Raw genomic sequence first — 57,671 nt, 5'->3', positions numbered from 1 at the left:
GCGGCATGCCGAACGCACCGAATAAGTCGACGCCGAGCGCCCAAACCAATTGCGACACGAGGATGACCGACACCGACAACGTCGGACCGAGCAGCTGGATGCTGCGCATGACGCAAAAGACGACGCCCACCCCGAGCAGCCCGCCAAGTGCATAGATGGGTGAGACGTCCCGAATGCCCGCAAGGTCCCCACCGAACAGAACGAGCGGTACGAGCGACCCAACGAGCCCGACGATAAAGACGAGCACCGTCGTCGCCCACGCCCCGAGATGGACGTTCATTTTCGCATTGACGGCCGCTTGTACACTGATGAACGCACCCGCGATGGCCGAACAGATGATTCCAATTACCATGAAGATTCTCCTTATTCATAGAGCATGCCATTGGCACGCTGCTTTAATCGTTCCATATCCAAAATCTTGACTTGCTTCCGTGTCCGTTCGACGAGTCCTTCGTCCGCGAACGCCTGGAGCGTCCGGTTCAAATGTCGATAGCTCGTCCCGAGCCATTCGGCCACTTCTTTTCGCTTCAATTGACTCATCTCGGATTGAAACAAGTCGTTCCCGGCCTCGCTGAGCGAGACGAGATAGCCGGCGAGTCGTTCCTCGAGCGTCGACATCAAATGGTTCGACGAGGCGTTCGCTTCGATAAATAGCTTCTCTGACACGCCACGAAGCAAATGTTCGGTAAATTCGATCGTCCGGTTGTATGTTTTCAACACCTCAAACGGGATGCGCAGACAGACGACCGTCCCGACCGCTTCGACGGTATGGAGCACGTGACGTCCGCTTGCGTATTCGATATCGCCAATCAACGTCGGTGCGGCTTTCAAGCGGAGGAGCCGCAACTTGCCTTCCTCACTGAGCGTATAGATTTTGACGCGTCCTTCTAAGACGACGAACAACGAATCGATCACGCCGTCGTTCGCGCAAAGCATCGCTCCCGAAGGAAACGTGACGATCGAGGAAGCAGCGAGTGTCTGTCCCGAGAACAAATGGTGCCAACCGAGCCGATGTAGCGCAGCCTCTACTTTCATCTCCATCTCCTCCTCATGTGAACGTGTAGACGCCAATCCCGATGACCATCAGGCCGAGCCCGATGACCTGCCCTCCGGTGACCGGTTTTTTCGCGACACCGAACCATCCGTTCGAATCAATGATAAACGCTCCCATCAACTGCGCGACGAGTAAGACACAAATCGCCCACGTCACCCCGAGTTGTTGAATCGCCGTCAATTCACCAAAGACGACAAAGACACCGAACAACCCGCCTAGACTGTAGTACCAAGGCACGCGACGAAACGCGGTCAAATCGCCATCACGCTTGAACGCGTAGATGAATAACGCCAGCACCAATCCGACGAGGTGGACGATGGTGACCGACAACCATGCCCCGACCGCATAGCCGAGTTTGGCGTTGAAGATGCCCTGCAACGCGATGAACGTGCCCGAGAGCAACGCAAAAATGATTCCCATCCCTATTCCCCCTGTCTCTTCGTCTGACTGTACGGGAGAATGAATCGTTTGAAAAGGACATATGTCCGAAAAAAAAACAATCTAGGCGATTGCCCAGATTGTCCATGTCGTTAGTTGAGTAATTTGACGACTTCTTCTGCTACGCGTTCAGACGATTGTGGGTTTTGTCCCGTGACGAGACGTTCGTCGACCGCGACGTTGACCGCCCAGTTGTCGGCCCCATCGAACTTGCCGCCCTTTTCACGCAGTGCCGATTCAAGCAAGAACGGCACAGCGGATTCAAGTTGCATTTCCCGCTCTTCGGCGTCGGTGAAGCCGGTCACTTGTTTGTCTTTGACGAGCGGTTCCCCGTTGCTCAACGTGACGTTGACGAGGCCGATTGGGCCGTGACAAACGGCGGCGACGACGTTCCCGCTCTCATATACGTCACGGACGACACGTTGAAGCGTCTCATTGTCCGGGAAATCGACGACCGTTCCATGTCCACCAGGAAGGAACACGGCATCATACGAATCATCCGCGACTTGGTCAAGTCGGACCGTATTTTTCAACAAGGTTTGTGTATCTAAAATCTCTTGTGACAAGCCGTCCTCGAGACTGTTCGCATCGATTGGCACGTCTCCGCCCTCGATACTCGCGACCGTCACTTTGTATCCTTGTTTCTCAAATTGAAGATATGGTGCGGCGAACTCCTCGAGCCAAAGCCCGGTAGCATGACCGTTCTCTAGTTTATCGGCAGACGTCGCAATGATCAATACATGTTTAGCCATCGTTCATTCCTCCTTCAGAAAGTTACATACGACATAGTTGTTCCCCGTCTCCTCTCGTTTAAACCATCAAACGCGTTAAGAAATCGGGACGTGTCTCTTTTTTCGACCAGGTCATTTTTTACGGACGGGTCCTCCGTATCGGGCGGCTATACTGTACCCATCAGCTCATAGGAGGGGTCATCGTGACGAAATCGATACTCGAATGGGGATTTGTTGCCGTCGCCGCTTTGATTGTGCTACTCATCGTCCTCGGAAGTACACTATGCACGCTGTGACGCTCGTTCACGGAGCTGTCACGCGAATATCCGTTTACCGTACGCCTGAAATCGGGAACATCTTTACTGTTGTCCATCGCCATTTCACTTCGAAAGGATGTTGATTATGTCAGAACGCGTTTTCATCAGTCCAGCCAAGTATGTGCAAGGGAAGAACACGATTGACCAGCTCGGAAAGCATGTGGGCCATTTCGGCTCGAAAGCGCTGTTGATTGCCGACGATATCGTCTGGCGCATCATCGGGGACCGCGTGACGACCGCTCTTTCCGCAAGCGACGTCGAGACGGAGAAGGCCGACTTTGTCGGCGAGGCGTCTCGTCATGAAATCGAACGGATTGCCGCTTCCGCGAAAGAGAATCATGTGTCGTTCGTCATCGGTATGGGTGGCGGCAAGACGCTCGATACGGCAAAAGCGGTCGCCGATGAGCTTAACGCTCGCATCGTCATCGTTCCGACGATTGCCTCGACGGATGCACCGACGAGCGCCTTATCCGTCATCTATACGGATGAAGGGAATTTCGAGACGTATCGTTTTTATAAGAAGAATCCAGACCTCGTGCTCGTCGACACGAAGTTGATTGCCGAGGCACCGGCCCGCTTCCTCGCCTCAGGCATTGCGGACGCCCTCGCGACGTGGGTCGAAGTGCGGAGCGTCCTCGCATTTGGCGGGAAGACGATGGCCGGCGGTGTCCCGACCATCGCGGCCGAAGCGATTGCGAAACGCTGTGAAGAAGTGCTGTTCGACTATGGGATCCCAGCGTACGAGTCGGTGCAGGCGAAAGTCGTCACGCCGGCGCTCGAAGCTGTCGTCGAGGCGAACACGTTACTCAGCGGCCTCGGCTTCGAAAGCGGCGGTCTGGCGGCGGCCCATGCCATCCATAACGGGTTCACGGCACTCGACGGGGACATCCACCATTTGACCCACGGCGAAAAAGTCGCGTTCGGCACACTCGTGCAGCTCGCGCTCGAAGGACGGACACAAGAAGAGTTTGAGCGGTACGTCGCCCTATACATGGCGCTTGATTTACCGGTCACGCTCGAGGACGTGAAATTGAAGGACGCCTCACGAGAAGATATCCTGAAAGTCGGACAAGCGGCCACCGCAGAAGGCGAGACGATTCATAGCGGCTTTGACGTCACACCAGAAGAAGTCGCGGACGCCATCATCGCGGCCGATCGGTACGCCCGTTTGTATCAAGCGAAACAGCGATAACAAAAACGAGGATCAGCGCACGGGCTGTTCCTCGTTCTTTTGTTTCGGGGAGGCGATGAACGTCAACAGGATGCCGACGACCATGCAACTGACGGTCAATATGAAAAACGTCAGTTGGTTCGCGTAAATGATGTTCGTGAACTGATTCCAACCTGTCGCATAGGCCGCATTCGTCGACTCCTGAATCCCATCACGGAGTGCGTTCGCCTGATCCATATTGACCGTCAGCGCGAACGCTGCCATGGCGATGCCGCCGATGATGAGCCCGATTCGCCCGAGCGGATGGACCGTTTGCACCGTTCGACGCGCGAGCCGAATCGTGATCCAAACGAACAATAGCGCGAACGGCCAGCCGATGAGGAGAACGAGCACGTACGGGTTCCCTTCCCCTGCCGGCTCCGTGTACGATGCCGTCATCGTTTCACCGAGCTTGAATAAAACGAACGTGATCAGCGTGATGATGAACCACGCCTTGATTAACTTTTCCATGACTTCACCTCGCCCTCAGTATAACAAAACACCGCATGCCTCGGCATACGGTGTTCGCTCATGACTTCGGACGAATCGCGTAATAAATCAGGATGACGAGCCATGTCCAAATCCCGGTGAAAATTCCGAGAATCCCGATGATGAAGAATCCAAGCGGAATCATCGACTTCGTACGATTGTAATCTTTCCACATGTCCGATAGCCCTTTGATGTTGAAATACAAAAAGGCAAAGAACAAAATGAGCAATAAAAGCGGTAAGCCGAAAATGAGTTCCATACGATCACTCCTTTCTTGTCCCGACCGTTCTCGTTAGTTCAAGTGTACCGCGCTCATGCGTACGGCGCATCGGGCTGCGGCCGTATGCATCCATGGTCATGAGGCGGATACGCTCGTACTCTATTCCCTAAAAGTTTCTCTTTTCAACATTTCTAAAAAAGGGAAAACAGAACTATCGATTGATAAGGAGGACGATCATCATGAAAGTCATCGCCGCGTTCTTCATCGTCTGTCTGTTTTTTAGCGCATATGTCACCGAAGCTGCAACGAACACAATCGCCGGCTATACGCTGCAATCGACGAAACTGTATGGACGTGCTATGCAGACGTCACCGGTCTTGAAAACCCTTCCGAAGAACACGCCGGTACAGTATTCTGTCTATAATCGAAGTTGGTCGAACGTCTACATCGGCAACACCCGCTACTTCACTCCGTCCACGAACCTCAAAGCCGGCATCCCGAAACTTTCCTCCACCGAACGGCTCCGCCTCGTCAACAAACAACATGGCCTGTCTAAAACGTATCGCTCGTCTCAACTCGTACCGCTCACAATCCCGACCGTCTATGCGAAAGGAAGCGAGCGGACACTTATGGCCGCCGAGGCCGCCCACGCACTCGCTCGTCTCTATTACGATGGTCGAAAACAAGGACACACACTCTACGCCTTGAGCGCCTATCGGTCGTATCGCACGCAACAGTCCCTCTACACCTATTGGGTCAACGCCCGCGGGACGGCCTACGCCTCGATGTATGTTGCCCGGGCAGGTCATAGCGAGCATCAAACAGGACTCGCGGTCGACATGACGAGTCAACGTATGCAGCTGGGGCTCGCTGCCTCGTTTGACCAGACCCCGGAAGGAAGATGGATGTTAGCGAACGCCCATCGCTACGGCTTCATCATTCGTTACCCGAAAGGGAAAGAAGCGGTCACCGGCTATAACTATGAGCCTTGGCACCTGCGCTACGTCGGCGTCAAAGAGGCGACGACGATGAAACAAAACAACTGGACGTTTGAAGAGTGGTGGGCGAAGCGTTGATGGCAAGCAGGAAGCAATAAACCGGAGCCGACTTCACGCTATACTAGAAGATGTACGATACTTGTGAAGGGGGAACCGAGGATGTGGATTGTGATGAACAAGTTGGACGTGGAAAAAGGGAAGGTCGAGGCGGTGAAAGCCCGGTTCGAGACGACAAAGGGAATCGAGTCAATGGATGGGTTCATCCGTATGCAAGTGTTGACCGACACGTCGGACGAGACGAAAGACCAAGTCGTCATCATGACGACTTGGCGTGACGCGGCGAGTTTTGAGAACTGGCTCGAGAGCGGAGCTTATAAACATGCCCATAAAAAACGGGACGACGGCACGTCGGAAGTGAAGCCGGTCGTCCTCGGGAACACAGTCAGTCAATATGAGGTCGCCATCGAACACGGCGCCTCATCCGATCACGTATAAGATGTCTTGCGGACGAATGATGCCGAGGAGCGGCTCATCCGTTTTGCCGGTCGCTGTGACGAGGAGCGCGTCGAGACGTGCTCCTTCTTTCATGTTCACGAAATGATGATGGGCTTCGATGACGGACGTGTTCGCGGCGATGAAGCGATACCGATGGATGTGCGGATCATGATGGAGCACGTGGCTCACGAGCACCCCTTCGAGCGAGACGTGTGACGCGTACGCCGCTTCGGCGAGCCAACTCGTCACGCCTTTTTTCGTCAATAAGCCGAGCCACGATCCGTCGATGCTATAAATCGGGAACTGGGAGTAATTCTCGTTTCGAATCGCCCGCAGCACGTCTTGTAGAGGATCGTCTGCCCGAAATGTTGTCACCTGTTTTTGAAACAGCGGGATGACCAACTTCGGATGCAACAGTTCCCGCTCCACTTCAAGAATCAAGTCGACAATCGAATCGTGCGGCTCTGCGATGATGAAGTCAGGTTCCCGTCGCTCATGCACGATGGCGTTGCGCAACTGGCTCATCTGGTGTAAGTCTTCTTTATACCGTTCAATGATTGGATTCTGTTTGGCGAGTCGGTTGACCATGTTGCTGAAACTAAAATGTTTCCCATCGCCCATCTCGCGACTCAAATAATCTTCAATCCGATGATACGACGCGATGAACTCTTCGGCTCTACTCATGTTTCCACTCTCCTTATCGCCTATCTATACCCGATTTTTTCTTCGTTCGAGCAGGATAAGCGCGCCTTATCACGAATGAGAACACATCCTACTAACCGAAAGGAGGAGCGTCGATGGCGACTCCGCTCCAAAACACGGCGCGCCTCTCGAACAAAGACGCGTTTCGTTCCGGCATGCGTGCCGGCATCCCCGTCGCGGTCGGCTACATTCCGATCGCCATCGCGTTCGGTCTGCTCGCGAAATCGTTCGACATGCCGAACGTGATCACACTGGCGATGTCCTTATTCATCTTTGCCGGGGCCAGCCAATTCATCGGGATCCAATTGATCATGGCCGGGGCGATGTATTGGGAGATTGTGCTGACGACGTTCATCTTGAACTTGCGTCACTTCCTCATGTCGGCCTCCTTGTCGCAACGACTCGAGACGACCTCGAACCGCTTCCTCGCGGCCGTCGCGTTCGGGGTGACCGATGAGACGTTCAGCGTCGCCTCGATTCGCAATGAGGCGACGCGGGGCCATTTCGTCCTCGGATTGAACAGTATCGCTTTTTTGGCCTGGAACGTCGGTACGTGGATTGGCGTGTTTCTCGCGTTCGGCTTACCTATGGAGCTCCAAGCGAGTATGGGCATCGCCTTATACGCCATGTTCATCGGATTGCTCGTCCCGAGCTTGACGCGTAAGCCGGTCCTCGTCGTGGTCGCCGTGGCGGCAGTCGCACAGAGCGTGCTCCATTGGGGCGTGTCCCCGTTCTTCCCGCTCTCGTCCGGCCTCCGTATCATTCTTGCGACGTTCATCGCGGCTGGAGCTGGTGCCATGCTTTACCGAGAGGAGGAGTCCCCATGATCAGTCTATTTCTTCTCGTTTTGGCGATGGCGGTTGTGACGTATGTTCCGCGGCTCGTTCCGCTACTTTGGTTAAAAGACGTAACGTTACCCCCGCTGTTGAAACGATTTCTCCTGTTCACGCCATACGCGGTGCTTGCGAGCCTCATTTTTCCTGGCATCTTGACGGCGACGCACACTGTCTCATCAGCCTTGATTGGTGGGGCTGTGGCCGTGCTCTTGGCAATGCTCCGTGTGAACCTCGTCTTCGTCGTGCTCGGAGGTATCGCTGGTGTGTATGTGCTCGAGGTGTTATGAGAAACGAAAGGACTGTCCCGCAAACCTGGGACAGTCCTTTTATGCAGATATCGTCTGGCGCCGCAATTCGATGAAGACGTCAACAAAGTTGGCGTCCCATTGCGTACCACGACCGCTCTCTAAAATCGCGAGCGCCTTCTCCGTCGGCATCCCTTGTCGATATGGGCGGTCCGACGTCATCGCGTCATATGCATCGGCAATCGCCATGATGCGACCGAACAGCGGGATCGCGTCCCCCGCCAACCGGTCCGGATAGCCATTGCCATCGATTCGTTCATGATGGGAACGCACCCCGGCCAAAATCGGCTGCAGTGAATCCGGCAACGTGATTTGATTCAAAATATGGATGCCGATGGTCGGGTGCTCTTGAATCTGGGCGAACTCGTCGTCCGTCAATCGCCCTTCTTTCAACAAGACGTCATCTCGGACCCCGATCTTTCCGATGTCATGAAGGAGCGCCGACTTGCGAAGCAGTTCGACCTCGTGGACAGGCATCTGGAGCGCCTCGGCCAGTTCGACCGAATAAGCGGCGACCCGTTCCGAGTGACCGGCCGTATAGGAGTCACGAGCGTCGAGGGTAGCGGCGAGGAGGACGAATAGACTATTCAACAACTGTTCGTTCTCCGTCTCTCGACGCGTCACGTTCTCGACCATATGGTTGAAACCGGTCACGAGCTGACCGAACTCGTCCGCATACGGGTTCGCAATCGGGCGAAGTTGCCCGGCATCTAACGAGGCGACCCCTTCGGTCAAGGCGCCGAGCGGACGCTTGATGCTGTCATAGAGTAGGATGCTACTAAACGTTGCCACACCAACGATAACGACTAAGATGAGGGCAGCCCATCCCCAATACGCATCGACCTGTTCGACAGTCGACAATTGGACGCCCGAAGCGAGCATGAACAACATGACCGGTAACATCCCGATAACGAGCATGCTCACTAACAATTTCGTCCGGACACTGAGTGAACGCTGTGTCGTCTGAAGCGGTTGTTGATGCAACAATCCGTTCTTTCCTTGGAAATGAAGGAGCATCGGTTCGACCGAGCGGTACGTCAGAAAGAATTCAATTAATGCATGCAAAAGTGCGATCAACACCGCTCCAAGTGCAGCAAGCCCAATCATCCGATACGGCAAATCAATCCAACTGAAGTGAATCGCGGTAGCTGATAAAAGCATCGCCGGAAGCGACAGTCCGAACAAATGCGGTCCCATGATTCGCTTGATGGTGAGCACCGGAAAGCGGCTCGTCTGATCAAACGCCTGCTGAAGCACGGCCTGACTCGGGAACTCGACCACACAAGCCGTACGAATCGGTGCCACATGTCTGCGGTACATGAGTAACTCCAGTCCGGCCATCATGGTCCCCGAGATGACCATGATGGAAAATAGAATCGTCATTTCAACCGATGACAACTCGAGCGTCTGAAAAATGAATAAACCGCCAACCCCAAAGACGGCGATGCCAGACCCCAATATGTAATTCACTAACAATGTCCGTTGGAACGTTTTGAACATGAAACCCACTCCCGCCTCTGTCGACTGATTACTTACTATATCGACCAATTGCCCTTCACTATTGAGACCAACAAAAAAACAGGCCTCTCAAACGAGAGACCTGTTCAACGATTGATTACGGACGGAGCGGTCCTTCATTATCGTCTAACGACCGGTTGTTTTCATCCGGCGTGATATTGTCATGGAACGGGTTCGGTTCTGGACCGTCTACGTTCGTTTGGTTCGGCATATTCGTCCGATCCGCTTCGCGTTTCAATTCTTGTTTCGTTTGATTCGCTTCACGTTTCGATTGATCCAAACCTTGTTTCGCCTCACGCTTCGCAGCTTCGGCTTCTTGGCTCATTTGTGCTTTTTCTTGCTCGAGCCCTTCTTTCGAGACTTCTGTCTCATCGATGTTCTTCTCTGCTTTCTTCAGGTAACGGGCCGCTGTTTCACGTCCGCCGAGACCGAAGGCAAGGCCGAACGCGAGGGCAACTGCCCCGAGGATGAGCAAGAACGCCGTGTTGACGATCATCGGTGCGATTCCGAGTTGGCTGATTGCCATGAAGAAGGCGAGTCCGAGAATCGCGTACTTCGCAATGTGACGGAGAGCGCTCGGTTGACCGGCTCCATCGACGAGCACACTGCCGACGAGACGTTCTGCCATGTTCGCGAGCCATAAACCGACCGCCAAGATGATGATGGCCGCGATGACCATTGGCAAGTAGGCGAAGATGGCTGTCGCGAGCGATGCCATGAATTCAAGGTTCGCTACTTGAAGTGCTTCTGAGACGAACAACAAGATGACGATGATTTGCACGATTGTTCCGATGACTTGTGCGACAGACGTCGATGATGTCGAGCGTCCACCGAAGCCCATCTTCTCAGCGAGTGAGTTCACACCTAAATTCTCAAGGAGTGATACGACGACACCTTTGAGCCATTTGGCAACGAACACACCGACGAGAATCAAGACGATAGCGACGATGATGTTCGGAATCATCGCTAGGATGTTATTAAGCATCGAGATGGCTGGTTCCGAGATTCCACGGATGTTCAACGCTTCAAGCGCCGAAATCGTGACCGGAATCATGATCAAGATGAAAACGATTGTTCCGACAGCCTTCGCAAGGCTTGACCCTTTGACGTAATCCGCCAAATGTAACTTCTCAGCGAATCGGTTTAACCCGGCTGCTTCCAAGAATTTCGTCAAAATGTCGCGGACGATTTTCGCCACGACGTAACCGATGGCGAAGATGAGTGCCGCAGCGACAAGTCTTGGGATGAAGGCAAGGAAACTGTTGAGCAAGTCTTCGAACGGTCCGCTAATTCCTTGGAGACCGAGCGCATCAAGTACGGCCGGAAGAGCCAACAAGAGGACAAGGTAGAAGACGATGTTTGCTACCGTATCCACCCATTGCGTCTGGTTCACACTAGACGAATCTTGACCAGTCTTCTCCATCAACTTGTTCAAGTTGAGGCGATGACCCGCCATTTGAATCGCTTTTTTCAAGAGTGTTGCGATAATCCAAGCAACGAGTAAGATGAGACCGGCTTTAATGACCCCGGTAATCAATCCTGAGAAGCTTGCATAGATTTGGTTGAACGGCTGCACAACGCCCGGCACGTTCATGTATTCAAACACAATCAAGAATGCGAGGAGCAAGACCCCAAAGAAGACGACCTTCGCAATAATGCGCTCTGGCGTCCACTTTCTTTCGTCACGGCCCGGCTTAGCCGGATCCCCTTCTTTTGTTACCCCGACACGTTCGTCAAGTCGTGCTTTGCGAAGCGCTTTACGCGTCACACCTTCTAACACTTTTGCTAAGATAAAACCGATGACAAGAACTAATAGGACTAGCAAAAGGTCTGGTAGCCACGACATGACTGAGTTGAAATTGTACGTCGTATTGTTCATTCAACATCTTCCTCCTATCTCTTTTTGAATTTTTGGTTAAGATTGACTCTCTGTATTAATACCAACATTTTCATACCGGTAAACCTTGCCCGTTTCATATCGCACTAAAACAGTTGTTCGCTTATGATTTTTATATCTATAGAAAGAAGACGTGTCTTTCTTAGCCAAATATGGTACGAATGAGTTGGAAATCTTTTTTGAGGAGGAGTCTCGATGAATATCGCTTTGATTGCCCACGATAAAAAGAAAGATGATTTGATTCGCTTGGTGCGTGCTTATGCGCACATTTTAAAACACCATCACCTATTTGCCACCGGCACGACCGGAAAGCGCGTGGCCGAAGCGACCGGGCTTCCGGTTCACTGTTTTAAATCGGGCCCGCTCGGCGGAGATCAGGAAATCGGAGCCGCCGTCGCACGTGGTGAGATGGACATGATCCTCTTTTTCCGTGACCCGTTGACGGCACAGCCGCATGAGCCTGACGTCAGTGCGTTGATGCGCTTATGTGATGTGTACTCCATCCCGCTCGCGACGAACATGGGCGGCAGTGAGATTTTAGTCCGCAGCATCGAACAAGGCGACTTCGAGGCCCGAATGCTCGACCATAACGACGAGCCTCCTGCCTGAACCGAAACAAACTATAGAAGAGAGGGATTCATCTGAAACAACCTATCTTTACCGACCCCGCCCTCCAAGCGTTTTATGACCAAGTTCGAACTCACTTGCTGGACTTAGTTGACGATGAAGCGGAAGCGGAACGGCTACTCGACAGTCTCGCCGGCTATATGAATCAGGCCGAGAAGAACGGGCAATCACTCGACGGCCTGCTCAGTCAGTCACCGGAAGAATATGCCACGTTCTTAATTGAAAAGCCCGTGACGAATGAAGAGTTCCGCCGACGCTACCACACGCTCATCGACCAATCGGAGGAATTGAAACCTCACGAAAAGACGCAAGTCAATCGCGAGTTCGATTGGGCCGTCGATCGATTGAATGACATGAAATTGAAGCTGCAAGACATCGAGATGCGCGACGTCTCGTTTCTCGCCTATACGAAAATCGAGGCGATGAAATCGTCACGTCGAGCTTGGAATCAGTTCGGCTGGCTACTTGGCATGATTCTCGCCTTCGCCTACGCCAATCTGCTCCTCGTCATGGACGACGTGTTCAGCCTGCGCCTCTTCACGGCCCCGACCGGCATGTATGCCATCGATTACTTCGGCTTCATCCTGCCGGTCCTGTTGACGGGTGCCGTTTTCGGCTTGTTGACGCGATTCCGCCACCACTTCCAGACGCTCGGTCGGCGTGTCTTGTTTGCTGTCTTCATCGTGCTCGTCTACATCGGGTTCGTCATTTTGACCCAACCTGTACTCATGGCGCTCGAATGGTCGTTTCTCATTCAATTAACGCCGCTGTATGCACTCGTCCTTCTTGGCCTCAGCGGTTTCATGGCGCTATGGACACTGATTGAGTTCGTCTGGCGCAACACGCGTTGCCGGCTCGGCAACGACGACGTCATCCTCTATTACTAATCGACAGACGCCTTTTCGTTAGAGAAGGCGTTTTTTGTTTGAAGTTCGGCAAGAACGGAAATTATTAATACCGTGACGCCAATTTGTACAGTAAAAAATAGATTGAAGGAGGCACACTATGTCGGACCGTAAAATTATTGGGCTCTTTTCAAGTGAACAAGAAGTGATGGATAAGGTGGATGAGCTTCGAACAGCCGGGGAAGCTGAGAAGAACATGCACGTCGTTGCCAAACGAGATGGGGAAATCTCTGCCCTGCGCTATCACACCGATGTGAATGCAGAAGCGGGCATTCGAGACGTCAACTGGCTCGACCGCGTCAAATCGTTCTTACACGGAAGTGACCGGATTCGTGACGAGTTGCGTAATATGGGCTTGAGCGATGCAGAAGCAGAAGAGTATTACACGGCAATCGACAATGGCAAACTATTACTTTATGTCGACAAGCATTCCTATGAGCGCTATCCAAACATGTATAAAAAAGACAGCGAACTCGATCATGAAAAAGGGGAAGAGGCGGACGGCATCGCCTTTGATGCCAAACCGTTCAATGACCACGATGAAGAACCACGTGGCACGAAAGACGACCCGATCGTTCGCGGACACTCCGGTTTAGAAGACCATCGTCGATTATAAAATAAGGAGGAAACAGACATGAGTGAGAAACAATTCGTCAGCATGTACGAAACCCAGCAGTCAGCACTTGGTAAAATCGAAGAGTTGCGCGCAAAAGGCTACAAAGACTCGGACATTTATGTCGTCGCGAAACATGAAGACAACGTCTCGATTTTACGTCGTCAAACGGACGTCCATACCGAGGCGTCTCATGAGACCGGCTGGTTCGACAAAGTCCGTGCGTTCTTAAGTGGAAAAGAAGATGTGCATAGCGGGCTTCGCAACATGGGACTAAGCGAAGAAGAAGTAAATCGCCACTACCGTGACGTCGAAGACGGGAAAATTCTCATCTATGTCGACGAAGACTTCGAACGTCGCCACAACGATGGGTTAACGATCGACTCCACACGTTTCAACGAATCGACGCATGGGACAAGCCATCAAGGCCACCATACGGCCGACGGACTTGAAATCGACTCGACCCGATTTAATGAAACGACCGGTGACAATCCAAATCGAGCTGTCGACCCAGAGCAAGACAGACTGGATGAGAAAGCTGAACTGAATGATAAAGAAGCGAAATTGCGCGGTCTCGACGACCGGGCGCTGCGCAACGATTTTGAAGACCCGGACAACGTCCGCCGCTTCTAAACCAAAAGGAGTCTGACCTACGCGTCAGACTCCTTAGGCTGTTGACGAACCAAATCACCCGTCACGATGTGGTTCGTCTTCTTTTCGATTCAATGGTCTCGAGGCGCTCTGAACGACATAAAAAAGACGAAAGGCCACCAAAGGGCGGCCTCTCGCGGCGTTCATCCGACGGCGCCGTAGACTCCTTAGAGGTCAGCGAGCGAAGGGAGACCCAGCAGCGACAACGTCGTGATGCGGCTCCCTGCTCGCCCCTAGGAAAGCGGAGGCGCCAAGCGGATGAGCGAAAACATTCTGTTAGTCAACAATCTGAGGAGTCTGACCTATGCGTCAGACTCCTTTTTTTCACGTCAATCGATTTTTCGGCTCTTCTCCTTCGAGCACGTTCACAATCGCTTGGCGGTTCAGTTCCATCATGGCGAGACGCGTCTTGATCGAGGCGCTGCCGATATGTGGGAGCGTCGTCACGTTCGGGAGCGTCAAGAGTGGATGATCCATCGACACCGGCTCTTTCGCAAACACGTCGAGTCCGGCCGCCCAAATCCGTTTCTCATGTAACGCGTCATAAAGCGCTTCCTCATCGACAATCTCACCGCGGGCGACGTTGATGAACACGGCCGTCGATTTCATCTTCGCGAGCGCTTTCGCATCGATGAGACCGCGCGTCTCTTCCGTGAGCGGGGCCAACACGACGACGAAATCGGATTCAGCGAGCAAATCATCGAGTTCCGCGTAAACAAATCCGTACATCGATTCGGATTCATGCCGTCTTGTCCGATTATGGTACAGCACATCCATATTAAAGCCACGTGCACGGCGCGCCACCGCTTCACCGATACGCCCCATTCCAATAATCCCGAGTTTTGCCTGATACAAGTCCATGCCGACATAGCCCATCGGTGTCCAGGACTTCCACTCGCCGGCGCGAAGGTCACGCTCGGCCTCTCCGAGCCGGCGTGCCGTCATCATCATGAGACCGAACGCCAAATCCGCCGTCGTTTCTGTCAAGACGTCCGGTGTATTCGTCACGATGATGCCATTCGCTTTCGCCGTTTCGATGTCGATGTTGTTGTAGCCGACCGCCAAATTCGAAATTACCTCGAGGTTCGGGGACTGCTCAATCAACTCTCGGTCAATCGAATCGCTCAGCATCGTCCACAGTGCGTGCGCCGTGCTAGCTTCTTCGAGCAAGACGTCACGTGGCACACTACTCGCTTCTTCACTCCACATGCGGACCTCGTAGTTTTCACGTAGCGGGGCCACGGCCTCTTCCGGCAGTCGTCTCGTAATATAGATTCGTTTCTTCATCTAATCGCTCCTCTGTATTGTTCGATTCAGTCTTTCTTTTTCGTCACCGGATTTTGGGCCATGAACTGCTCGAACAATGAGCCGAAGTCACTGTTCAACAGTTGCTCGATCGTCTTCGACGAGTCCATCGCGTTCCGATAGGCGACCTCATTGATAGCGAGGCCAATCGCCCACGTGATGCCTGACGCGACCGTCGCATTGATGACGCTCGCCGCCGCGTTCGCTCCTGGGAAAAACTTCATGACGTTCAACAGAATCGTCTTCGAGAGCGCCCGCCCGATTTGTGGGATCACGGTGCTGCCAATCAACGCCCGGAGCATGTCATCGTTCGTCTTGACGCCCCAATAGCGGAAAAGATGCACGCTCATCGTCACTTGAATCGGCGTCAAGGCGATGGCGTCCGCGAACGGGAGCGGCACGGCTGCGGCTGTTCCGGCGCTGGCCACGTAACCCGAGATGATGCGGTTCGCTTTCTTCCGCTTCAGTTTGAGCATCTCCTCGCTCTCGGCACGGACTTCCATGAGTAGCCCTTCCTGAAGCGACTGGTCGAGCTGCTCGACCGACCAGGTTACGAGCCGCTCCCAGTCCAAATGGACACGTAGCTCCGAGTCACTCAATAATTCCGAGGCGACGCTCACTTGGAATACCGCATCGTTCGCCACGACATCCTTCACTTCCTCACGTAGCGCTGCCAACTCATCGAGGTCGACTTGGTCGATTTGTGTGAAGACGACCGCGACCGACGTGACGTCGTTCAAACGACGGATCAGTGCCTTGTCGAGCGGGGTGACCCGCTTCATCGAAGCGTTGATCGCATACCAGACGAGATGCATCTGTTCAGCCGCCCCTTTTGAACCGGCCCGCTCGACGAACCCGATGACTTCATCCGCATACGCTTCTTGGCGCGCACTGCCGATCTCATAGCCCTCACTATCGTATAGGACGATGGCAACGTCTTCACTTTTAAATTCATGGATGCCTCGCGTGACCGGTTCCCCCGCGGCCACTTTCGTCAAATCCCGTCCGAAGACGTGATTGACGACCGAGCTCTTCCCCGACCCGGTCGCCCCGGCGATTAAGATGTTCGGTTTCTTCACTTTGCCCCGTAAACGGTCGAGCTCTTCTTTCAAATCATACGTATCCAAGTTGAACGGTGCTTTTTTCTCCATCTTGCTTCCTCCTTATTGACTGAGCGTCCGGCCGAGCCGACGCATCTCTTCTTCGAATCCGCGGCGCACATCGAATTCAATCGTCTGTTTGACGACCTCATACTGTTGATTGACGGCCTTTTTGATGCCACGTTCGGCCGTCCGGCGCTTGAATGCCCAATAGATGAAGTGCACGCCCGGAATCATGCCGAGCACCATCTTTCGAATCGTCCGCTTGAACGAATAGTCGAAGCCGAGCTCGACGCGGCGCGTCTTGAACACAAGGTCGGACGGGGCACCGACGAGCGGATACCGTTCCATCAGTTGGATGTAGTGACGAATGCCTTCTGCCATCGCCTCTTCTGTCGTCTCCGCGGCCGCTTCGAGCGTCGCTTCCAAATCTTTCTCGATTTGACGCGCCTTCCAGCTGATCATCGCCTGCGGGGTGAAGATGCGAATCGATTCGGCGACGCGATGGCTGCGGTCCCGCCACGCCTCGAGTTCGCCAAGTAGATGGTTCGTCAAGTTGAGCGGCAACTTCCGCTCGACGTCTTGCCATAAATTCACCCGATTTCTTGTCCAGACGGCATCGTAACCGAGTCGCGGGACGAGCTGTCCGCTCAGTAGCTTCTTCTCGACGCTGTTGACTCGTATCATCGCCTCGCGTGGGATACCGAGCTCGCGCATGAGGACGGACTCCATCGCCTCCGCCTTCTCAACGTTCATTGCGCTCTCGGGGTTATAGTTCGTCAAGATGATCGTCACGTTGCTTTCTTTCTCATAGAGCGGTCTCAATATCGAGTCAATCTCGTACGCCTCGACACGGCCCGAGTTGATGGACAGCAGATAGTAAATCGTATGGAACCAATCGGCGATATCGAGCGCGCCTTCCCGTTCATTGACGACGGCGAGCACCGCTTCATGCCACTCGTCCGAGCGGTCGGCCTCAAGCCCCCACGTATCGAAGAAACGGAACAGGATGCCGCGTTCGAGGTCGTAATATTCATATTCGTGCAACCCTTCCTCTGTCACCGGGCTGCCCGCTCGCGACGCCGCGATATCACGGCCGTATATATAGTTTAAAAATGCACTCTTCCCGACGCCGGTCTTCCCGGCAATCAAAATGTTCGAGACAAGCCCCGTATTGTCCATATGGTTCCCCCTGCATTCGTCGTATAATAACCATTATACTAAATGGACGGTTTCGAAACGTCCGACGGAAGGATGAGCCCGATGTTGCATCATGTCGAATTGTACGTCTCTGATTTGAAAAAGAGCCTGACCGCCTGGGACTGGCTCCTCAACGAACTCGGTTATACGCTATATCAACAATGGGACAAGGGGCAAAGTTATAAGTTCGAGAAAACGTACCTCGTCTTCGTCCAGACGGAGCCCGAACACCTCGAGCCGCCGTATCACCGGAAGAAGACCGGCTTGAACCACCTCGCCTTTCATGCCGATTCATTGGAACAGCTCGAACGGCTACGCTCAGAACTGCCGCATCGTGGATTCACGGAGCTATACGCCGACCGTTTCCCTCATGCCGGCGGGCCGAACTATATCGCGCTTTATTTCGAAGACCCGGACCGGATGAAAGTCGAACTCGTGGCGACGCTGTGAACAGTTCATACACCCCCCACAAAAGTTTGTGAAAACAATTGCAAACTTTATGGAGACCTCCTAGACTTAAAGTGTCGAAGGAGGTCGTTTAAATGGAAAAACAAGTTATCGATTATATGGAAGAAGCGGCGCATAAAAAGACGACGCTGTTGCGTCACGCGTTCGGACAATACGCGCTCCGGTCCATCGTCGCCGGATTTCTCATCGGGATCGGGGTCGTCTTCGCGTTCTCGGTCGGGAACATGTTCATCGATGTGCCCGGTACGATGCTGTTCGCCGGGATGAGTTTCTCTGTCGCGCTCGTCTTTATCGTCTGGATGGGTGGGGAATTGTTCACGAGCAACACGATGTACTTATATACAGGCGCGAAGCGGAAACGGGTGTCGTGGCGCGACCTCCTCGCCGTCTGGGGTGTCAGTTGGGTCGGCAACTTGGTCGGTGCGCTCCTGCTCGTCGCCCTCGTCGTCGGTGCCCATAGCATGGGCGAGGTCGGGAGCGACCACCTCTTGGCCGTCGTCGCCGCGAAGAAGATGGGGACCGATGCGTTCGCCATCTTCTTAAAAGGGATTCTATGTAACGTGCTCGTCTGTATCGCCATCTTCATGCCGCTGAAGACACAACATGACGTCGCCAAAATCATGTTGACGATGCTCCCGGTCGTCGCTTTTTTCGCCGCCGGTTTCGAACACTCCATCGCCAACATGGGGATTTTCGGACTGGCCCTCTATTACGCACCGTCGGAGATGGTTAACGTCGGCCTCGCACTCAACAACTTGTTGTTCGCCACACTCGGCAACATCGTCGGCGGTGCCTTGTTCGTCGCGGCAACGTATCTCCATTTGAACGCACAAACCTCGACGAACGTCGAATCGATTCGGCAGAACGCATAAAGACAGGGGCCCCGATGCGCAGGGCCCCTGTTGTTGCATGGTTTATGATTTTGAAGAATCGGCAGCTGCCGCTTGAACGGCACCTTGTGCGACTTCTTCCTCTTCGACGTCCCAGCATTCCGTGTTCTCGATTCCGAGTTTACGAGCTGAGAAGCGTGGGTTGAGTCCTTGAGCCCGTTGCTCTTCGTAGTCACGAAGGACTTTGAAGGCAACACCACCAAGAAGGATGATGGCTGCCAAGTTGATGAGTGTCATCCCCGCCATGAACAAGTCAGCGAGGCTCCAGACGAATCCAAGACTTGCGACCGATCCGATGAAGACGAAGCCCATTGTGAGTAAACGGAAACCGAAGACGGCAGCTTTACTCTTCTTGATGAACTCGATGTTCGTCTCACCGTAGTAGTAACTTCCGACGATTGAACTGAACGCGAATAAGAGGACGCTGATGGCGATGAAAGCTGGCGCCCACGCTCCGATTTGCTCAGCCAATGCGTTTTGAAGAAGTGCGATGCCTTCCCCGTTACCTGCTGCATAGCTGTCTGAGAGAAGGACGATTGCAGCCGTTGCCGTACAGACGATCAACGTATCCAAGAAAACACCGAGTGTCTGCATGAAACCTTGTTTCGCAGGGTGCGAAACTTCCGCAGTCGCTGCAGCGTTTGGAGCCGAACCCATACCAGCTTCGTTCGAGAAGAGACCACGACGTACACCCATCATGATGGCCGCACCGACTGAACCACCGAACGCCTGCTCGAGACCGAACGCGCTCTGGAAGATCATTCCGATGACTGCTGGCATTTCTGCGATGTTGACGACGACGACGTAAAGCGCGACGACCAAGTAGAGAACGGCCATGATTGGGACGACGACCGCCGAGAAGTTGGCGACACGTTGCACGCCACCGAAAATGACGAGACCTGTCAAGACGACGAGGATGACGCCGCCGATTGCCGCTTCAAGACCAAACGCGTTGTCGAACGCTGCCGCGATCGTGTTCGATTGAACCGAGTTGAAGATGAGACCGAATGTGAAGGCGATTAAGACCGCGAAGACGATACCGAGGACACGGTTGTTGAGGCCTTTTTCGATGTAGTATGCTGGACCGCCGCGGTAAGCGACGTCGTCTTTCACTTTGTATACTTGCGCAAGCGTGCTCTCAATCATCGCTGTCGCGCCACCAAGGAGGGCGACGATCCACATCCAGAAGACGGCACCTGGGCCACCGAGCGTGATCGCGACCGTGACACCGGCCAAGTTCCCTGTACCGATTCGTGTTGCCGCTCCGATGAAGAACGATTTCGCTGAACTGATACTCTTGCCATCTTTTGCGAGTGTGACGTCTGATTTGTCAGTGACGACACGGAACATCTCTTTTAAGTAACGGAACTGCATAAATCGTGTTTTGACCGTGAAGTAAATCCCGGCTCCGACAAGCGCGACGATCAACACGTACGTCCACAAGATGTTGTTTAAAAAGTCGACGCTTCCTTGCAATAAGTTTTGTACGGCTTCCATGAATAAGTTCCTCCCTGTTGTGCGAATCTGAAGTTGTTACGATTTTTATAATGTCTTGTTTTGAATTATACAAAGATTCTGACAATTAGCAATAATTTTTTTACAGGTCGGTTCACATAAAATTCACACAAGTTTCGACATAAATCCCGAAAAAACGACACTTAAAGCGCTTACATATTGTTCAAAAAGAAATTATAAATCTTTATTTCCCAGCCCTATAGTGATGATACGATTCAACTTACTTCGTAATGTTCGCTTTATGAATAGATTTGTTAATGAATCTGATTGTTTTTCTATCAATATTTCCCGAATCCTGAATGAATCCCGACCTACCGGGTAATAAATAACTATAGGTGCGCGCCTTCTACAACACCACGTTCAGTCATCACGAAGAAAGAAGGGAATGAAATGAAGAAGCATCGCAAATGGTGGTCGCTTTTGTTCGTTCTCATGTTCGCGCTGTCGCTGTTGCCAATGAAAGGAGTAGTCGCGGAAGAAAGTAGTCAACAATGGTGCGTGTCGACGACATCGGATAAAACGATTTATGCGGGACAAAACATCCCCATCGGTACGGTCGACTTTGAGTTTGTCGCAAACGGGCTGAAAATCGTCATTGATTTGAATGACGGGGTCGTGCTAAAAAATGACCCTGAAAACATCAAGATTGATTTCCGTTTATTGACCGAGTCGCTTGAACGGGGAAGCCCAGGCGCATACGACTTTAAAACGTCTTCAAACGTGGATCCGACACATCTGCTGATTTCGTATGCGGATCTCGCCTTTTACCTCGGAGTCCCTGTATCGACACTCTTGTCGGACGGTTTCCAATTCAATGTTTTCCTCCATTTGGATACAGTCGTGAACGGTGAAGACGAGACCGCCTATCCAGGTGACCCTGGTGTCGGCAACCCATGGGTTCGCTACGTCACGTTGACGGTGGAAGAGTGCACACCACCACCGCCACCAATGGACGACTATGATGTGTTTACAATCGGCTTCTGGAAAAACATCTTCAATTTCGACAAAGTGACGTTCTCGTACGGCACAGTCATTACTATTGATGGAAAAGACTATAGTGTGATTCATGATCGCGCAGCCCTTGCCCTTCTCATGGATCCCGCAAAAAAAGGGATGACCGAAGAAAAACGGTTGATCATGCAGCTGACGGCCGCGAAAATCAACGTCCTGTTGAACGACGCTGATTTCCAAAACCTTGATCTCGTCTACAAAGATAGCGGAGTCGAGGTCGGTTTGACCGTGGGTGAGATGATTGCCGGTGCAGACAATGCGTTGAAATACGAGGATATCGACCAAATGAAGTACTACCAAAAAATTCTCGATGACTTCAACAACGGGCTATTCGTTGGTACGTCGCATGACTGAACATGTGTGAACGAAGGAAAAAGGCAGTCGCTCGATTGAGCGGCTGCCTTTTAGATGCCTGTCCGTTTCTTCTGGTTGTTCGGCTTCTTCGTCAACTGGTTCGTCAACGGCTTCTGCTTCGTCCCATGAAGGCCTGTCGGCACTTTCGTCTGACTTTGTTTCTTCTCGGCGAGCTTTTGTTTCATCGCCTCTTGAAAACTCATTTTCTTTTCACTCATGTCATTCACCTCCAGCTTCGATCACTTTCACTCGACCGACCTGTCCATCGCTTAAGCGTACTTTTATGCCGTGCGGGTGACGTGGCGAGTTCGTCAAAATGTCTTTGACGACGCCTTTCGTCAACTTCCCACTCCGCTGATCTTGTTTTAGGACAATCTGGACGTGGAGCCCTGGGCGAATGTCCGCGCGTTTCGTGCCATCCATACCCGACACCCCTTTCCGTATAGTCAACCTCTATCATATGCTCTTTTCCCGCTTTTGTCACAACCTATTCGACAATCCCGATTTGCGCGAGCGCCGCCGTCACATAGCTTTGATCGGTTTGAAACGTTCGAACTGACGTGTCCCGGACGAGCCGTACCGCGACCCGGCCTCGGTTGAACGTGAGCGTCAACAGGGCGCTGCCGTCTACACGGACGAGCTCGGCTGTCCCGTCGAGCCGGTGATAGGCGTCCGTCAGCGTACGCACGAACGTGACGTAGTCCGTGACGCGCACCCGTTCCTCATGGCCGAACAGCGCGATCGTCAACGTCTCACGATCCGCCTCGACGATCGTGAACGAATGCGACTCGATGTCGTTGCCGATTTCAAAGTGATGCATCGAACCCCTCCTAAAAAACACTCCCCGCTGTGGAGAGTGTCAGTTTACGTCTTTTCGTTCTTCCGGGTATTTCTTTTTCAAATCGTCCTGCGTCGTCAAGTTAGAGAGCGGGACCCCGGTCCGGTAGGCGGCACGGGATACCATCAAGGCCGCGAGCGGTGCCGTCAAGAAGACGAAGATGATCGTCAGTAGAATCTTGCCGGAGAACATCCCTTCCGCGAACAGGAAGTAGAGGAACGTCCCGACCATGACGGTGATGACGCCGAGCGTGGCGCTCTTCGTCGCGGAGTGCGTCCGTCCGTAGACGTCCGGGAAACGGATAAAGCCGATTCCCCCGACAAAGCTGAGGAATCCACCGATGAGACAAAGAATCGCAACAATCCATTCAATCGCGGTCAAAGATATCCCCCCTCTCAATAAATTTCGACAAGGCGATCGTCCCGATGAACGCTAAAATCCCGATGACGAGGATGACTTCGGCGTACGCGATCGTCTCTTGAAGGATCATCAAAATTCCGATGACCCCGATGAGCGTGATGCCGATTGCATCGAGCGCGACGATGCGGTCCGGCATCGTCGGCCCTTTCACGGTCCGGATGAACGAGATGACGAGCGAGATGGACATGAAGAACAAGGCAATCATGAGCAACACTTTAAACATTAGTGCGTCACCTCCATAATCGCTTTCTCAAACGTGTCGTGAATCTCTCGAATCATCTGTTCCTTATCCGGGACGTGAATCGAATGGACGAAAATCGACTTTTTGTCTTCAGCAAAGTCCATCGAGAGCGTTCCCGGCGTCAGGCTGATGAGCGACGCGAGGAGCGTCAACTCCCAGTCCGACTTGAGCTGTGTCGGCACCTCGATGATGCCGGGCTCGATATCGAACTTCGGGCTGAGGAGCACCTTGACGACATCGATGTTCGACATAATCAATTCCTTGATGAACAAGGCGATCAGCTTGAACGCGGCGAAGACGCGACGCATATAGAAATCGAAATGGAGGAAGCGACGCAAGACGAACAGGATGAAAATCCCGACGATATAACCGAGCAGGAAATCGACGCCGGTATAGCTATTCCAAAGCACCGCCCACATGATGGCGATGACGGTGTTTAACACGACTTGGAACGTCATGCGCCCCCTCCTTTCAAGACTGAATCAATATAAATCGACGGATCGAGCAACTGGTTCGACGCCTCGAGGAAGAACGAGAGAATCGGCTGGGCCGCGACACCGAGCACCGTCGTCAAGATGACGAGCGGGATGGCCGGGAGCAACAAGTCGCCGACTTTTGTCTTGCCTTGGGCTTTCGTGTGCTTTTGCTCGCCCCAGAACACGTACATGAAGATTTTAATCATCGAGAAGAGCGTCAACATCCCGACGGCGAGTGCGATCCCGCCGACGACGTATTGCTCCGTCTCAAAGCTCGAGACGACGAGTGACAGCTTACTGACGAAGCCACTGAACGGTGGAATCCCGGCGATGGCGATTCCGGTGATGAAGAACATCCACCCGAGAAGCGGGTGCGTCTTCAACAAGCCGCCCATCTGTTTCAAATCGGTCGTCCCGGTGATCCGTTGCGCTGTCCCCGCATAGAGGAAGAGCGCCGTCTTCACGATGATGTTGTGGACGATATAATAAATCGCCGCCGCAATCGCGAGACTCGTGTAAAGCCCGAGACCGATGACCATATAACCGACCTGCGACACGATGTGGTACGACAGGATGCGCTTAAAGTCGAAGTTCGAGACGGCTCCGAGCCCACCGATGACAATTGTGATCGCCCCGACCCAGATGAGGATCGGCTGCGTGAACTCTTGATTGTGCGGGAAGATGAGCGTGAACGTCCGGATAATCGCGTAAATCCCGACTTTCGTCAACAAGCCACCGAATAAAGCGGCGACCGCGGCCGGCGGTCCATAGTAGGAACGCGGCAACCAGAAGTAAAGCGGGAACAGCGCCCCTTTCATTCCGAAGACGACGAAGTAGAACATTGCAATGACGTTCAATACCCCGACCTGCTCGAGCTCGGCGACACGCTCGGCGAGTTGCGCCATGTTGAGCGTACCGGTGACCGCGTACGTGAACGCCATCGTCGCGATGAACAAGATCGAGGCGAAGATGTTCATGACGACGTACTTGAGCGACTCACGGAGTTGATAGTTCGTCCCGCCCATGACGATCAAGACGTAAGACGAGATGAGCATGACTTCGAAGAAGACGAACAAGTTGAAGATGTCCCCTGTCAAGAAGGCACCGTTCACACCCGTCAACAAGAAGAAGTAGAACGGGTAGAAGTAGAACTTTTCACGTTCCGGCGCAATCGTCCGGAAGGCGAAGAAGAGACAGAGCAGTCCGACGATGGCGGACATGAGCACCATGATCGCCGCGAACAAGTCCGCGACGAGCACGATCCCAAACGGTGCCGACCAGTTACCGACTTCTAACACGACGACGCCCTCGGTTCGGACGACGCTTAGGAGGTAAACCGCGACACCGAGCATAAGAATCGACGTCAATCCGCTCAGGAAACGTTGCAATCCGATTTGCTTCGAGAACAAGATCAAGATCGCCCCGATCGCGAACGGGATGAGGAATGGGAGTACGAGCAAGTTATTCATCGGCTGACCCCCTCAACTGTTCTAAATCGTCCGTCTTGAACGCTTTGTACGTCCGGTAAGACAAGACGAGTAAAAATGATGTCATTCCGAAGCTGATGACGATTGCCGTCAAGACGAGTGCCTGTGGCAACGGGTCCGCATACGCTTCTGAATTTAAATCAAGGAGCGGTGGTGTCCCGCTCTGTAGTCCCGACATCGTCAGGAGTAAGAAGTGCGCCCCGTGCGACAGCAAGATGAGTCCGAGCACGATTCGCAACAAGCTTTTCGTCAGTAACAGGTAAGTGCCGACCATGAAGAGGACACCGACCGTAATCGACATGAGTATTTCCATTACGAAACATCCTCCGCAATCGCTAAAATTATCGTCAGGGCAATGGCTACGACGACCAAGTAGATACCGAGGTCAAACGGGAGCGCCGTCGACAGCTCGGTATTTCCGAGTACCGGCAAGTCGTAGTATTCAAAAAACTGGGTCAAGAACGGGTAGCCGAACAGCATACTCGAGACGCCCGTAAAGAGGGCGACGAGCAAGCCGACGGCGATCATCGTCGTGAAGTTGAACGGGATCGCTTTTTTCACACGCTTCATGTCAAAACCCAAATACATGAGGAGAAGCGCACTCGCCGTCATCAATCCACCGATGAACCCTCCGCCCGGGCTGTTGTGCCCGGCGAAGAACAGATAAATCGAGAATGCGAGCAAGATGAACGTGACGACCCGCGTGATGCTATGGAGCATCAAGTTGCTGGCTCTCACTTGTCTCTTCATACGTCTTCTCCTCCTTTCAAGCGTAGTTTAATCAAGGTGACAATCCCGAGGGCCGCGACGGCCAACACGAGTACTTCGAGCAACGTATCAAGTCCACGGAAGTCGACGAGGATGACGTTGACGACGTTATAGCCGCCGGCAAGTTCTTTCGCGTTCTCGAGGAAGTAATCTGAAATCGATTCAAAACCGGCCTCGTTCCCGAGCGCTGCCGAACTAAGAGCGACGAGCGTCATCGTGACACCGACCCCAATCGAGATGAGGAGGTTCGCCACGTTCAAACGCGGCGTGAACTTCTCTTTCCGCATCTCCGGCAAGTGGTAGAACGCGAGCATGAAGATGACGAGCGTCACCGTCTCGACGAGGAGCTTCGTGAGGGCAAGGTCAGGCGCCCGGAACACGATGAGCAACAGCGCGAGCAAGAAGCCGATGACCCCGACGACGATGACCGCCGTGATGCGGTGGTTCAAGAACGGGATCGTGACGATTGCCCCGATGAGGAGCGGGATCAAGATCCACATGAACGGCTCGATCACGCTCGTGTTTGCCGTGTCGATGGCGAACGCATCGAATCGCCAGAACGTGTAGCCGACGAGGAGCAGCATGAACGTGAAGATATACGCGAAGTAGTCACGCAACAGCCCCGTCATTTGCAGGCGTGTGATCCACTGCGAACCTGACGTGAGACCAGTGAGCGCATTGTCATAGAACCAGTTGAACGGATCACGCTCACGGTTATAAATCGCGAGTTTCATCCAACGGTGCATGAGATAGAACAAGAACGAGGCGATCAAGACGACACCGAGCGTCATGAGCAGCTCTGTGTTGACCCCGTGCCAAATCTTAATATCGACGACGAACTGTTCCCCTTCCGGCAAGAGCGTCGGCAAGATCGCTTGTTTCGCCGGCTCGATAATCGAGTACGACAACAAGTTAGGGAACAAACCGAAGACGATGACGAGGACGACGAGAATGATCGGGCTGATGAGCATCCCGATCGGCGCCTCGTGCACCTTCCGTTCATAGTTGCTCGGCTCGAACTTTCCACGGAACGTGTGGAAGAACATGATCAAGCTGTAGAGGAACGTGAAGATACTCGCAATCCAGGCGATGAGCGGGAACATGAACCCGAGTGAGCCGACGTCGAACGCTTCGAAGTTACGAACGTTCAACATCGCCGAGAAGAACTTCTCTTTACTCAAGAATCCGTTGAACGGCGGGAGGCCCGCCATCGAGGCGAGACCGATGAGCGAGACGGTGAACGTGATTGGCATGACCGTCATCAAGCCCCCGAGTTTGCGGATGTCCCGCGTCCCCGTCTCGTGGTCGATAATCCCGACCGCCATGAAGAGCGCGCCTTTGAACGTCGCATGGTTGAACAAGTGGAACACCGCGACGAGAATCGCTTGCGAGTAGATCGGGTCATCTGCCCCACCCGTCAGCGCGGCCGAGCCGACACCGAGGAGCGACATGATGAGACCGAGCTGACTCACCGTCGAGAAGGCGAGAATCCCTTTCAAGTCCTTTTGTCGGACGGCTGAGATTGAACCCCAAAGGAGTGTCACGAGTCCGACGATGGACAGCGTCCAGAACCAGACGTTCGAGCCGCCGAACACCGGCGTCATCCGAGCGACGAGATAAATCCCGGCCTTGACCATCGTCGCCGAGTGCAAGTATGCACTGACCGGCGTCGGGGCTTCCATCGCGTCCGGCAACCAGATGTGGAACGGGAACTGGGCCGATTTCGTGAACGCGCCGAGCAGGACGAGGAGCATCGCCGGTACGAAGAGCGGGCTCGCCTGGACGACATCGACGTTCTCGATGATTGTTCGGATGCTGAACGTGCCCGTCATTTGATAGAGCAACACGAATCCACCGAGCATGGCGAGTCCGCCGGCCACGGTGATGAGCATCGATTTTTGGGCACCTTTCGTCGACTTGTCTTTATGGAACCAGTAACTGATGAGGAGGGCCGAGGCCATGCTCGTCACTTCCCAGAACACGTACAAGACGATCAAGTTGTCCGATAAGACGACGCCGAGCATCGCGCCCATAAAGAGCATCAAATAGACGTAGAAGTTACCGAGCCGCTCTTTCTTCGATAGATAGAAAATCGAGTACAAGACGACGAGCGACCCGATTCCGGTAATCAACAGGACGAACAGCATACTCAGTCCGTCTAAATAAGCGGTGAACTCAATACCGAGTGCTGGAATCCAGGACACACTCGTCTCGACGACTTGTCCGGACGAGATGACCGGTAGCCAGTTCATGAAGTAGATGAACAAGGCCGTCGGCAACAACCAGACGAACCATCCTGTATGAATTTTTGAAACGTACTTAAACAAAAACGGGATGATGAGCGCGAATAAAAAAGGCGATAAAATCACCCAATGCAGTGCGGACAAAGTGTTCCCTCCTTCAAATTTTCTCATTATGCCTTGTAAGGTAATCTTTTACATTAGTGAATGCAGATTCCTTTTCTCTGATTGCGATTGATGGCATCGAATATCTTACCTTTCATACCCGATTTTCTTGCCCCTCAATCTCGAACATCATTTTGAATGCTCTCTCAATGTGTTGTTGATTCCCAGTATAGCTTACTTTTCCGTCCGTTTCATCTCTCCTGCTCGTTTAAATTCGAATTCACGTGACCTTGTTAATAAGAAGAGACCCGATATTTTTTTCTTTTATCACCGATTTATATAAACCTTAAATTGGAATTTAATTTACTTTTAAATACATAAATGGTTCGCTAAAATCTTTTATTTTCAAACCTGTTACAGCGTAAGGTTGTCTAAAAACGACAAAACGGACACTCTCCTCAGCTAGGAAAGTGCCCGTAAGTCGGGTCAAAGGCGATACAATCTCGCCTCGAACGGTTTCAATAGAAACGTCTCGGTATCAATCGGTTCCGGGTCAAGCTCATTCGTCAAGACGAGCGTACCCGTCACGACGTCCGGAAGCGTCACCATCGTCGGATTGGCCGTCAAATTCGTGACGATTAAGAAACGCTTGTCCTCGAACGCCCGCTCATAAACGAACGCTTGGCGATGATCCGGCAACACGTCACGATAGCTGCCGTACGTGAACGTCTCCTCCGCGCGACGGAGACGAATCATCGTCTTGTAGAACGATAAGATGGAGTGGGCGTCCTTCGCCTGGGCCTCCACGTTTAGCGTCTCGTACTCTTCATGGACCGGCATCCACGGCGTCACCGTCGAGAACCCCGCGTGTGGCGAAGCGTCCCATTGAATCGGGGTCCGGACGTTGTCGCGCGACGTGCCCCACACTTGTTGCATCGAATCGATTTCGCTCATCCCGTTCGCGATGCGCTCGAAATACTCGTTCTTCGTGGCGACGTCATCGTAGTCATGAATCGACGGGAGCGGCACGTTCTTCATCCCAATCTCTTGCCCTTGGTAAATGAACGGCGTCCCGTGCATGAAGAAGTACATCATCCCGAGCGCGGTCGCGCTCTCGCGCCAATAGTGATTCTCGTCCCCGACGAGCGAGACGGCACGGACCATGTCATGGTTCTCGATATAGAGTGCGTTCCACCCTGTCTCAAGTAGCCCTTGTTGCCACTTGTCGAAAATCCGTTTTAGCTCGACGACATCGAGCGGGGCGAGTCGTGACTGTCGCATGATGTCGACGTGATCGAAATGGAACGCCATGTTCATCGCCCCGTTATCCGGTCCCATCCAAAGGTCCGCCGCTTCCGGCTCAATCCCATTCGTCTCGCCGACGGTCATAATGTCATAGTTCGCGAACGTTTTGCGCTTCATCTCTTGCAAGTACTCGTGGATGCCATCGATATTGGAATACATCGAGAAGGCCGTCACGTACTTCTTTCCGTCCGGTGACGGCAGCATCGTGTCCGTCGGCTTCTTTTTGATGTGGCTAATCGCGTCGACACGGAAGCCGTCAATGCCTTTGTCGAGCCACCAGTTGATCATGTCGTAGACGGCCGTCCGCACGTCCCCGTTCTCCCAGTTGAGGTCGGGTTGCTTCTTTGAAAATACGTGTAAATAATACTGGTTCGTCTCCGGGTCGAGCTCCCACGCCGAACCGCCGAAGATGCTCGCCCAGTTGTTCGGCGGCTCGCCGCCTTGCCCGTCCCGCCAGATGTACCAGTCCCGCTTCGGACTGTCTATGGACTGTCGTGACTCGACGAACCACGGGTGTTCGTCTGACGTATGGTTGACGACGAGGTCTAACAGTAGCTTCATCCCCCGTGCGTGAACCGCCTGAAGCAACGCGTCGAAATCCTCCATCGTCCCGAACTCTTCCATGATGCCTTGATAGTCCGAGATGTCATAGCCGTTGTCATCGTTCGGTGACTTATACATCGGGCAAATCCAAATCACGTCGATGCCCAAATCCTCGAGATAATCGAGCTTCTCGATGATTCCGCGAAGGTCGCCGATCCCGTCCCCGTTCGAATCGTTGAAACTGCGCGGATAGATTTGATACGCGATCGCTTCTTTCCACCATGTGCGTGTGACCGTCTGTTGCTCCACTCGTCTGAACGCCGTCTCCATACGTCAAGTTCCTCCTAGTGACTGTAGTCAATGTATTAGACAGATACATACCTGTTTTTCGATAAATCTAATCTTACAATAGCATTGGCGCAAGCGCTTGCAAAGTAAGACGGCACAAAAAAATGCAGTCCGACGACTACATTTTCGAAACAGACGAAACTTGTTCACAATACGAGGCGATGAGCCCGGAAAGCCGCTCTCGGTCATTGTCCATCGTCGCCACATGATAGGATTGCTCGAGTACGGCACGCGCTTTCGGACCTCTCACTTGTTCGTATAACCAGACCGAGTCTTCCGGCGGCACGACATGGTCAACCGCCGAATGGATGACGTATGTCGGGACCAAGACGCGCGACACGTGCGGGCGGACGTCTTCGATTAAGGCGAGCAGCTGTCGAATCGCCGATGTCGGCACTTTGTCGTAGACGATTTCATGAACTCCTTCCGCCAAAATGTCAGGCTCGTCCTCGTCGATAAATCGACAAATTCCGTCCGCGGCGTGGCAGGCATAACCCGGTACCGACAACGCGGCGTTAATCGTGACGATGGCGTCGACGTGACCTGCGAGCGCGGCCTTCAGCGCGAGCGTTCCACCCATCGATTGTCCGACGATGATCACGTGACGACATCGCTCTCGTAGAAGACGTACCCCATCGATGACCGTCTCGTACCAATCGTCCCTCGTCGACCGTCTAAAGTCCTCTGGGTCGGTGCCGTGTCCGGCGAGACGCGGTGCGTACACCGTAAACCCACTCCCCATCAAGTCGAGGGCGACCTCGTGGACACTTTGGGGCGTCCCGTTGAATCCATGACATAACAGGATACCGGTCTCGTTTCCTTCATAATAAAATGCGCCAGCTCCCGGGATGACCGGGTAAGTCGTTGTCGTCATTCATGTCCTCCTTTTCAATCCTCAGTTCACCGATACATTTAATTTGTATTAGAGAATTGTAAAAGTTGCGCCTGATTCCGTCAACACTATTCGACAAACTAAAAACCGATTTTCCTTTGTCATCAAAATGTAATATGAACTTCACGTTAAGAGGATTGAGTTCTGACGTCTGCTTGGTTATGTTTAACATGTAGTTTAAAAGTTGGTAAATGATAGCGAATTGCACCATTCCTGATGAGGGGAATCATCTCAGGCACATATCGTAAAGTAGAATAATGTAAGCGCTATCATTTATCTTGTCGTGTGGTGTGAGGGGGGCAACTAAACGGGACAAGTGACGTTATATTCAGCAACACGCGTATCAGCCATCTTACATAAATAAGGGAGACTAGAAACATGGGGATTCAACCATCACGCTCGTTCAAAAAAATGACAGGACTCGCCTTGTCTGTCGGACTCATCGCGAGCAGCTTGACGCCGATCGCGGCTAACGTTCAAGCAGAAGGACTGAACGCAACAGATTTATTCATCTCGGAGTATGTGGAAGGGTCAAGCAACAACAAAGCCATCGAACTGTTCAACGGAACGAGCTCGGTCATCAACCTTGCGGACTATAAGCTCGAACTGTATACGAACGGTAGCGCGACCGTCGGCACGACATTGAACTTAACGGGGACGCTTCAACCAGGAGCGACGTACGTCATCGTCAACGGAAGCGCGAGCGATGCGCTTAAAGCGAGGGCGAACGTCACGAGCGGCGTGACAAACTTCAACGGCGACGATGCGCTCGTCTTGAAGAAAGGCACGACGGTTCTCGACGTGTTCGGACAAGTCGGTTTCCGTCCGTCACCGAAGTGGGGTACGACGGTTTCATCTGTCGATCAGACGCTCGTCCGTAAAGATACGGTCACGACTGGCGACGCGAATGGCAGCGACGCATTCGAGCCAGCCAACGAATGGAACGCACTTCCAATCGATACGTTCACGAACTTAGGAAAACATACGTTCCAAGGCGTTGAATATGGGGATGGCGGCACAATCGAAGAACCACCGGCACCGGTGACACCAATCTCCATCGCGGATGCACGCACGCAAGCAGACGGCGCGACGGTCACGGTCAAAGGAATCGTCACGGCGAAGCTCGCGAACACGATTTCGATTCAGGACGCGACAGGCGGTCTGTCGATTCGACCGACTTCCCTCGCGGTCAACGTTGGCGATGAGGTCGTCGTGACGGGCGCGCTCGGGTCATACCGTGAACTCCTTCAATTGAACAACGCCGTCGTCGTCTCGAAACAAGCGACCGAAGTACCAGCCCCGCAAGTGTTGACGGGTGAGCAAATCAATGAAGACGTCGAATCTGAACTCGTCACCGTGAAGAACGTGACGCTCTCTGGTAGCGGACAAAACTTGACGGCGACGGATGGAACGAAAGAGTTCGTCGTCCGCGATGAGCGCGGCATCCTCGACCTCCAGACAGGCGTCAATTACTCGACGATCACGGGCATCGTGCAACAGTTCGATAACACGTACCAAATCATCCCGCGCAGCGTCGCCGATACTGTCATCGATTCATCGGTTCTCCGCCCAGCCATTGCGGCACCTGGCGCCGGCACGTTCGTCGGGCCACAAGACGTTACGCTCTCGACGACGACGGCGGAAGCCGAGATTTACTACACGCTCGACGGGTCGGACCCGAAAGTGAACGGTACCCGCTACACGGCACCGATTCGCATCGAATCATCGCAGACGTTGAAGACGGCCGTCAAAGCAAACGACACGTTCAGCGCCTTGACGACATATGACTATAAGATCACGGATAAGATTCGCATCCACGACATTCAAGGCGCAAGCCATACGTCACCGATGAACGGACAGACGGTCGAAGGTGTCGAAGGCATCGTCACGTACTCGTTCGTCTCAAACGGTACGACATACTATTACATCCAAACACCGGACATGGAAGCCGACCAAGACCCACGAACGTCTGAAGCCATCGTCTTGTACGGCGGACGCTCGATCCCGGGCATCCAAGTCGGTGATCTCGTCAGCGTGAAAGGTCTCGTCAGCGAATATGCGATCGAAGGCTATAGCGACCGCCAGCAGACGGACATGAAGATGACGCAAATCGACACACGTAACGGCAAAGTCGACGTCTTGAAGAGCGGGGTGAAGCTCCCGACACCGGTCAAGATTGACGAGTCGAACTTACCGACCGAGTTTATCGACAGCGACGCGCTCGCCATCTTCAACCCGGACAAAGACGCCATCGACTTCTGGGAAAGCCTTGAAGGCATGCGCGTCGAGACGGGCAACTTGAAGTCGGTCTCGCCGCAACAGTACGGGGACCTCGTCACCGTGCTCGAAAGCACACCGACAGAGACGTTCAACGGCGGTATTCTCCTGAAGAAAGATGACGCCAACCCAGAACGGATCCAGTTCCGTCTCGAACCGAACGTCGAAGCGCGTGAGTTCGACGTCGCGACGGGCGACTTGTTCAACGGACCGATCGTCGGGGTCGTCGGATACTCGTTCGGCAACTATAAGATTCAAGTCGGGCTCGATGAGATGAAGTCTGCCTTCGTGAAAGGTGACGCGAAACGGGAGACGACGTTCATCCAAGCAGAAGAAGACAAGTTGACGATCGCCTCGTACAACCTCGAGAACTTCTCGAACAACATAAAAGAGACGTCGGACGACAAGGCGCTCAAGCTCGCGAAAGCGTTCGTCGAAGAATTGAACAGCCCGGACATCATCGGGGTGACCGAGGTCCAGGACAACAACGGCCAAAGCGCGGGAGATGCAGCGGCTGACCAAAGCTACCAGCGCTTGATTGACAACATCGTCGCTGTCGGCGGCAAGACGTACAAGTACGTCAATATCGACCCGGAAAACAACAAAGACGGTGGCGCACCGAACGCCAACATCCGCGTCGGTTTCCTGTATGACCCAGAACGCGTCTCGCTCACAGAAGGTGCGCCAGAAGGTGACGCGACGACGGCTGTCGGCTATGAGAACGGGAAGTTGACGCACAACCCAGGACGCATCGACCCGCTCAACCCGGCGTTCAATAGTTCGCGTAAGCCGCTCGCGGCCCAGTTCGACTTCCAAGGCGAGAACGTCATCGTCATCGCCAACCACTGGAACTCGAAAGGCGGCGACACAGGCTTCTTCGGTTCACAGCAACCGGTCGTCCTCGGTAGTGAAGTCCAACGTAAGAAAATCGCACAAATCGTCCATGATTTCGTGGCGGATGTGAAAGCCGACAACCTGGATGCGAACGTCGTCGCGCTCGGTGACTTCAACGACTTCGAGTTCTCAGACGCCATGCAAATCTTCAAGGGCGACTTGATGACGAACATGGTCGAGAAAGTGCCGGCTGCGGACCGATATTCGTACGTCTATCAAGGCAACTCGCAAGTGCTTGACCACATCCTCGTATCGAACCGTCTCGCTGCTTCGACGGAGATTGATATGATTCACGTCAACGCCGACTTCACAGAGATGTCGGGCCGCGCGAGTGACCACGATCCGGTGCTCGTCCAAATCGACTTGAAACCTGAGCCGGAAACGCCAGAAGTCGAATTGAAACGCTACACGGTCGAGAACCATCCGGCCGCACGCCTCGTGCTTCAAGAGGACTTCATTGGAGTTACAATCGGCAAAGGTACGAACTTCAAGAACGGCATCTTCGTCCGTGGCATCCACACGGAACTCACAGGTGACCCACTTAAAAACATCGTCGTTCAAGTGAAGCCTGAGAAAGCCGGTGCCATCATCGACTTCAAAGGTGCGACCGTCAAAGAAGTGATCGTCGACGGGACGAACCTCGCCGAGATTCGCGGCGCGGAGAACGTCAAACGCATCACGTATACGAAAGGTGCTTCCGCTAAAACGGTCGTCATCACCAAATAACGCCTGAACCGCAGACAAACTCGTCTGCGGTTTTTTGTGTTTTCATTTCGCAGAATCGGGGATGTATAGGGAAGATATGAACGAAGCGGAGGATGAACGGATGGAACTGCATAACGGGAACTTGTATTGGCCGACGACGGAATCGGAAGACATCGTGTTGGAGCGCCCGATGAAACGAGAGCGCTACGACGTCCTCGTCATCGGGTCGGGCATGTCCGGCGTGTTGACTGCGTATACGCTTCATCAAGACGGCGTCGATGTCGCCGTTGTCGACAAAGGGAAAGTCGGGGCCGGCAGCACCGCCGCCAACACCGGCCTCATCCAATACTCGAACGACATCATGTTGCACGAGCTCGCCGACCAAATCGGGGAAGCGGACGCCGTCCGCTTCTATCGCCTATGCGCCGAGGCGGTCGACGCCCTTGATGACGTCGCCGCAACCGTCGGGGCGAACGATGTCTATCTGCGCCGGGACAGCCTCTGTTTCGCAAGCTGTGACGAAGATGTCACGAAATTGAAACGAGAATATGAGATGCTTACGAGACATGGCTTTTTTGCCGAGTGGCTCGACCGCGACGCGCTGAAGGCGCGTTTCCCGTTCGAGAAGCCGGCCGCGCTCGTGACGAAAGGTGACGCCGAGGTCAATCCGCTCACCCTTAGCCGTCAAGTCGTGCGTCATCTATCAAAAGCCGGTGTGCCGTTCTTTGAGGAGACCGAGGTGACGGACGTCGTCCCGGACGGAGACGGTTGGCTCGTGATGACGCCACAGCCACACGAGATGTTTTATGCGAATCACATCATCTTCGCGACCGGATATGGCGCCTCCCCGCTCCTCGATCCCCACCGCATCGAGTTGAACCGGTCCTACGCCATCGCGACAAATCCGCTCCCCCACTTCGATGATTGGGACGGCCAAGCGCTGATTTGGGAGACGAAGCGTCCCTACCTATACGTCCGGACGACCGTTGACGGACGCATCATCGCCGGCGGTCTCGATGAAGAAAAGCCTGAGACGCCGCATAGCGAGGCGCTCATTCGCAAACGCGCCGAACGCATCAAGCAGGAAGTCGAGACGTTGTTTCCGATGTATGAGTTGACAGTTGAATACGCTTGGGCGGCATTGTTCGGGGAATCCATCGATCAATTGCCGTTCATCGGGGAACACCCGGACCGGCCGCACCTGTATTATTTGCTCGGTTACGGTGGGAACGGCACGGTCTACAGCATGCTCGGCTCTCGACTATTAAGTGATCTCGTACGCGGCATCGACAATGACGATACCCGCATCGTCCGACTCGATCGGACGCGACAATCCGACACCGTCCGCCCCTGACGTTCAGGGGCTTTTTTGATACATATCGCAAGGAGTGAACGACATGAGACAGAAAAAGAAAAACAGACGAAAACCAACATGGGTGTACCGTACCCGAAGAGGCTTGCTAGTCCTCCCAGCGCTCGCTTTCGCCATCTACGTCTGGCCGAACGACGCCGAGAGCGAGCCGGAGTCGACGCAGACCGAATCGGTCCAAACGACGGACCGACCGTACACGATAAAAGAAAGTCGAGCCGTCGAAGAAGACGAGACGGTACGCTATGAGTACGACGTCGTCGTGCACGGCCAACCGGACGTGGAGACGCTACAGGCAATCAGTCACGACGTCATCGACGAAGTTAAACACCGCGACACGTTCCAAGCGGCATTAATCCAATATTACGACCATGAGGCGTACATCGGTACCGACTCACCGCTCGGACAAGCCGTCTTCGGTCCCGGTGGTGACTGGGGACTCGCCGGAACGGTCGCTCCCGGCGATTACGAAGAGATGACGTTCGGGTGGCAGTTGCGCGAGAAAGAGTGGGATTCCCAACTATCCGAGGAAGAAGTTCGCGTATGGCGGGCCTGGAACGATGTGTATGAGACGAAAGCGTCGGACCACCCCGATATCCGTTCACGTGTGACCCGGACCATTTCGACCAAATACGGGATTGATCCGGAAGACGTGCAACAGATCGTCTTAAAACAAAACGTCTGGGCCGCCCTCTAATCAACGGAACAGGCAGGACTTCCCTTCTCCTTCGGCTAATGATAAGGAGAAGGTTTTTGTCGTTTTCGTTGATGTAGAAAGGACGAGATGCATGAGAAGACACCTATGTGCTGTTGTCATCGCCCTATTGGTCGGTTCGTTGTTCCCGCCGCTCGGCGCGGAAGCGGCCGCATCGGCACCGTATCAGCTGAACGTCCGAGCCGGTGCCACGCTCTATCAATTTGTCGGCAAGACGCTCACCCCGAAATCGACATTGAGAGGCACCAAGACGTTTCAGGCCATCACGACGTCAGGGAGCTATTATCGCGTCACCGATGGCAAGACGACGTGGTACGTCCGAAAGCAAGACGGCACGCTACAGGCGAGTCACCTCTCACGCGCGACATTCTCGTCAGACGCGTACGCCCGGCTGACGCACGAATATATGCGGACGCTCACCCGCGGGGCGTCCCCATATACATATGATGTCCTGTCGCCTACGAACGCCGTCACCCGAGCCGATGCCGCCTTGCGAGGAAACTGGTATATCCCGTCCCCTCCCTACACGCTCCGGGTCCCGAACGTTGATACATATCGATTTGACACGTCGATCCCGAAAGTCGACTCTAATTCGTTCGTCTTTCAAATCCATTATTTCACGACGCTCAACCAACTGACACAAGCCTATACGGTGAACGGACGGGACGAGTACCTCCGTTACGGGAAACGGATCGTCCAAAGCTGGACGAAACAATATCCGGTCGAGGACTATAAGCGCCATACGTGGCCTTATCATGACCACGGGACCGCCATCCGGACGTTTCATCTGCTCAATTTTTGGAACGTCTACCGGACGTCACGTGTGAATGACGACCCGGCGTTCTCGCAACTGTTCGCGAAGACGCTGTATGAGCACGCGACGCTACTAGCGACACCGAGCTTCTATAAATCGAAAAACAATCACGGCATCTTTCAAGACATGGCGCTCACCGCCATCTCCGAGACGCATCGCTCGTTCGATCGTTCCGCCGGCTGGCGCACGCTCGCCACGAACCGACTGACTGCCCAGCTGAATCACAGCCTGAGTGCCGACGGTGTCCATCTCGAGCATTCGCCGTTTTATCAAATCTATATGTATGACACACTCAGCCGCTTCAACGACTGGGCCGCCGCCAATCGCTTCGGATTATCAAGCCGGATGCTAGACGTAAAGGATATGCCGAACGCGCTGACCTATATGCTTAAACCGAACGGAACGTTGCCGATGTTCGGCGACACCCCGTCGCTCGTCCATCATCCGGAGGCCATCCCACACGTCGACCGTTCCCCACACCTGCTTTACGCGATGAGCGGCGGGACGCGCGGAACAGCCCCGACGACACGGGTCGGGCGCCTGTCGGATCAATACGCGTTCTTCCGCCAACATTGGGGCGGCCGCGCCGGGGCGTTCGAGGATGCCGTCCACGTCATGATGACAGCCGGCTATCACAGCAACGTCCACAAACATGCCGATGACTTATCGATTGACGTCTCCGGTTACGGACGAGACTTCATCGTCGAGAGCGGTCGCTACGGTTATACGTCCCGACCCGAGCGACAAGCCGTATTACCCGCGGCGGCCCACAACACGGTCCATGTGTCCGGCAAGAGCTTCAATTTGACCTCGAGCAATTTGGGGCGAAGCCGCATCACGTCCGTCGGGGCGTCGTCGACGCAATGGACGGCCGCCGGGACGAGCCAGTTGATCGGGAGCAGCATGGCCCATACGCGTCGACTCGCTTACGACCGGGACGGGACGATGCTCGTCTACGACCGCGTCACGAGTCCCGTGACCGCTTCGTTCGTTCAACGGTTCCACCTCGGGGTCGGGTTGAACCGAACGGAGAGTGGAAGTCGTTATGCCTATTTCAAAGACGCGTCAGGACGCTCCCTTCACCTCTTGCAGCTCGAGGTCGATGCGATCCCGACACTTTCTATCGGTTCGAGTTACGTGTCGTATCGTGATTACGACTGGCAACGCCGCAATCAAGTCGCGACGACGAAGCGTGGAAAAGGCGTGACGTACTTGACGCTCCTCCACCTCGGCGAGCGCCCGACGAAAATTCGCTCGGCTACGGTCGAGACGACGGACCGGCACTATATCGTCCGCTACACGCTGTCGGACGGGAAGACGAAGACGCTATCGATGCTACGCTGAACTTCCCCCTTTTATAAAAAGGGGGGTTTTTTCTCGTTCGGTTAGGGAAAACTCGTTAAGTAGGCCAAAACGTGGCTTACACGGGTGCGCATACTTAAAGGGGAGGCAATGACATGGGGAATAAGAAAGAAGAGCAGCTGAAACAACATACGATTGACAACGAGCAACAGGCCGGGCTCACGACGAATCAAGGGTTGAAGATGGCGGAGGACGAGTTTTCACTCAAAGCCGGTCGGCGGGGACCGACCCTAATTGAGGATTTCCATTTTCGGGAGAAGATGACGCATTTCGATCACGAGCGTATCCCGGAACGAATCGTCCATGCTCGTGGTGTCGGGGCGCACGGGGAGTTCCAAGTGTATGAGCCACTCGCCGAATATACGAAAGCCGACTTCTTGAACGATCCATCGAAAGTGACTCCGGTGTTCGTTCGTTTCTCGACCGTACAAGGATCCCGCGGTTCGGGTGACACGGTCCGTGACGTCCGTGGTTTTGCAACAAAGTTTTATACAGATGAAGGCAACTATGACCTCGTCGGAAACAACATCCCCGTCTTCTTTATCCAAGACGCGATTAAGTTCCCTGACCTCGTTCATGCCGTGAAACCGGAGCCGCATACGGAAGTCCCGCAAGGCGGGAGCGCCCACGACACGTTTTGGGATTTTGTCGGTCAAAACCAAGAGGCGGCCCATATGGTCATGTGGGCACTTAGTGACCGGGCCATCCCGCGCAGCCTGCGCATGATGGAAGGGTTCGGGGTGCATACGTTCCGGCTCGTCAATGCCGAAGGGAAAGCACATTTCGTCAAGTTCCATTGGAAACCGAAACTCGGTATCCATTCCTTAGTTTGGGACGAAGCTCAAAAGGCGCTCGGTAAGAATGCCGACTTCCATCGCGTTGACTTGTATGAGGCCATCGACAAGGGCGACTATCCAGAATGGGAGCTCGGCTTACAGATTCTCGCAGAAGAGGACGAGTTCAAATTCGACTTTGACATTTTAGACCCGACGAAGTTGTGGCCAGAAGAAGATGTGCCCGTTAAGCTAGTCGGCAAGATGACGCTCAATCGAAACGTCGACAACTTCTTCGCTGAGACGGAACAAGTCGCCTTCCACCCGGGCCATCTCGTCCCAGGCATTGATTTTTCGAACGACCCATTGCTTCAAGGACGTTTGTTCTCGTACACAGACACCCAGCTCTCAAGGCTTGGCGGACCAAACTTCCATCAAATCCCGATTAACAAACCGGTCTGTCCGTTTCATAACAACCAGCGGGACGGTATGCATCAAATGGCGGTTCATAAAGGGCAAACGAGCTACCATAAGAATGCACTCAACAACAATCAACCCGCACCCGTTCCGGCCGACCAAGGTGGATTCGAACATTATCAGGAGAAAGTCGACGGACATAAGATTCGCGGTCGGAGCGATAGTTTCCTTGACTTCTACTCACAAGCCAAGATGTTTTATAACAGCATGACGGACGTCGAGAAGAAACACATTCAAGATGCCGGTAGCTTCGAGCTCGGGAAATGTGACTCCGATCTCGTGAAAGAGAATGCGATTGATTTGTTCAATCGGATTGATCGTCACTTGGCATCAGTCATTGCCGAGAACATCGGTGTCGCGCTCCCGGCAGAAAATCACGAAGTCGTCTCGGACAAAGCGTCACCTGCCCTCAGCATGGCGGATACGGTGCGAAAACCGGATACACGGAGTGTAGCCGTTTTGTTAGCGGGCGATGTCGATGCCGGTCAAGTGAAGGCGTGGGTGCAAGCCCTGGCGGAAAATAAAATCAACTACAGCCTCGTCGGCAAAAAAGCGCATACGCTCGGCGACCTGAAAGTGAAAGAGACGTATGACACGGTCGACTCGAGCCTGTTCGATGCTGCCTTCCTCGTCAGTACTGCGACCTCGGTCGAAGACGACGTCCTCGAATTCATCGAGAATACGTACAAGCACTACAAACCGCTCGCCCTTCACTTACATCACGATGACGTGCTCGCGAAGTGCCGCGTGAAGACAGACCAACCCGGCGTGTTCTCATTCCCGGAACACAGCCTTAACGGGTTTGATACGTTTATTGATGGAATTGCCAAAGCCCGGTTCTGGGACCGGATGTAATTGATGCAGGACGACGCGACTCAATCCATGAGTCGCGTCTTTTTTATGGTCGATGCGTTCAAACAGACAGAGGTGTCCGCTATTTGCTATACTCTTTTAGTTATGTTTATTAACTATTTATTAGATAATCCTAGGAGGCGGGCCCGTCATGCAATTGACTACACAAAAACTTTGGACGAAAGACTTTTTTATTATCTCGCTCGTCAACTTTTTCCTCACGCTCATCTTCTTTTTACTCATGGTCACAATCGGGGTCCATGCCGTCACGGCCTACGGGGCGACGACGAGTGAAGCCGGTCTGGTCACAGGAATCTTTATCATCGGTACCCTCGTCGGGCGTCTCTTCATTGGACGTCTCATCGATTCGATTGGTCGGAGAAAGACGCTTCTGATCGGTCTTACCTTCTTCACCGCGACAATCCTTCTCTACTTCGTAGACTTTGGTGTCGGTTTCCTCTTGTTCACCCGCTTCGTGCACGGGCTCGGCATGGGGTTGTCGAGCACGGCGACCGGCACGATTGTCGCGCAAGTCATCCCAGCGGCCCGTAAAGGGGAAGGCATCGGCTATTACAGCATGAGTTCGACACTCGCGACCGCAATCGGTCCATTCGTCGGCCTACTCATGAGTCAATATACGAACTTTTCTACGATTTTCTTGCTCTGTCTCGTCATCGGGCTCATCAGCCTCGTCAGCGCCCTGACCGTCAACGTGCCGGAAGCGGACAACCCAAGCATCGTCCGCGGCTTTTCACCGAGCTCGTTCGTCGAACCAAAAGCGTTACCGATCGCCCTCATCATCGCCGTCGCCGCGCTCAGCTTCTCGAGTGTGTTGTCTTACATTAACTTTTACGCGAGCGAGCTCGATCTCGTCGAAGCGGCCAGCATTTTCTTCCTCGTCTATTCAATCGCCGTGCTGTTGTCCCGTCCCCTTACCGGGCGGCTCATGGACGCGCGCGGGGCAAACATTGTGATGTACCCCGCCATCGCCGTGTTCGCCGTCGGATTGTTCGTGTTGAGCCAAGCGACGACGGCAATCGGTTTACTCGTTGCCGGTGCCTTGATTGGCCTTGGCTTCGGGAATATCCAGTCCGGGACGCAAGCGATTGCGGTCAAAGCAGCTACGCCGGCGCGAATGGGAATGGCCACTTCGACATTTTTTATCGCCCTTGACGCAGGACTCGGGTTCGGGCCTTACTTGATTGGCTTGATGATTCCACTGACCGGGTTCTCGATGCTCTACCTCGGTCTCGCAGGGGTCGTGGCTTTATTGCTCTTCTTGTATCACATCATGAACGGACGGCATGAACGCGCCAAGCTAAAACAGGTAGCCTGACAGGACGGAACTTTCGTCCTGTCTTTTTTGAATGTTCACACATTTCTGTTCGACATACGGTAATATGAGAATGACGTGTTGAAAAGTTTTTATCGAAACGAGGGACATCATGTACGCTGACCAGACGATTCATCACCATTCCGCCGCCCTACTTCGAACGTTTGATAAGATTTCGGACTACGTGTTCTTCATGGAAGTCGACGGGGCGACCTATCGATATGTGTTCGTCAACGAGCCCGGCAAACGTGCGATCGGCTGGACTGATGACGACCTTGGGAAGAGCATTGAGGATAAAGTGCCGCCTGAAACGGCCGCGCTCATCTCTCGCTATTACAATCAAGCCATCCGAGAACGAAAGAGCGTCGTTTATGAAGATTATCAACTTGCCGATTCGTTCTATACGGATACGCTCGAATCAGAGGACGTCTTGTCGTTGCCACTGCACTACTTCGAGTCAGAAGTGACGCCGGTGTTTGACGGGGAGACGTGCACGCACGTCATTTCGGTCGTCCGGGAAGTGACCGAACGCAAGCGACGTGAGCTCGAACTGACGATTTTACGTGATCAGCATGAGTCGTTACGCCGTTATTCGCCCCACGGTATTTTTGTCCTCGATCATGATTTCCGCATCAAGTCGCTCAATCCGGCCGTTACGGCGATTACAGGTTACACGGAAGATGACTTGTTGGACCGCTCGTTCATCGACTGGGTCGAGACGTCTGAACGCACAACGGTCGAAGCGGGGCTTCGCCATGCCATGTCAGGCACTCCACACAAGTACGCCATTCGTGGACGTTACCGGTCCGGAGAACCGCTCGATTTGGCGATTTTGAATATTCCGATTGAAGTCGGTGGCCATATTAACGGCCTGTTTGCCATCATCATCGACCACACGCCGGAGAAGGACGCCGAACGGGCGATGCGGGAAAGTGAACGGCGTTACCGCCAATTGATCGAGCTGATTCCTGAAGGGATTATCGTGCATCGGGACGGGCATGTATTATACGCGAACGCCATCGCGCGCTCGACGATTGGTGAGCCTAAGATGCATCACGAATCCATCTTCCAGTTCATCGCCCCGGAACACCACGAACACATCCTGAACCGGCTTGAAGTGCTACGTCTCGGGGATCCTGTTGATGAAACGGAACTGACGCTCATTACCCAAGGCGGTCAACGCCTGCACATGGACATCACGAACCTCGTCATCGATTACGAAGGGACCCCGGCCGTCCTGACCGTTCTCCGCGATGTGACGGACAAGCGGGAAATGGAAGAGGCGCTTCGTCAAAGCGAGACGCAATATCGCCTCATTACCGAGAACATGAGCGATCTTGTCTGCATACTTGAAGCGGACGGAACGGTACGCTATGCGAGCCCTTCCCATCTCCACGTGCTCGGTTACACCCCTTCGTTCTATGAAGGGAAAAACACGCTTGACTTCATCCATCCTCGCGACGTCGTCTCGACACGTCAGAAGCTTCGGTCCATCACGGCCGCATCGCCGCTCACGCTCGAGTTCCGACATGCACACGATGACGGACGTTGGATTTGGCTCGAGACAAAGATTCAGGCCATTTATAGTGACACTGGCACGTTGCTTCACTACTTGACGGTCACTCGGGAGATCATGCAACGGAAAGTCGTCGAGAAACAGCTACGACACCTTGCGTATCACGATACGTTGACGGATTTGCCGAATCGCCGCTATTTCCTTGCCTATCTTGAAGAGTCCCTCTCGCGAATCGAAGAAGAAGCGGAATCCCTCGCGATTCTATCGCTCGACCTCGACCGGTTCAAATGGGTCAACGACACGCTCGGACATGACATCGGGGATGAACTGTTACGTCAGTTCGCCCACCGGCTCACCGATGTACTCCGCAAGCAAGACGTCATCGCCCGGTTCGGTGGAGATGAATTCATCGTGTTGATTCGATACAACGACCCCATCGCCCCGCGTCGGGTCGCCGAGAAATTACTCGTCGCCCTTGAACAGCCGTGGCAGATCGAGACGCATGCCTTCGTCACGACGTCGAGTATTGGAATTGCTAGCTGTGACGGCGCCGTTTCACCGAAACAACTGTTAAAGCGAGCGGACATCGCACTATATAAAGCGAAATCGAATGGCCGCAACGGCTACGCCTTGTATGAAGACCGCTGACAAGCGGTCTTTTTCACGTGAAACATTAAATTTACGTCAAAATCCGAACATTAATGAGAAAATTTAACTATTTTTAATTTTTTTACTTACTTTTCGCCAGTAAGCTTTGACTTTCATCCGCATATGGGTTACATTACCGAATGGACGAAGAATTTTAACTCATATCACTTAAAATGTTCGTAAATAGGGGTGTTTCAAATGGATAAAGTGTTCGATTATGAAGATATTCAATTAATTCCGGCTAAATGTGTCGTTGATAGCCGGTCCGAGTGTGACGCTAGCGTGACGCTCGGCGGTTTCACGTTCCGGCTCCCGGTCGTGCCTGCGAATATGCAGACGATCATCGATGAGAACGTCGCCCTCTCCCTCGCGGAGAACGGCTATTTCTACATCATGCACCGTTTCAATCCCGAGACGCGCCTCGCCTTCATCGAAGACATGCACGGACGCGGCTTATACGCGTCAATCAGCGTCGGGGTGAAGGAAGACGAATATCGTTTCGTCGAGATGCTCGCTGAAACGGGGCACACGCCTGAATTCATCACGATTGACATCGCGCACGGGCATTCGAACGCGGTCATCCGCATGATTCAACACATCAAGCATCATTTACCGGGGACATTCGTCATCGCCGGGAACGTCGGGACGCCCGAAGCGGTCCGCGAACTTGAGCATGCGGGGGCAGATGCGACGAAAGTCGGCATCGGCCCGGGGAAAGTGTGCATCACGAAAATCAAGACTGGTTTCGGGACAGGTGGATGGCAACTCGCTGCTCTCCGTTGGTGCGCCAAAGCGGCGACCAAACCGATCATTGCGGACGGGGGCATCCGCACGCACGGGGACATCGCGAAATCGATTCGTTTCGGTGCGTCAATGGTCATGATCGGCTCGCTGTTCGCGGGCCATGAAGAGTCGCCGGGTGCGACGGTCGAGCAGGACGGGAAACTGCTCAAAGAATACTTCGGCTCGGCGTCTGAATTCCAAAAAGGGGAACGGAAAAACGTCGAAGGCAAGAAGATGTTCGTCGAGTACAAAGGGGCACTGCAGGACACGTTGACCGAGATGGAGCAAGACCTCCAATCGGCCATCTCTTACTCGGGTGGGGACAATCTGGACGCATTGCGCACCGTCGATTACGTCATGGTGAAAAATTCGATTTTTAACGGGGATAAAGTATACTGAAACAGGCGACTCGCGGGAGTCGCCTGTTTTTTATACGTCGCTGAGACGCTTCGTCATCATATAATAGTCGGTACCCGGTGGATAGTCACGCAACACTCCGGCGACCTCGTAGCCGTAAAGCTCATAGAACGCTTTCGCCTGAAATGAGAACGTCGTCAGTTTCACCTGAGTGGCCCCAAGCGCCTGTGCTTTCGCCTCTCCCGCCGCGAGCAACCGTGAGCCAAGTCCTTGCTTGCCATACGCTTCAGCGACCCATAGTCGGTCCAAGTCGAACCAGCCCCAATAGACGCTACCATACAATCCGGCGATGATCTCCCCGTCTCGCTCCACTTTCAATTGGACGACCGGCACGTCCACACCTCGAATGTTTCGATGATGGGGTGAATGCTTGTCGTTAAACGCCCGAAGTCGCTCCGTCAAGTGTTGTTGAAACGCTGCATCGTCCTGTACAATCTCTTGAATCTCCATCATGTCTCACTCGACCCGTTCACGAAGAACGTAATCAACTCCCGCTCTTCCTCATTGACCGTCCGACCGACCTTCTGTTCGTACTGAGCCGTCATCACCGCTTCATTTCCCGGGAAATCTAACGCCAAATGCGCCAATTCGCGCAACATGTCACGGTCTTTTTCAAACGCTTCACGGGATACGACTTCCCCATGCGACCACACGTACGCGTCCGCATCGAACCGGTCGAGCAGGTCGAGCAACCGGAGCGTCGCTTCTGCCGTCATGCGCCAGGACGGGGCGTACAGGTTCGCATAGAGTGCGTCGCCTAGAAACAACACTTTCTCCTCCGGGATATAGGCGACGACCGAGTCGGCCGTATGGTCCCCACCGACGTGTTTCAAGACGACGTGGACGCCACCGAGATCGAGCGTGAGCGTGTCATCGAACGTGACCGTCGGCAAGACGACGCGCATCGTCCGTTCCGTACCGAACTCGAGACGGATGGCATCGGCACAGAACGGGATCTCGATTCCGCTTTTGACGCGTTCGTCGAGCGAGGCATCGTCCCATTCATAGGGCAAGAGACGCGCCATCCGGTTTTTCGTGTCCGTGCTCGCGATCGAGACGAGACCCGTCAAGGCCGAGAGTCCGAAAATATGGTCCCAATGCCAGTGCGTCAGCGCGACGAGCGTCGGTCGCTTTAGACCTTCGGCATCCATTGCGGCGAATAAGTCGTTCGCATGGGACTCCGAGTTCCCGGCGTCGATTAAGAGTGTATGTGTTTCCCCCACAACGACGCCTAGGATGGGGCGATCGGTCTCGGCCACGGGCGTCATGTACCAAAATCGAGGTGAGTGAGGAATGAATGTCTGCATGTGTGATCCTCTCCTTATTGGTCGTCTTTAAATGAATCATAAATATAAAACCCGTCGCCCCCACCTTTTTTGGCGACATACATCGCCGCGTCCGAGTGATGGATGAGCTCATCGAGCGAGGTGAGCCCGCCCGACGAATAGGCGATGCCGATGCTCGCGGACAGACGGAGCACCAACTCGTTCCCGACCATCATTTCCTGGGAAATGAGCGTTGCTAGTTGCTCGAAGTCCGCTTGTGCGAGTTGTTCCGTTTCCAAGACAATCAAAAACTCGTCCCCGGCGAACCGATACGCCTTGCCGTCATGAAACTGACTGAACGAACGGATTCGTTTCGCCGTCTCGACGAGCACTTCATCCCCGACGAGGTGACCGTGTGTGTCGTTGATCCGTTTGAAATCGTCTAAGTCGATGAACAGGAGCGCGACGGCTTGTTTCCGATTCATCTTTTGTCGCAAGTCTGCCATGAGCGAATGGCGATTGCCGAGCTTTGTCAGGCCGTCTTTCGTAATCAGCTCGATGACTTCCTGATGTTTGCGCTCGCGGCGAATCTCGTTCTCCATCCAACGGGTCACGAGTAAAATCGTGTCCGTCATCTCTTGAATGGCGACCTGGTCGATCACATCCTCAAAGCTGCCCTGTTCCGTGAGGAAGACGAGCCAGCCGAACGTCTTGCCCTCATTGACGAGCGGCAAGCTGATCATTCCCGAGAATTCGATTGTATCGATGACGAGCTCGGCCCGCTCCAGCTTTTGGTGACCGTGCTTCGCTAACGCTTCGATTCGCTCATACGTGCCCTCCGTCCAATCGAGCATGGTGTCCCCGTCACTCGACCACGTCTTATAACCACTTTCAGTGGAGAAGGCGATCGTATGCGAATACCCCATCCATTCCCGCAACACGGTCTGAATCCGTTTTAGCTTCTCCGGGAAGGAGGCGTGGAGCGCGGTCACTTCATATAGCGACTCGAGCGTCTGTTGCCGTCTCGTGCCGGCACGCACCTGCTCGCTCAGTTCAATCTCGGCCATCACCCAGCGGGCAAAATCTTCGAGCGTCCGAACCCCTTCCTCGTCGAACGGCCGCGGTGTCTCGTCCGTGACGCAGAGCGTCCCGATGGCGTGTCCGCTGCGTGTGACGAGCGGGACACCGGCATAAAACCCTAGCCCTTCAAGAACCGGATTCCCGATCGTCGGTTCCGTCGCTTGGACGTCTTCTAACACGAGATTCGTTCGACTCGTGACGACGCGGTCACAGAGCGTCCATTTGCGTTCGACGTACGGTGCGATTTTTTCCCCGTGACACGATTTGATCCACTGCTGGTCCGTCGTCAAAATCGAGATGAGCGCGGTCGGCATATCGAGTGTCTGGGCGACGAGACGGCTGATTCGGTCATATCGTTCTTCCCGTGGCGAATGTAAAATTTCAAGGCGTAAAATCGCCTTCAACCGCTCCGTCTCGTTCTCGTCGAGTGAAGTGATTACCTGTTGTCGCCCCGATAACCCATGGCGCAGCGCCGCATGATGATGCTCGAGCGCATTCAGCGCCGCGTGCAAGTCGGCAGGCGGCAGCGGGCGGCTAAAGAAGTAACCTTGAACTTCGTCACAGCCGAGGCGTTCAATCGCACGATACTGTGCTTCGGTCTCCACCCCTTCTGCTGTCACTTCTAGGTTTAGTTTCTTGGCGAGCGAGACGATCAATTTGACGATCTCGTATTCTTTTAACCCGTTGTCTTGATCGAGCTGACTGATGAACGACCGGTCAATCTTGATGCCGTTGATATCGAACAGTTTTAAATAGTTGAGGGACGAATAACTGACACCAAAGTCGTCAATCAAGATACGAAACCCTTTTTCTTTTAAGTAATCAACCGTCTGGATCCCGACGAGCGGCTCCTGCATGAGTGTATGCTCGGTGATCTCAAACTCGAACTGTTCCGGCGAAAGCCCGTGCGATGCCAAGACGGTGAGCACGTTCCGCATATACGGTTGACGGAAGACGACCGGTGACACGTTGATGGCGACACGGCGCCCCTCGAACAAGGCCGGGGCCTCGGTCATATCCCGACAGACGCGGTCGACGACGAAGGCGGTGACGTCCTCAATCAAGAGCGATTTTTCGGCAATCGTGACGAACGATTCGGGCGAGACGTTCCCAAGCAACGCGCTATGCCATCGCACGAGCGCCTCGAAATGAATCGTCCCATCATGGCAGCTGACTCGCGGTTGATAGACGACACGCAACTCGTTCGCTTTCAATCCTTTGACGAGCTCAGTCTCAATCGTCATCTCGTCAATGTAATGTTGGACGTAATCGTCCTTCTCATAGATGCGAATCATTTGCTTTCCGGCCTGCCTCGCTTCGAGCAGTGCCGTCGATGCGTTCATGATGACGCGGTCGGCATCCTCGTACCCTGTGCTCAGCCCGATACAGCCGGACAACGTGAACTCGGTGCCTCCCACCTCATACGTGTAGTCAGCGATGGCTTCGAGCAATCGTTCCGCATGCTCGAACGCCGTCTCGATGTGCGTGTCCGGCAAGACGGCGATGAAGTCTTCCCCGTCGACTCGTCCAATCATCGAACCGGTCGGCAATAGCTCCGCTAGGCGGCGCGTCATCTCTTTAATCAAATGGTGTGACGACTCGACCCCTTGCAGCGACAAGACGATTTTGAACCGGTTGATATGGAGGCGCATGACGCTCGCCATGTCACGTTCCGTCGTATGTTCAAACAGCTTCTCGAGCTCGAGCTTCACTTTCATCAAGTTCGGCATCCCGGTCAAATAATCGATGTGCTCAATGCTCGACAACAGCTTCAGCTCGGCCTCTTCGGACAGGTCGGTCGTCAAGCCGAGGACGTAACAGACGTCACCGGCCACGTTCTCGATCGGCATGAGGACCGATGAGGCGAAACGTGCCGTGTTGGATTCGATGTTCATCTTCGACATGAAATAGACCGGCTCACTCGTCTCGATGACGGTATCGTAATGATGAATCAACTCCTCGGCCACATCAGCTGCGTACATGTCGTGCAAATAGCGTCCGGCCACGTCGTCTGGGAGCATCGAGGCACGCTTCCCTTGCTCACTGACGCGGACGTATCGATAGCCTTCCGGGGTCACTTCCATTAAAAACACCATGCGATATAAACGAACGAATACATCAAACAAGTAATGCGGGTCGGCCTTCATCTGCTTCATACGTTACCTCCATGCGATTTCTGTTGACTCTAGTGTAGAACTTTTCTACCCGTTTGTTCACAAATCCGTTCAAAAAAAGGGAAAGTGTTTTTTACTCAGAGCATACAAAAACGGGTAAAGATAACTGAATCAAGTCTTGAAACGAGGTGAGCCATCATGATCAGTCGAAACGTCTATCCGCAGACACGGCCAGGCAAATGGTCGGTCGGGTTGTTGCTCGCCGTCTTCCTCTTGTTGATTGTCGCCACCGTCAGCACGCAGTCCGCTCAACCGTTCAACACCGGCACGCTGTTCGACAATACGTGGGCAGCCGCCGCCTCGATGACGGCGTTCGCCGCAGCGATCGGTGCGTTCTTTGTCGGGCTGTACACGATTCTTCGCAATCAAGAGCGGGCAGCTTCCGTGTTCTTCACCGTGCTACTCGGCGGTCTCGTCGTCTTGTTCGTGCTCTTCCAACTGTTCGCCTAAACGAAGACGCCCCTTCCCGATTAGAGAAGGAGCGTCTTGTTATAGCAGTTCGTTCGCGAGCAAACGATAGACGTTCAGGCGGTCGGACTGCTGGTGTTGGATGCTGCAAATCATCGCCTCGTCAAACCCGTAACGTGCCGACTCCTCTTGAAGTTGGGTCGCAATCTGTTTCGGCGTCCCGACGAGATGGATGGCCCGGTTGTTCGCGATATGAATCTTGTCGACCTCGGTGAGCGGGTACTCGTGCGCCGCTTCCGGACTCATCAGTTGGCGCAGTTGGCCACGCATCAAGAAGAGACGAGACAAGTCGGACGGACGGGCCAAATATTCCGCCTCTTCTTCCGTCTCGGCCGTCGTGACGAGATACGTCACGTTGATGTCCGGTTTCTCCATGAAAGCGGACGGACGGAAGTTGTCGCGATAGGCGTCGAGCGCTTCCGTGCTCAATTCCCCGTTGAAAAATTGAGCGAACGAATAGCCGACGCCCATCCGCCCGGCTTGGACGGCACTGTTCCCGCTCGACCCGAGAAGCCAAGCCTCCGGGCGCGTCACACCGGTCGGCGCGGCCGGCGTGTGTTTATACCAACGTTCTTCTGGCGTCTCGTCATTGATGAGTTGGAGCGTCGTCGCTAATTTTTCATACAATCCGTCCATCATCGGCTTCTGGCCTTGTGACATCGCATAAATCGCATTCGCATCCCCGCCCGGCGCCCGTCCGACCCCAAAGTCGATGCGTCCTGGCGCGAGTGCGCTCAGCGTCTTGAACACCTCGGCCATCTTGAGTGGGGAATAGTGCATCATCATGATGCCGCCAGAACCGAGCCGAATCCGCTCCGTCTTGGCCGCGATGTACGCACTGACGACTTCCGGTGCCGAGCTCGCGAACGACATGCCGCCATGGTGTTCGGCCATCCACATGCGGTGATAGCCGAGCGCTTCACCTAGTTGCGCGAGTTCGACGGCGCTCGTCAACGCATGCTCTGACGTATGGCCAGACGTGACCGGGGCTTGATCGAGTATGCTTAATCTCATGTTCATCTCTCCACTTCTATTATATATGCTGAATATCTCGAATTTGTAACACTCGCCGTCATCATACTAAAGTGAGGCCGAGAATACGAATCGTACGCTCATGAGACCGTTCATTTTTTTCTGAAAATTGCAACGGATTGTTGTCCGTCATGCTTTCCCTTCTCTATAATGAATGAGAAGAACACATTCCTTCATCGTCATACCGTCTCGCGTGATGGGGACACGCGAAGACATACTACACTCTCGGGGAAAAGGGGTATTCACTATGAATCAACCACCAAACAGGACGAACGAAGACAATCCATCGTTTACGTCCAACGATTTTTTGAAATTTATCATCCCGTCTCTAATCGGTCTCATGTTTTTCATCGTCCCGATTCCGACGGACGACGGCTTTACCATCCCGGTCGCCTTCTTATCGAACCAACTCATCGACTTGATTGGCGACGTCGTACCGACACTTGCTGTCATCATGATGGGCCTCTCGGTGCTCGGGTCGCTATGGACGTATTTGGCCAAACCGGCGTTCGTCTTGGAGCGTCCGCACTTCAATTCGTTGTTGAACATCACACCGTTTTGGTTCGCCATGCGCGTTGTCGGGTTCATCGCCGGCGTCATGACACTTCTCGTCCTCGGCCCTGAGATGATCACGTCCGAGTTCACGGGCGGGCTACTCCTTTACGATTTGATTCCAATCTTGTTCGCGACGTTCCTCTTTGCCGGCATGTTGCTCCCGCTCCTCTTGAACTTCGGGTTGCTCGAGTTCGTCGGGACGATGCTCATCAAAGTCATGCGTCCGCTCTTCAAGCTCCCGGGCCGGGCCTCGCTCGACTCGCTCGCATCATGGGTCGGGGATGCGACGATTGGGATTCTGTTGACGACGAAACAGTACGAGAACGGCTACTATACGAAGCGAGAAGCCGCCGTCATCGCGACGACGTTCTCGGTCGTCTCAATCACGTTCACGATCGTCATCTTGTCGTACATGGAACTCGATGCCTACTTCCTACAGTATTACGGAGCGATCGTCATCTCAGGTATCGTCGCGGCCCTCATCATGCCGCGGATCTATCCGCTCTCGAAAAAAGCGGACACGCCGTATGAAGGGACGGAACTGAAGCCGGAAGAGCCGGTCCCAGCAAACGTGTCGATGCCGAAGTGGGCGCTTCGCCAAGCGCTCCTCAAGTCGCAATCGAGTAAGAGCTTTGGTGCCACGCTGAAGGACGGCTTCCAAAACGTGCTCGACATGTGGCTCGGCATCTTGCCGATCGTCATGGCCGTCGGGACGATCGCGCTCGTCATCGCGGAGTATACGCCGCTCTTCACGATTCTCGGCAAGCCGTTCGAACCGATTTTGATGTTGCTCCAAGTACCGGAAGCCGAAGCCGCCGCCCAGACGATGGTCGTCGGGTTCGCCGACATGTTCTTGCCGGCCGTACTCGGTAGCGGCATCGAGAGTGAGATGACGCGCTTCATCATCGCGACCGTATCGGTCACCCAGCTCATCTTCATGTCCGAAGTCGGGGGGCTGCTCCTCGGCTCGAAACTGCCAATCTCATTCGTCGACCTCGTCCTCATCTTCTTGCTCCGGACGTTTATCACGCTCCCGATTATCGTCGGGATCGCCCATTTGGTCTTTTGACGACAGAACGCCTCTTCTCGTATTTTCTGGGAAGAGGCGTTGTTTGTATAATGAATGAAAAGGAGGGATTGATGTGGAAGAGCATTTTGCCGGACAACTCGAGACAGCGAAGAAGGGGTATGCGGGCATCGTCAATCCGCAAGCTTATGTAGACGACCGGTATCACGGCCATTGGACTGTGAAAGAAGAGAAACGCATCGACGGGGTGATCCCACTTCTTCAACGCGCGTTTAACGGCGGGAAGAACAACTGCACCCTCACATCCATCACAGCCATTTTTCGCTACTACCGTGATCACGGCTACACGAACATCCCCGACGACCCGTTCGTCATTCAACAAGACGCTCGAGAGATTGCGATTGAACACCAATTCAAAGACGAGAAAGGCACACCTCCGACACGAATTGCGACAATCGTAACGAAACTTTGGGAGCGGTACGGCTATAAGGGACGCGGCAGTTCGCGCTACTTATGGAAATGGTCGACGTTCGAGCGCGAGCTCCTCGCCAATCGTCCGTTCATCTTGAATATGGCGAACGGGTTCTATAAAAATCATTCGGTCACAGGCATCGGCTATATCATTTATAAAAAGCCCGGCTACGCTGACGTCGTCTTGCTCGAAGTGCTCGACAACCGCTCCGAGGACGTCCGTTACATCGACTTCAACGAGTTCAATTTTTGGGGCAGCATCACGCGCGTCTATCCGCCTGCGAAGTAATCTTTCAGGAGAAGAAAATGTCTGCCTCCTGATGAATGTGCGCGCCGATTTTCAATAAGTGCTCCCGCTTCGCATATGCGCCGTGGTGCAGACCGTTCAAGTCGACGCCGTTGCCGAGGCCGACGAACACTTCGGACGGTTTGAAGTGAAGACCGACCATCGGGATGCCCGCCGGATGAAGGCCGAGCTCGTAGACGGCGCTCGGATAGCCCGTGACCGTCCGTTTTTCGGTAAAGCCCGTCATGGCCATGCAGTTGTCGCGACCGAGCACGATGAGGTGGTCTGGACGGATGTGACGAATCGTCCGTTCTAGAAGCGCTAGCGAGTCGGGATGTTCCATCCAACGACGCCCGTCTCGAATCTGCCCCATTTGCCGATAGGTCGCGTATTTGAAGAAGTCGACATGGATGGCGGACCCGTCGTAAAACGACCGGTCCATGCCTTCGAGTAACGCTTCAAGTTTCGCCCCGTCTGGCTTGCCGAACCAGCTCGTCGTCGCCCGCCCGGCCTCAAAATAGGCCGTTGCGTATTCAATCGTCGCGTCGAGGGCTGTCTCGTCCTCTAGATACGCTTCAAATGACTGGTCACGCCAATAGAATTTTTGCGCGTCGTCACTTCTGACTTTGCCGTCTCGTTCAAAGAATTCGCCGCGCGACGGGTTCGTGCCGATGGTCAGCCACTGGCCGTCTGTCGGACGCCCGTACCAAAGGACGGGAGATGCCCCCTCAATCAGCTCCTTTTGAAACGGTGACGCCAAGAGCCGTTCTTGAAATCGAAGCGCCTCTTTTAATAAATCTCGTGCGTGCTCCATCGTGTCACATCCCTTCTCTCCGTTCGTTTCCCGCTTTCGGCGGTATGTAAAATGCGTTATAGTGAGAAGACGAAGCCAAACAAAGGACGTGAATCGATGCGTATCAATAAATTCATCAGTGAATCAGGCAAGGCGTCCCGCCGCCAAGCCGACCGTCTCGTCGAAGAGGGACGCGTCACCATCAACGGGAAGAAAGCGAAAATCGGCGACCAAGTGAAGCCTGGGGACGAAGTGCTCGTCAACGGCTCGATCGCCCGTGTCGCCCGCAACAACGTCTACATCGCCGTCCATAAACCGGTCGGCATCACGAGTACGACGGAGAAGAAAGTGAAAGGCAACTTGGTCGACCTCGTCAACCATCCGCTCCGTATCTTCAACATCGGGCGCCTCGACAAAGACTCTGAGGGGCTCATCTTGATGACGAACGACGGCGATATCGTCAACGAGATCCTTCGCGCCGAGAACGAGCACGAGAAAGAGTATATCGTCTCGGTCGATAAGCCAATCACTCCAGAATTCGTCGAGCAGATGGAGGCCGGCGTCAAGATTCTCGGACAGAAGACGTTGCCGTGTAAAGTGCACCAACTGTCGAAGTTCGACTTCAACATCACGCTCACGCAAGGACTCAACCGTCAAATCCGTCGCATGTGCGAAGAGCTCGGGTACGAGGTGTACCGCTTGCAGCGCGTCCGCATCATGAACATCACGCTCGGCAAGCTCCCGCCAGGCCAATGGCGCGACCTTTCGAAGAAAGAGCGCGAGCAGTTGTTCCGTGAATTGAATTACGAACCGAAAGAATGGTATTAAAACAAGCCCAGACGCTTATTTGTCTGGGCTTGTCATCGTTCATGGAGCGAGGCGACATGGTCGGTCTCACGAAGAATGAACCGTTTGAGTTGGGCGCTGAGGTCATCGAGTTGTCCCATCGTCGTCTTGAATCTGAAGGTCGCACGGAAGTGGTCGAACGGGTCGTGTTGCCACTCATCATGGATATGGACGTCGACTTGGATCGTCCCGGTCCGATCAATCAGCGTGAAAGTGAGGCTGATTTTTTGCTCATCCGCATCCGAGTCGAACAACTCCCAAATCACAGGTTTCTTCCCCCAAGTGTTATTGAATCCAGCAATCGAGTCAATCAGTTCTTGCAGCGTCTCGTCCTGCATATACACCTCTTGACTGCTCGAACAGACGGAGGCGTGGAGCTGGAGTCTGACTTGGTAAAACAGCTCGGTCTCATCCATCCAAATGCGTTCCATCTCAAATTGAGTTTTCAGCTTTTGCACCCACTTTCTCGTTTTGGTCTGGCTGTTCAATCCGGACGAAGCGATTCGACCAAATCGGTTTCATGCGCCAAGAAGCCCGATAGTTGTCGCTGCAAATCATCCATCTGCCCCATCGTCGTCTCGAACGAGAAAGCAGCCTTCATATCTCCGCCATCTCCTTTCATCTGTTCGACTACGGCGTTGACTTGAACGGTCCCTCTCGTGTTCGCCAGCTCGAACGTCAAAGAGACGTGGACGAGTGGGCTATCAAGTGTCCACGTCCGAACCAATTTTCCGTTTCGAGCATTGAATGCTTGTAGCGCAGAGACGAGCGCTTCAATCTCGGCTACTGTGACCTCGCACCACTTTGCTTTTAACTCGAATGTCACATTCATCTCGAGTGCATCTTCCCATAAACGTTTCATCTCAAATTGATGCACCATACCTTCACCTCTTTTTTATGAGATACATGATGACAAGTCAGTAAGTTGTTTCGAATAGTTGGAGCAGACAAAAGAAGCGCCATGCTATCGTTTAGCCGTTTAAATACCCGTCCCAATCGTAGTCTTCAATTTCCTGAAACGTCCCTTCCTCGTCCCGTTCATATGCACAAAGCGGTGGTTGTTGTACGATTGATAAAATCGAATCATCCATATTCAATACGACTCCAATCGACACGACGAGAAAGTTCTCCGTGTCACGTGAACTACTCACCACTTATTTGCTTCGCAAATTGAAGTGGGAGCTTCTTGGGAAGATCGTACTTTTACTAGCTACGATTATTGACCAA

56 protein-coding genes and 1 pseudogene (1 of these 57 running past the window's edge) are annotated in these 57,671 nt (G+C 53.8%); 24 read left to right on the top strand and 33 right to left on the bottom strand.

Annotated elements, in window-relative coordinates:
* The 4 genes from KNP76_RS07915 to KNP76_RS07900 all read right to left on the bottom strand — a co-directional run.
* Positions 1-352, bottom strand: partial view of a DMT family transporter gene (locus tag KNP76_RS07915; RefSeq protein ID WP_214843973.1) — the 5' portion only. Its footprint begins 119 nt before the window's first position; 352 of the gene's 471 nt are visible here — the first part of the coding sequence; the start codon lies at positions 350-352; the stop codon falls past the left edge of the window.
* Between the two features lie 11 nt (positions 353-363).
* Positions 364-1,035, bottom strand: coding sequence for a Crp/Fnr family transcriptional regulator (locus KNP76_RS07910; RefSeq protein ID WP_081852689.1), 672 nt, complete (start codon positions 1,033-1,035; stop codon positions 364-366).
* 13 nt (positions 1,036-1,048) lie between these two features.
* On the bottom strand, positions 1,049-1,474 hold the full coding sequence (locus KNP76_RS07905; RefSeq protein WP_034808008.1) for a DMT family transporter: 426 nt from the start codon (positions 1,472-1,474) through the stop codon (positions 1,049-1,051).
* 110 nt (positions 1,475-1,584) lie between these two features.
* Complete coding sequence (locus tag KNP76_RS07900; RefSeq protein ID WP_214843971.1) at positions 1,585-2,244, bottom strand: type 1 glutamine amidotransferase domain-containing protein; 660 nt, start codon at positions 2,242-2,244, stop codon at positions 1,585-1,587.
* 381 nt (positions 2,245-2,625) lie between these two features.
* On the opposite strand from KNP76_RS07900, the gene KNP76_RS07895 reads away from it, so the two are divergent.
* Entirely contained in the window at positions 2,626-3,732 is a 1,107-nt protein-coding gene (locus tag KNP76_RS07895) for a glycerol dehydrogenase (RefSeq protein WP_034808004.1), read from the top strand.
* Between the two features lie 12 nt (positions 3,733-3,744).
* On the opposite strand, the gene KNP76_RS07890 is transcribed toward KNP76_RS07895, so the two are convergent.
* Both KNP76_RS07890 and KNP76_RS07885 read right to left on the bottom strand, forming a co-directional pair.
* Positions 3,745-4,221: a hypothetical protein gene (locus tag KNP76_RS07890; protein WP_034808003.1), complete on the bottom strand. Its 477-nt coding sequence runs from the start codon at positions 4,219-4,221 to the stop codon at positions 3,745-3,747.
* Between the two features lie 58 nt (positions 4,222-4,279).
* A complete protein-coding gene (locus tag KNP76_RS07885; RefSeq protein WP_034808001.1) occupies positions 4,280-4,498 on the bottom strand; it encodes a hypothetical protein in 219 nt (72 codons plus the stop codon).
* A 200-nt stretch (positions 4,499-4,698) separates the two neighbouring features.
* Between KNP76_RS07885 and KNP76_RS07880 the strand changes: the two genes are divergently transcribed.
* Both KNP76_RS07880 and KNP76_RS07875 read left to right on the top strand, forming a co-directional pair.
* Positions 4,699-5,535 carry a M15 family metallopeptidase gene (locus KNP76_RS07880; RefSeq protein WP_214843969.1) on the top strand — a complete coding sequence of 279 codons (837 nt, stop codon included), beginning with the start codon at positions 4,699-4,701 and terminating at the stop codon, positions 5,533-5,535.
* 81 nt (positions 5,536-5,616) lie between these two features.
* Complete coding sequence (locus KNP76_RS07875) at positions 5,617-5,952, top strand: antibiotic biosynthesis monooxygenase (protein WP_034807998.1); 336 nt, start codon at positions 5,617-5,619, stop codon at positions 5,950-5,952.
* Here KNP76_RS07875 and KNP76_RS07870 read toward each other — a convergent pair.
* Entirely contained in the window at positions 5,935-6,636 is a 702-nt protein-coding gene (locus tag KNP76_RS07870) for a CBS domain-containing protein (RefSeq protein WP_214843967.1), read from the bottom strand. The two genes, KNP76_RS07875 and KNP76_RS07870, sit on opposite strands and share 18 nt — an antisense overlap.
* A gap of 113 nt (positions 6,637-6,749) precedes the next feature.
* Between KNP76_RS07870 and KNP76_RS07865 the strand changes: the two genes are divergently transcribed.
* Positions 6,750-7,481 (top strand): AzlC family ABC transporter permease, encoded by a 732-nt coding sequence (locus KNP76_RS07865; protein WP_034807996.1) that lies wholly within the window; start codon positions 6,750-6,752, stop codon positions 7,479-7,481.
* Entirely contained in the window at positions 7,478-7,777 is a 300-nt protein-coding gene (locus KNP76_RS07860; RefSeq protein WP_211780154.1) for an AzlD domain-containing protein, read from the top strand. The genes KNP76_RS07865 and KNP76_RS07860 overlap by 4 nt, the downstream gene beginning before the upstream one ends.
* Positions 7,778-7,816: 39 nt before the next feature.
* Here the strand turns inward: KNP76_RS07860 and KNP76_RS07855 are convergent, their stop codons facing one another.
* Entirely contained in the window at positions 7,817-9,295 is a 1,479-nt protein-coding gene (locus KNP76_RS07855) for an HD-GYP domain-containing protein (protein WP_214843959.1), read from the bottom strand.
* Between the two features lie 115 nt (positions 9,296-9,410).
* Positions 9,411-11,192 (bottom strand): mechanosensitive ion channel, encoded by a 1,782-nt coding sequence (locus KNP76_RS07850; RefSeq protein WP_211780156.1) that lies wholly within the window; start codon positions 11,190-11,192, stop codon positions 9,411-9,413.
* A 213-nt stretch (positions 11,193-11,405) separates the two neighbouring features.
* On the opposite strand from KNP76_RS07850, the gene KNP76_RS07845 reads away from it, so the two are divergent.
* The 4 genes from KNP76_RS07845 to KNP76_RS07830 all read left to right on the top strand — a co-directional run bounded on the left by KNP76_RS07845 (position 11,406) and on the right by KNP76_RS07830 (position 13,988).
* Positions 11,406-11,819, top strand: a complete 414-nt coding sequence (locus KNP76_RS07845; protein WP_034816894.1) for a methylglyoxal synthase — start codon at positions 11,406-11,408, stop codon at positions 11,817-11,819.
* 95 nt (positions 11,820-11,914) lie between these two features.
* Entirely contained in the window at positions 11,915-12,724 is an 810-nt protein-coding gene (locus KNP76_RS07840) for a hypothetical protein (RefSeq protein ID WP_251137397.1), read from the top strand.
* 118 nt (positions 12,725-12,842) lie between these two features.
* Positions 12,843-13,358, top strand: a complete 516-nt coding sequence (locus KNP76_RS07835) for a YflT domain-containing protein (protein ID WP_034807990.1) — start codon at positions 12,843-12,845, stop codon at positions 13,356-13,358.
* A gap of 18 nt (positions 13,359-13,376) precedes the next feature.
* Positions 13,377-13,988, top strand: coding sequence for a YflT domain-containing protein (locus tag KNP76_RS07830; protein ID WP_211780157.1), 612 nt, complete (start codon positions 13,377-13,379; stop codon positions 13,986-13,988).
* 342 nt (positions 13,989-14,330) lie between these two features.
* Here KNP76_RS07830 and KNP76_RS07825 read toward each other — a convergent pair whose 3' ends face one another.
* The 3 genes from KNP76_RS07825 to KNP76_RS07815 are packed head-to-tail and all read right to left on the bottom strand — an operon-like array spanning position 14,331 to position 17,593.
* Positions 14,331-15,293, bottom strand: a complete 963-nt coding sequence (locus KNP76_RS07825) for a 2-hydroxyacid dehydrogenase (RefSeq protein WP_211780158.1) — start codon at positions 15,291-15,293, stop codon at positions 14,331-14,333.
* Positions 15,294-15,319: 26 nt separating this feature from the next.
* Entirely contained in the window at positions 15,320-16,462 is a 1,143-nt protein-coding gene (locus tag KNP76_RS07820) for a YcjF family protein (protein WP_211780159.1), read from the bottom strand.
* 12 nt (positions 16,463-16,474) lie between these two features.
* Entirely contained in the window at positions 16,475-17,593 is a 1,119-nt protein-coding gene (locus KNP76_RS07815; RefSeq protein WP_214843957.1) for a GTPase, read from the bottom strand.
* Positions 17,594-17,674: 81 nt separating this feature from the next.
* Here KNP76_RS07815 and KNP76_RS07810 point away from each other — a divergent pair, with 81 nt between their 5' ends.
* Complete coding sequence (locus tag KNP76_RS07810; RefSeq protein ID WP_081852690.1) at positions 17,675-18,061, top strand: VOC family protein; 387 nt, start codon at positions 17,675-17,677, stop codon at positions 18,059-18,061.
* A 92-nt stretch (positions 18,062-18,153) separates the two neighbouring features.
* On the top strand, positions 18,154-18,951 hold the full coding sequence (locus tag KNP76_RS07805) for a formate/nitrite transporter family protein (protein WP_214843955.1): 798 nt from the start codon (positions 18,154-18,156) through the stop codon (positions 18,949-18,951).
* A gap of 42 nt (positions 18,952-18,993) precedes the next feature.
* Here KNP76_RS07805 and KNP76_RS07800 read toward each other — a convergent pair whose 3' ends face one another.
* Positions 18,994-20,466: an alanine/glycine:cation symporter family protein gene (locus KNP76_RS07800; RefSeq protein WP_214843953.1), complete on the bottom strand. Its 1,473-nt coding sequence runs from the start codon at positions 20,464-20,466 to the stop codon at positions 18,994-18,996.
* 408 nt (positions 20,467-20,874) lie between these two features.
* Between KNP76_RS07800 and KNP76_RS07795 the strand changes: the two genes are divergently transcribed.
* Positions 20,875-21,849 carry a hypothetical protein gene (locus KNP76_RS07795; RefSeq protein WP_214843951.1) on the top strand — a complete coding sequence of 325 codons (975 nt, stop codon included), beginning with the start codon at positions 20,875-20,877 and terminating at the stop codon, positions 21,847-21,849.
* A 50-nt stretch (positions 21,850-21,899) separates the two neighbouring features.
* Here the strand turns inward: KNP76_RS07795 and KNP76_RS07790 are convergent, their stop codons facing one another.
* The 12 genes from KNP76_RS07790 to KNP76_RS07735 all read right to left on the bottom strand — a co-directional run bounded on the left by KNP76_RS07790 (position 21,900) and on the right by KNP76_RS07735 (position 31,494).
* A complete protein-coding gene (locus KNP76_RS07790; protein WP_167331255.1) occupies positions 21,900-22,067 on the bottom strand; it encodes a hypothetical protein in 168 nt (55 codons plus the stop codon).
* Position 22,068: 1 nt separating this feature from the next.
* The gene (locus KNP76_RS07785; protein ID WP_024370994.1) at positions 22,069-22,272 is read right to left on the bottom strand and encodes a YwbE family protein; all 204 of its coding nucleotides are present in this window, start codon (positions 22,270-22,272) and stop codon (positions 22,069-22,071) included.
* A 64-nt stretch (positions 22,273-22,336) separates the two neighbouring features.
* Positions 22,337-22,669, bottom strand: coding sequence for a hypothetical protein (locus KNP76_RS07780; protein WP_211780164.1), 333 nt, complete (start codon positions 22,667-22,669; stop codon positions 22,337-22,339).
* A 39-nt stretch (positions 22,670-22,708) separates the two neighbouring features.
* Positions 22,709-23,068: a monovalent cation/H(+) antiporter subunit G gene (mnhG, locus tag KNP76_RS07775; RefSeq protein WP_211780165.1), complete on the bottom strand. Its 360-nt coding sequence runs from the start codon at positions 23,066-23,068 to the stop codon at positions 22,709-22,711.
* Positions 23,055-23,330: a Na(+)/H(+) antiporter subunit F1 gene (locus KNP76_RS07770; RefSeq protein ID WP_034816919.1), complete on the bottom strand. Its 276-nt coding sequence runs from the start codon at positions 23,328-23,330 to the stop codon at positions 23,055-23,057. Before KNP76_RS07770 ends, mnhG begins: the two co-directional genes overlap by 14 nt.
* Positions 23,330-23,806 (bottom strand): Na+/H+ antiporter subunit E, encoded by a 477-nt coding sequence (locus KNP76_RS07765; RefSeq protein ID WP_034816920.1) that lies wholly within the window; start codon positions 23,804-23,806, stop codon positions 23,330-23,332. The genes KNP76_RS07770 and KNP76_RS07765 overlap by 1 nt, the downstream gene beginning before the upstream one ends.
* Entirely contained in the window at positions 23,803-25,293 is a 1,491-nt protein-coding gene (locus KNP76_RS07760) for a Na+/H+ antiporter subunit D (protein WP_034816922.1), read from the bottom strand. Before KNP76_RS07760 ends, KNP76_RS07765 begins: the two co-directional genes overlap by 4 nt.
* Positions 25,286-25,624, bottom strand: a complete 339-nt coding sequence (locus tag KNP76_RS07755) for a Na(+)/H(+) antiporter subunit C (RefSeq protein WP_034816924.1) — start codon at positions 25,622-25,624, stop codon at positions 25,286-25,288. Before KNP76_RS07755 ends, KNP76_RS07760 begins: the two co-directional genes overlap by 8 nt.
* Positions 25,624-26,061, bottom strand: coding sequence for a Na(+)/H(+) antiporter subunit B (locus tag KNP76_RS07750; protein WP_034816925.1), 438 nt, complete (start codon positions 26,059-26,061; stop codon positions 25,624-25,626). Before KNP76_RS07750 ends, KNP76_RS07755 begins: the two co-directional genes overlap by 1 nt.
* Positions 26,058-28,466: a Na+/H+ antiporter subunit A gene (locus KNP76_RS07745; RefSeq protein WP_211780167.1), complete on the bottom strand. Its 2,409-nt coding sequence runs from the start codon at positions 28,464-28,466 to the stop codon at positions 26,058-26,060. The genes KNP76_RS07750 and KNP76_RS07745 overlap by 4 nt, the downstream gene beginning before the upstream one ends.
* A gap of 444 nt (positions 28,467-28,910) precedes the next feature.
* The gene (locus KNP76_RS07740; protein WP_211780168.1) at positions 28,911-30,602 is read right to left on the bottom strand and encodes a glycoside hydrolase family 13 protein; all 1,692 of its coding nucleotides are present in this window, start codon (positions 30,600-30,602) and stop codon (positions 28,911-28,913) included.
* A gap of 136 nt (positions 30,603-30,738) precedes the next feature.
* Positions 30,739-31,494 (bottom strand): alpha/beta hydrolase, encoded by a 756-nt coding sequence (locus KNP76_RS07735; protein WP_034807960.1) that lies wholly within the window; start codon positions 31,492-31,494, stop codon positions 30,739-30,741.
* 396 nt (positions 31,495-31,890) lie between these two features.
* Between KNP76_RS07735 and KNP76_RS07730 the strand changes: the two genes are divergently transcribed.
* From KNP76_RS07730 to guaC, 8 genes are all read left to right on the top strand, one after another.
* The gene (locus KNP76_RS07730) at positions 31,891-35,409 is read left to right on the top strand and encodes a chitobiase/beta-hexosaminidase C-terminal domain-containing protein (RefSeq protein WP_214843949.1); all 3,519 of its coding nucleotides are present in this window, start codon (positions 31,891-31,893) and stop codon (positions 35,407-35,409) included.
* A 100-nt stretch (positions 35,410-35,509) separates the two neighbouring features.
* The gene (locus KNP76_RS07725) at positions 35,510-36,742 is read left to right on the top strand and encodes an NAD(P)/FAD-dependent oxidoreductase (protein WP_214843947.1); all 1,233 of its coding nucleotides are present in this window, start codon (positions 35,510-35,512) and stop codon (positions 36,740-36,742) included.
* Positions 36,743-36,845: 103 nt separating this feature from the next.
* Positions 36,846-37,454, top strand: a complete 609-nt coding sequence (locus KNP76_RS07720) for a hypothetical protein (RefSeq protein WP_235193437.1) — start codon at positions 36,846-36,848, stop codon at positions 37,452-37,454.
* 91 nt (positions 37,455-37,545) lie between these two features.
* Positions 37,546-39,630, top strand: a complete 2,085-nt coding sequence (locus tag KNP76_RS07715; protein ID WP_214843945.1) for a heparinase II/III family protein — start codon at positions 37,546-37,548, stop codon at positions 39,628-39,630.
* A gap of 113 nt (positions 39,631-39,743) precedes the next feature.
* On the top strand, positions 39,744-41,753 hold the full coding sequence (locus KNP76_RS07710; RefSeq protein ID WP_214843943.1) for a catalase: 2,010 nt from the start codon (positions 39,744-39,746) through the stop codon (positions 41,751-41,753).
* 148 nt (positions 41,754-41,901) lie between these two features.
* The gene (locus tag KNP76_RS07705; protein WP_214843942.1) at positions 41,902-43,086 is read left to right on the top strand and encodes an MFS transporter; all 1,185 of its coding nucleotides are present in this window, start codon (positions 41,902-41,904) and stop codon (positions 43,084-43,086) included.
* Between the two features lie 109 nt (positions 43,087-43,195).
* Complete coding sequence (locus KNP76_RS07700) at positions 43,196-45,247, top strand: sensor domain-containing diguanylate cyclase (protein ID WP_214843940.1); 2,052 nt, start codon at positions 43,196-43,198, stop codon at positions 45,245-45,247.
* 198 nt (positions 45,248-45,445) lie between these two features.
* Entirely contained in the window at positions 45,446-46,429 is a 984-nt protein-coding gene (gene guaC / locus KNP76_RS07695; protein ID WP_214843938.1) for a GMP reductase, read from the top strand.
* 30 nt (positions 46,430-46,459) lie between these two features.
* Here guaC and KNP76_RS07690 read toward each other — a convergent pair whose 3' ends face one another.
* The 3 genes from KNP76_RS07690 to KNP76_RS07680 are packed head-to-tail and all read right to left on the bottom strand — an operon-like array spanning position 46,460 to position 50,948.
* Complete coding sequence (locus KNP76_RS07690) at positions 46,460-46,900, bottom strand: GNAT family N-acetyltransferase (RefSeq protein ID WP_214843936.1); 441 nt, start codon at positions 46,898-46,900, stop codon at positions 46,460-46,462.
* Positions 46,897-47,754, bottom strand: coding sequence for an MBL fold metallo-hydrolase (locus KNP76_RS07685; protein ID WP_214843934.1), 858 nt, complete (start codon positions 47,752-47,754; stop codon positions 46,897-46,899). Before KNP76_RS07685 ends, KNP76_RS07690 begins: the two co-directional genes overlap by 4 nt.
* Positions 47,755-47,768: 14 nt before the next feature.
* On the bottom strand, positions 47,769-50,948 hold the full coding sequence (locus KNP76_RS07680; RefSeq protein WP_214843932.1) for a bifunctional diguanylate cyclase/phosphodiesterase: 3,180 nt from the start codon (positions 50,946-50,948) through the stop codon (positions 47,769-47,771).
* Positions 50,949-51,104: 156 nt separating this feature from the next.
* Between KNP76_RS07680 and KNP76_RS07675 the strand changes: the two genes are divergently transcribed.
* Entirely contained in the window at positions 51,105-51,416 is a 312-nt protein-coding gene (locus KNP76_RS07675) for a hypothetical protein (RefSeq protein WP_214843930.1), read from the top strand.
* A gap of 39 nt (positions 51,417-51,455) precedes the next feature.
* Here KNP76_RS07675 and KNP76_RS07670 read toward each other — a convergent pair whose 3' ends face one another.
* A complete protein-coding gene (locus KNP76_RS07670) occupies positions 51,456-52,448 on the bottom strand; it encodes an LLM class flavin-dependent oxidoreductase (RefSeq protein ID WP_211780181.1) in 993 nt (330 codons plus the stop codon).
* Positions 52,449-52,713: 265 nt separating this feature from the next.
* Here KNP76_RS07670 and KNP76_RS07665 point away from each other — a divergent pair, with 265 nt between their 5' ends.
* The gene (locus KNP76_RS07665; RefSeq protein ID WP_214843928.1) at positions 52,714-54,090 is read left to right on the top strand and encodes a YjiH family protein; all 1,377 of its coding nucleotides are present in this window, start codon (positions 52,714-52,716) and stop codon (positions 54,088-54,090) included.
* 73 nt (positions 54,091-54,163) lie between these two features.
* Positions 54,164-54,808, top strand: coding sequence for a C39 family peptidase (locus tag KNP76_RS07660; RefSeq protein ID WP_214843926.1), 645 nt, complete (start codon positions 54,164-54,166; stop codon positions 54,806-54,808).
* A 4-nt stretch (positions 54,809-54,812) separates the two neighbouring features.
* Here KNP76_RS07660 and KNP76_RS07655 read toward each other — a convergent pair whose 3' ends face one another.
* Positions 54,813-55,619, bottom strand: a complete 807-nt coding sequence (locus tag KNP76_RS07655) for a hypothetical protein (protein ID WP_214843924.1) — start codon at positions 55,617-55,619, stop codon at positions 54,813-54,815.
* 96 nt (positions 55,620-55,715) lie between these two features.
* Between KNP76_RS07655 and rluF the strand changes: the two genes are divergently transcribed.
* Entirely contained in the window at positions 55,716-56,426 is a 711-nt protein-coding gene (gene rluF, locus KNP76_RS07650) for a 23S rRNA pseudouridine(2604) synthase RluF (RefSeq protein ID WP_214843923.1), read from the top strand.
* Positions 56,427-56,458: 32 nt separating this feature from the next.
* Here rluF and KNP76_RS07645 read toward each other — a convergent pair whose 3' ends face one another.
* The 3 genes and pseudogenes from KNP76_RS07645 to KNP76_RS07635 form a co-directional block, all read right to left on the bottom strand.
* On the bottom strand, positions 56,459-56,875 hold the full coding sequence (locus KNP76_RS07645; protein WP_251137396.1) for a hypothetical protein: 417 nt from the start codon (positions 56,873-56,875) through the stop codon (positions 56,459-56,461).
* A gap of 53 nt (positions 56,876-56,928) precedes the next feature.
* Positions 56,929-57,306 carry a hypothetical protein gene (locus KNP76_RS07640; RefSeq protein ID WP_214843921.1) on the bottom strand — a complete coding sequence of 126 codons (378 nt, stop codon included), beginning with the start codon at positions 57,304-57,306 and terminating at the stop codon, positions 56,929-56,931.
* A 109-nt stretch (positions 57,307-57,415) separates the two neighbouring features.
* A pseudogene (locus KNP76_RS07635) lies at positions 57,416-57,580 on the bottom strand (immunity protein Imm33 domain-containing protein); the annotation flags it as partial.
* Positions 57,581-57,671 lie beyond the last annotated feature (91 nt).

This window comes from Exiguobacterium sp. s150 (genome assembly GCF_018618435.1).
Classification (GTDB): Bacteria; Bacillota; Bacilli; order Exiguobacteriales; family Exiguobacteriaceae; genus Exiguobacterium; species Exiguobacterium alkaliphilum.
Note: the sequence above shows the minus strand (reverse complement) of the source record. Positions and strands in the feature narration are given on the sequence as shown.

Excerpts from the sequence above, each read along its gene's own strand:
- KNP76_RS07895 (WP_034808004.1), top strand. The coding sequence starts at position 2,626 with ATGTCAGAACGCGTTTTCATCAGTCCAGCCAAGTATGTGCAAGGGAAG.
- KNP76_RS07815 (WP_214843957.1), bottom strand. The coding sequence starts at position 17,593 with ATGGACAATACGGGGCTTGTCTCGAACATTTTGATTGCCGGGAAGACC.
- KNP76_RS07905 (WP_034808008.1), bottom strand. The coding sequence starts at position 1,474 with ATGGGAATCATTTTTGCGTTGCTCTCGGGCACGTTCATCGCGTTGCAG.
- KNP76_RS07755 (WP_034816924.1), bottom strand. The coding sequence starts at position 25,624 with ATGGAAATACTCATGTCGATTACGGTCGGTGTCCTCTTCATGGTCGGC.
- KNP76_RS07835 (WP_034807990.1), top strand. The coding sequence starts at position 12,843 with ATGTCGGACCGTAAAATTATTGGGCTCTTTTCAAGTGAACAAGAAGTG.
- KNP76_RS07875 (WP_034807998.1), top strand. The coding sequence starts at position 5,617 with ATGTGGATTGTGATGAACAAGTTGGACGTGGAAAAAGGGAAGGTCGAG.
- KNP76_RS07640 (WP_214843921.1), bottom strand. The coding sequence starts at position 57,306 with ATGAAACGTTTATGGGAAGATGCACTCGAGATGAATGTGACATTCGAG.
- KNP76_RS07700 (WP_214843940.1), top strand. The coding sequence starts at position 43,196 with ATGTACGCTGACCAGACGATTCATCACCATTCCGCCGCCCTACTTCGA.
- KNP76_RS07910 (WP_081852689.1), bottom strand. The coding sequence starts at position 1,035 with ATGAAAGTAGAGGCTGCGCTACATCGGCTCGGTTGGCACCATTTGTTC.
- KNP76_RS07715 (WP_214843945.1), top strand. The coding sequence starts at position 37,546 with ATGAGAAGACACCTATGTGCTGTTGTCATCGCCCTATTGGTCGGTTCG.
- KNP76_RS07830 (WP_211780157.1), top strand. The coding sequence starts at position 13,377 with ATGAGTGAGAAACAATTCGTCAGCATGTACGAAACCCAGCAGTCAGCA.
- KNP76_RS07725 (WP_214843947.1), top strand. The coding sequence starts at position 35,510 with ATGGAACTGCATAACGGGAACTTGTATTGGCCGACGACGGAATCGGAA.
- KNP76_RS07740 (WP_211780168.1), bottom strand. The coding sequence starts at position 30,602 with ATGGAGACGGCGTTCAGACGAGTGGAGCAACAGACGGTCACACGCACA.
- KNP76_RS07795 (WP_214843951.1), top strand. The coding sequence starts at position 20,875 with ATGAAGAAGCATCGCAAATGGTGGTCGCTTTTGTTCGTTCTCATGTTC.
- KNP76_RS07760 (WP_034816922.1), bottom strand. The coding sequence starts at position 25,293 with ATGAATAACTTGCTCGTACTCCCATTCCTCATCCCGTTCGCGATCGGG.
- KNP76_RS07780 (WP_211780164.1), bottom strand. The coding sequence starts at position 22,669 with ATGCATCACTTTGAAATCGGCAACGACATCGAGTCGCATTCGTTCACG.
- KNP76_RS07685 (WP_214843934.1), bottom strand. The coding sequence starts at position 47,754 with ATGCAGACATTCATTCCTCACTCACCTCGATTTTGGTACATGACGCCC.
- KNP76_RS07790 (WP_167331255.1), bottom strand. The coding sequence starts at position 22,067 with ATGAGTGAAAAGAAAATGAGTTTTCAAGAGGCGATGAAACAAAAGCTC.
- KNP76_RS07675 (WP_214843930.1), top strand. The coding sequence starts at position 51,105 with ATGATCAGTCGAAACGTCTATCCGCAGACACGGCCAGGCAAATGGTCG.
- KNP76_RS07825 (WP_211780158.1), bottom strand. The coding sequence starts at position 15,293 with ATGAAGAAACGAATCTATATTACGAGACGACTGCCGGAAGAGGCCGTG.
- KNP76_RS07860 (WP_211780154.1), top strand. The coding sequence starts at position 7,478 with ATGATCAGTCTATTTCTTCTCGTTTTGGCGATGGCGGTTGTGACGTAT.
- KNP76_RS07845 (WP_034816894.1), top strand. The coding sequence starts at position 11,406 with ATGAATATCGCTTTGATTGCCCACGATAAAAAGAAAGATGATTTGATT.
- KNP76_RS07665 (WP_214843928.1), top strand. The coding sequence starts at position 52,714 with ATGAATCAACCACCAAACAGGACGAACGAAGACAATCCATCGTTTACG.
- KNP76_RS07855 (WP_214843959.1), bottom strand. The coding sequence starts at position 9,295 with ATGTTCAAAACGTTCCAACGGACATTGTTAGTGAATTACATATTGGGG.
- rluF (WP_214843923.1), top strand. The coding sequence starts at position 55,716 with ATGCGTATCAATAAATTCATCAGTGAATCAGGCAAGGCGTCCCGCCGC.
- KNP76_RS07850 (WP_211780156.1), bottom strand. The coding sequence starts at position 11,192 with ATGAACAATACGACGTACAATTTCAACTCAGTCATGTCGTGGCTACCA.
- KNP76_RS07800 (WP_214843953.1), bottom strand. The coding sequence starts at position 20,466 with ATGGAAGCCGTACAAAACTTATTGCAAGGAAGCGTCGACTTTTTAAAC.
- KNP76_RS07645 (WP_251137396.1), bottom strand. The coding sequence starts at position 56,875 with ATGGAACGCATTTGGATGGATGAGACCGAGCTGTTTTACCAAGTCAGA.
- KNP76_RS07680 (WP_214843932.1), bottom strand. The coding sequence starts at position 50,948 with ATGAAGCAGATGAAGGCCGACCCGCATTACTTGTTTGATGTATTCGTT.
- KNP76_RS07655 (WP_214843924.1), bottom strand. The coding sequence starts at position 55,619 with ATGGAGCACGCACGAGATTTATTAAAAGAGGCGCTTCGATTTCAAGAA.
- KNP76_RS07885 (WP_034808001.1), bottom strand. The coding sequence starts at position 4,498 with ATGGAACTCATTTTCGGCTTACCGCTTTTATTGCTCATTTTGTTCTTT.
- KNP76_RS07765 (WP_034816920.1), bottom strand. The coding sequence starts at position 23,806 with ATGACGTTCCAAGTCGTGTTAAACACCGTCATCGCCATCATGTGGGCG.
- KNP76_RS07900 (WP_214843971.1), bottom strand. The coding sequence starts at position 2,244 with ATGGCTAAACATGTATTGATCATTGCGACGTCTGCCGATAAACTAGAG.
- KNP76_RS07880 (WP_214843969.1), top strand. The coding sequence starts at position 4,699 with ATGAAAGTCATCGCCGCGTTCTTCATCGTCTGTCTGTTTTTTAGCGCA.
- guaC (WP_214843938.1), top strand. The coding sequence starts at position 45,446 with ATGGATAAAGTGTTCGATTATGAAGATATTCAATTAATTCCGGCTAAA.
- KNP76_RS07890 (WP_034808003.1), bottom strand. The coding sequence starts at position 4,221 with ATGGAAAAGTTAATCAAGGCGTGGTTCATCATCACGCTGATCACGTTC.
- KNP76_RS07750 (WP_034816925.1), bottom strand. The coding sequence starts at position 26,061 with ATGAAGAGACAAGTGAGAGCCAGCAACTTGATGCTCCATAGCATCACG.
- KNP76_RS07820 (WP_211780159.1), bottom strand. The coding sequence starts at position 16,462 with ATGGAGAAAAAAGCACCGTTCAACTTGGATACGTATGATTTGAAAGAA.
- KNP76_RS07670 (WP_211780181.1), bottom strand. The coding sequence starts at position 52,448 with ATGAGATTAAGCATACTCGATCAAGCCCCGGTCACGTCTGGCCATACG.
- KNP76_RS07770 (WP_034816919.1), bottom strand. The coding sequence starts at position 23,330 with ATGTTTAAAGTGTTGCTCATGATTGCCTTGTTCTTCATGTCCATCTCG.
- KNP76_RS07810 (WP_081852690.1), top strand. The coding sequence starts at position 17,675 with ATGTTGCATCATGTCGAATTGTACGTCTCTGATTTGAAAAAGAGCCTG.
- KNP76_RS07870 (WP_214843967.1), bottom strand. The coding sequence starts at position 6,636 with ATGAGTAGAGCCGAAGAGTTCATCGCGTCGTATCATCGGATTGAAGAT.
- KNP76_RS07730 (WP_214843949.1), top strand. The coding sequence starts at position 31,891 with ATGGGGATTCAACCATCACGCTCGTTCAAAAAAATGACAGGACTCGCC.
- KNP76_RS07805 (WP_214843955.1), top strand. The coding sequence starts at position 18,154 with ATGGAAAAACAAGTTATCGATTATATGGAAGAAGCGGCGCATAAAAAG.
- KNP76_RS07865 (WP_034807996.1), top strand. The coding sequence starts at position 6,750 with ATGGCGACTCCGCTCCAAAACACGGCGCGCCTCTCGAACAAAGACGCG.
- KNP76_RS07785 (WP_024370994.1), bottom strand. The coding sequence starts at position 22,272 with ATGGATGGCACGAAACGCGCGGACATTCGCCCAGGGCTCCACGTCCAG.
- KNP76_RS07710 (WP_214843943.1), top strand. The coding sequence starts at position 39,744 with ATGGGGAATAAGAAAGAAGAGCAGCTGAAACAACATACGATTGACAAC.
- KNP76_RS07690 (WP_214843936.1), bottom strand. The coding sequence starts at position 46,900 with ATGATGGAGATTCAAGAGATTGTACAGGACGATGCAGCGTTTCAACAA.
- KNP76_RS07735 (WP_034807960.1), bottom strand. The coding sequence starts at position 31,494 with ATGACGACAACGACTTACCCGGTCATCCCGGGAGCTGGCGCATTTTAT.
- KNP76_RS07705 (WP_214843942.1), top strand. The coding sequence starts at position 41,902 with ATGCAATTGACTACACAAAAACTTTGGACGAAAGACTTTTTTATTATC.